This is a genomic window from Clostridium coskatii (assembly GCF_001675205.1).
GTDB lineage: Bacteria > Bacillota > Clostridia > Clostridiales > Clostridiaceae > Clostridium_B > Clostridium_B ljungdahlii.
This window is the reverse complement of the sequence record NZ_LROR01000034.1, coordinates 57,672-115,342: the sequence shown is the minus strand read 5'-3', so window position 1 is coordinate 115,342 and position 57,671 is coordinate 57,672. Positions and strand designations below refer to the sequence as shown.

Sequence of the window (57,671 nt, the reverse complement as noted above, 5' to 3'; positions counted from 1 at the left end):
CCACACCCCGTTATTAAATTGAACTTATGGTGCGTCATCGGGGGCTCGAACCCCGGACAACCTGATTAAGAGTCAGATGCTCTACCAACTGAGCTAATAACGCTAATCATGGTGCGTCTTAAGGGATTCGAACCCCCGGCACACGGCTTAGAAGGCCGTTGCTCTATCCAACTGAGCTAAAGACGCATATTTGGAGCGGGTGAAGAGAATCGAACTCTCATAACTAGCTTGGAAGGCTAGCACTCTACCATTGAGTTACACCCGCAATTTATTTGGAGCGGAAGACGAGATTCGAACTCGCGACGTTCACCTTGGCAAGGTGACGCTCTACCACTGAGCCACTCCCGCATATATAAAAGTTGTACTTATTATTACAAATGGTGCAGGTGAAGGGAGTCGAACCCCCACGCCGTAAAGCGCTAGATCCTAAGTCTAGTGCGTCTGCCAATTCCGCCACACCTGCATAGACTAATGTAATAATTTTAAATTAAAATGGTGGCTTACCGGGGAATCGAACCCCGGACAACATGATTAAAAGTCATGTGCTCTACCAACTGAGCTAGTAAACCATTTTGGCTGGGATGGCAGGATTTGAACCTACGAATGATGGAGTCAAAGTCCATTGCCTTACCACTTGGCTACACCCCAACAGTGGGGTGAACGATGGGGCTCGAACCCACGACAACCAGAACCACAATCTGGCGCTCTACCAACTGAACTACGTTCACCAAATCTTGGTGCGCCATCGGGGACTCGAACCCCGGGCAACCTGATTAAGAGTCAGATGCTCTACCAACTGAGCTAATGGCGCTTATGGTGCGTCTTAAGGGATTCGAACCCCCGGCACACGGCTTAGAAGGCCGTTGCTCTATCCAACTGAGCTAAAGACGCATATTTGGAGCGGGTGAAGAGAATCGAACTCTCATAACTAGCTTGGAAGGCTAGCACTCTACCATTGAGTTACACCCGCATAATCTTTCATGTCAAATAAAAAGAATTCACTACTTTATTTCTTCCTTACATTCAACTAAGCTCTATCTTAATTAAATGGTCGGGGTGACAGGGATTGAACCTGCGACCTCATGGTCCCAAACCACGCGCGCTCCCATCTGCGCCACACCCCGTTATTAAGAAATCATCTTGTTTATCTTGAAATCTTTTTTGTAACTCCTGACAACATCAATTATTTTACACGATATATTCTAATTCGTCAATACCCTATTTTACTTTTTTTTATTTTTATTTATAATTCTATGATATCTGGCCTTATAATTTTATCATTTATGCTTATGATAGCAGCGCTTTTCAGCCCATTTCTAGGCAAAGACGGGCTTCCTGGATTAACAAAGTATATACCATCCTCATAGGCTATCTCAGATACATGAGTATGCCCAAACAGGACTATATCTGCCTCTTCCTCTAAAGCCCTATATCTTAATCTAGATAAATCGTATTTAACGTCATACCTATGCCCATGAGTTATTAAAAATTTTTTACCTTCTATGATTTCTATCCTTTCAGGAGGGACATCTACAGTAAAATCACAATTTCCCCTTACGTTTATAATATTACCATGATAAAACTTTTCTATCTCTTTTACATCTTCTACATTATCTCCAAGATGAATAATCAAATCCATATGATTTAATACCTGCATAACTTTTTTTACCATTTGCTTGTATCTATGTGTATCACTTATTACTCCTATTTGCAAATTCTAAACCTCCTCCATAATGTCCCTCATTTGCTCCTTCAATTTTTTAAGTGCATTAGCTCTATGACTTATAGAGTTTTTTATTTCATAGGGCAGTTCTCCAAAGGTTTTATGATATTCGGGCACGTAAAACAGCGGATCATAGCCAAATTTATTATTTCCTCTCTCTTCGTCGCATATTGTACCCTTTACTTCGCCTTCAACTTTAAATGTCCTTTTTGAATCCACTATAAGTACTAGTGCGCATACAAACTTAGCTTCCCTATCTTGTGGTCTCATACCTTTTAAAAGCTTTAACAGCTTTTCATTGTTTTTTTTGTCATTTCCATGTTCCCCTGCAAACCTTGCAGAGTACACTCCTGGTGCCCCATTTAGTCCTTTAACCATTAATCCTGAATCATCTGCAAGAACCATACACTTATTCTGCAGTATATGGTATATAGTACTGGCTTTTTTATAGGCATTTTCTGAAAATGTTTTTCCATCCTCTAAAATATCCACATTTAAATTCATATCTTTCATAGACAAAATTTCTATAGGATATTTGGAAAGTATTTGCTTAATTTCTCTTATCTTATTACAATTATTGCTTGCCACTACTAGTTTTTTCATCATTTTCCTCCTGTACCTATCCATAGAGAATCCATTTTTAAACTCTCTTTTTGGGCATGAATCATATTGTTTATTCCTTTTTCACCTAAACGTAAAAATTCTTGCAAATCATCTCTAGTAAATGGGCTTTGTTCTCCTGTACCCTGTATTTCAACAAACTCTCCTGAATCCGTCATTACTATGTTCATATCCACTTGAGCTCTTGAATCTTCTAAATAGCATAAATCAAGCATTCTCACATTATTTACTATTCCCACACTTATAGCACTGACAAAATCTCTTATAGGATAAACTGTAAAAGGGGTACGTTTATGAAGTTTATTTACAGCATCTACAAGTGCTACAAAAGCTCCTGATATAGAAGCAGTTCTAGTTCCTCCATCTGCTTGGATTACATCACAGTCAATCCATATAGTTTTTTCTCCCATAGCTTTCAAGTCCACTACAGATCTAAGTGCTCTTCCTATTATTCTTTGTATTTCCATTGTCCTTCCATCAATTTTTCCTTTGGTTATATCTCTAATTTTTCTAACTTGAGTAGCCCTAGGCAGCATATTATATTCACAGGTAATCCATCCTTCTCCTTTTCCTTTTAAGAAAGGAGGTACTCTATCTTCTATAGAAGCAGTACATATTACCTTTGTATCTCCTGTTTCTATAAGTACTGATCCTTCTGCATATTTTGTATAATCTCTTGTTATTTTTATAGGCCTAATCTGATCATATTTTCTACCATCAATTCTCATACTTTACCTCCAAAATCAAAACTATATTACTAATTATACATCAATTATTTCAACTTTTCCTCTAGTACAAATAACTCATCTCTTTTAGGCGGTACAACCTCTTTTTCAAATTCATCACAAACCAATATTCCCTTTTCCCTGGTAATTTTGCCTATGATATATGCATTAATATTTTGGCTTTTTAAAAGCTTAGCGAGTTTACTTCCATCTTTTGTAGTAATGAGCATACTTCCTGAAGATATAAACCTCAAAGGGTCAACTGCGTACTTATTACATATCTTTTCTGTTATTTTAGTAATTGGCATCTTATTTTTATATACTTTAAATCCCACTTTACTTGCCTTAGCAACTTCCCAAAGTGCTCCTAGTACTCCACCTTCAGTTATGTCGTGCATAGAATTTACTCCTGATTTTGCTGATAAAATTCCCTCTTTTACCACACTTATATATTTTATATAATCTTTTGCCTCTTTTATTTCCTCAGGAGTAAGTATATTCTTTAATTTATCCTCATAGTCATTTACTACAATACTAGTTCCCTCCAGACACAAATGTTTTGTTACTAGTATATCGTCCCCTTCTTTTGCACCCGAAGTAGCTACAGCTTCTCCACTTTTTCCTTTTCCTATTACAGTACAGGATATTACCATTTTATTTACAGCTCTTGTTATTTCCGTATGCCCGCCTAAAATTTCCACATTTATCTTTTCCGTTTCCTCACTGATTTCTTCCATAACTCTTCTTATATCTTCTAAAGAACTACTTTCTGGAGCTAAAATCGTAACTAAAATTCCAACAGGCTCCACTCCACAAGATGCTATATCATTACAATTTATATGAACTGCAAGCTTTCCACTGTTCACACTAGCCCCTGTAATAGGATCTGTAGACATGACACATTCCATATCACCAAAATTAACTACACTGCAGTCCTCTCCTATACCGCTTCTTATTCTCACATCTTCTCGTACTACTTTCCTATTTTCATCTATTATAGTTTTTAAATCTTCCCAATTTAATTTTCCAGCTTTCATAAAAATTCCTTCTTTCTAAAAATAAACAAGCACTATTTTACATCTCACCTCATATTATATATATAAGGATTAATTTATGGTAGGTGTGAATATTTTGAAATATATAGGACCTTTTTTGAGAATTAATAAGGTAAACCCGGCTAACATCAAAAATCAACTATTTTATTTATCAAAAGAATCTTTAAAGGAAATTGTACTGCACTCAGAATGCGGAGTTTCCACTCCAGTTAAAGAACTTGATATAAAAAACATACCCAACTTTGATATTAACACATTTAAAGGTGTTTCTCCACTTATATGTATTTATAGGAAAGCAAACCCTATTCTCATAAATATGGACAATAAGTTATGTTGGAACCAAGATAAATTTAAAAAAGAAATAAACATAGATAGCAATACACTTATGACTCTATGTTTACTAGAACTTTCTGATTATTATAATCTATTTAACAATATAGATAAAAGAAATTATAATTTAGGTAAACTATACGAATCCCTTTCTAAAAGTCAATTAAAATTTTATGCCCTGCACTTTAGAAATAATGAAGGTGTATTTACAGATAAAAAACTAGAAGACGGTTCCCTTATGGATGACTTAAAATTTGCAGATAAAAATAAAAAGTTTAAATTTTCATCTCAGGCACTTTTAATGGCTGCCTACTACAAATGCAGTACTTTACTTGAAGGAGAAGAAAGGGAGGACTTTAGAAATTTTTCTTTTGACATTTTAAATATGCTTATAAAATTAAAAGAAGACTTGTATGATTTATCTTTTGAAGAACTTACAAGATTATGCTTTGGTCTTAATATATTTTACAGTTATTCCAAAGACTTGACCTGTAAAGATCTAATACTCGACATATCAGAGCTCATATTTGAAAAATTTTATTCTGACAACACCTTGGCTGAATCTTTAAGAGAAACAGATGTAGAAAATGATTCATTGAATTATATAAATTATATGCTTATATATAAGTACACAAATATTATAAAGTCTAAGGACAATGCCGACTTTATATTTAAAAGACTTTTAAAGTTGTATGATGCAGAAAAAGGATTATTTATTAAAAACACCTCCAAAAAAAACATTGAATTTACATGTTTAGAAATCATGCTATATCTTACAGTCTTTCTCATAGATGTAGATGTATATAAGGATAAAGACAAAAACAGTTTAATAGTACTCGACATATTTAAGCGTCAGCTTATAGACTCAGGTATAATTTTAAGTTGGCCTGATGCCCCTGATCTAAGTAGTGCAGAAAGGTACGAAAACTTTTCTCTTAAATCTGAAGATTTAAGAGAAGAACAAAATTTTAAAACAGATTCAATTCCATCACCTGAATCATGTGAAATAGCACCTGTTTTTACCAAATACGTAACTTACAGCAGAAAAAAGGAAAGTTTTAAATCTGTAAAAACTTCCTTTGACGCCTATAAAAATATGTCTATATTTTTTCTTGTAATACATCTTTTAAGTCCTAAAATAGCACAATAATAATACATCAGTACTAAAAGTTTTTAAAAATATTTTTTAATATTTAGGACATAATAATATAACTACAGTACAAGCACTTCATAATTTAACTTTAAAACTAAGTCTGCTTCTATAAGGTAGGTGATACCTAATGATGAATATTAATTGCTCGGAAAGTTGCATACATGAAAAAAACGGAAAATGTACCTTAGATCAAATTAATGCTATTGCAAACCTTTCATCTTTAGAAACAAACTGTATATATTTTACTCCAAAAGGACAATTAAAAAGCACTTCAAACCAATTTACAAATCTCAATTCTAATTAACGAAAGGGTCTCATATTTATGAGACCTTTTCAAGCCTTTTAAAAAGTACTATATGCTCTATCAATGAACATCTAAATAAGCTTTATCTAACTTTATATTTCCCAATTTATTAGTATAAATACCCTGTACATAGTTTTTTTGACTTATAATTACATCATTGAAATATAAGGGGATGATTGGCATGTCTTCCATCAACATATTTTCCATTTCCTTAAGTATCTCTATTCTTTTAGTTCCATCTTTCTCAAATTTAGCATTCATAAATTTATTGTCAAATTGCACATTTCTATATCCATACAAATTATATTGGGATGCAGACCTCCACATATCCAAAAACGACAGAGGATAATCATAGTATCCCTCGTATTTTATCTCTGCCATATCATAATCACCTTTTTTTAACTTCTCATTGAATTTAGAAGCCTCATATCCTTCACACTTCACATCTATCCCAACAGCTTTTTTTATACTTTCACCTATGGCTTCACATGTTTTTTTGTTTTCAACTGTATCCAAATATATGAGTTTTAATGAAGCTTCTCCATAACTAGAACTTACACTTTTCATCATATCAGAAGCTTTTTTTATATCTTCATTGCCTTGAAAAAATACCTTATTTATATACTTGCCATTCAATCCATCCCCTGTATACTGGGGTATATAAGAATATGACTCCAAAGCAGTGCTATTTAATATATTTTTAACTATATTATTTCTATTAATAGAAGCAGCTACTGCCTTCCTAAAACTATTGTCATTTGCAATACCACTCCTTTTTAAATTAAAAGCTATGCCTTCCCCTTGAAGTAAAGGCGAAACTTTATATTTTGCCTTACCTTCTATAGTTTTTAATTCTCCTAAAGGAGGATCTGTGAACACATTTATTGTAGAGCTTTGAAATGCAGCAAGTGCACTTTCTTTAGTTTTTAAGGAACTCAATGTTATACTATTACTTTTCACCTGTGCCTTGTTCCAGTAATGAGAATTCTTCTTTAATGTAATCTCCCCGCTGTCAGATATATTGTTTATACAAAAACTCCCTGAATACATTATTGATCTATAGTCTTTTTTCCAATCTATGAGTTTAGAATCAATATTTCTAAGTGCATATATAGGCTGAGATAGTATATTCAAAAAATAATTACAGGGATAATTTAATCTTATATTGAGTGTTTTATTATTCAAAGCAGTTATAGCTACATTATTAAAATCACACTTTCCTTTTCTATAATCTTCTACTCCAAATATACAATTTAACTGATCTGAAAATATGTTATTTGTGTTTTTATTTAAAATATCAGAAAAAAAGTTCACAAAGTCATTTGCAGTAATATCAGAACCATCACTCCACTTTCCATCTTTCCTTATTTTAAAAGTATAATTAGTTCCATCTTGACTTATATCCCAACTTTCAGCAAGTGCAGGAACTATTTTGCCATTTTCATCACAATTCACAAGTCCTTCAAATGTGTTTGCAAGTATATCCTTTTCCCTTAAATTATTGGAATCAAGCATTATAAGATCTTCAGGTAACTTACCCAAATTATATGTCACATTATTCTTATAATTACTGCTTTCAGTTTGCTCAACTTTCTTTTGCAAAGATCCTCCAATTAAAGTTATAGAAACTATGGAAATTATGAGCATACCTAATATTATATAAATAAATTTCTTCATATATATCTCCTCATTCCCAATTCATGGGATACTATTTAAATTATTGTCACTTATTATAAAAATAAACAAATCAGACTGTATTATTTTTAATCCATGTTTTTTATGATATAATGTTCACGTACATTTAGATAGAAGGAGTGTAAATATGATACTTACATTAGAAGTTTTAGGTATTTTAACTATGTGTACTATTATGTTTGTTTCAATTTGGGGATTTATAATTATGAAGCAAATGTTATCCCAATTAAAATATAGAAACTATTTAGTAGAAAAACTAACTCAATATATGTATTTTTTGACAAAGAAAGATGACGTTTCTCAAACTAAAACAGACAATAATAAAAAGGAATAAGAAAACCTTAAAATAGTCTCCTATTCCTTTATTTAATTAACTTTTATCCGATGACTACCTGCTCTAATACTCCCATTTATCCAAGTAAGAGTAAAGAGCAGCTACGTCCCTGGATAACGATTTCTAATCATCAGGTGGAGTCAAAACTCCATATGATGCCAAGAACTCTGTTTATTAAATTCTCTATTTACAAGGTCATTTACAATTTTGGGATTCGCCTTTCCCTTGGTTTCTTTCATAACTAAACCTATCATAAATTTAATAGCTCTTTTCTTACCGTTTTTATAATCTTCTAATGGTTTAGGATTGTATTTCATAACCTTTTTTATTATCTGCAGAATTTCATCTTCACTGCTATTTTGTAAAAAGTTCCTCTTCTCAATTATTTCTTCAGGTTTTGCGCCACTTACAAACATTTCCTCCATTATTTCTTTACCTATATTATTAGAAATCATATCTGAGTCTATAAATTTGATTAAACTTACTAGGTCTTCTGGCTTAAATTTAAGTTTACTTAATGATACCGATCGTTCATTCATAAGCCTTGATATATCTCCCATAATCCAGTTAAAAGCAGCTTTAGGTTTTCGGCTTAGCTTAGCAGTTTCCTCAAAGAAATCTGCTACCCCCATATTTAATATTAGTACCTCAGCATCGTGTTTTGAGACATTGTATTCTTTAATAAATCTCTCCACTTTATCATAGGGAAGTTCAGGCATAGTTTTTCTTATTTTATCTATCCATTCATTTGAAATATTTATAGCTGTTAAATCCCCTTCTGGAAAGTATCTATAATCTCTAGCTTGTTCTTTAGCCCTCATAACTTCAGTTCTATTTTTAGACTCATTCCATCTTCTGGTTTCTTGTACTATCTTTTCTCCAGATTCTACAGCCTTTACTTGCCTTAAATATTCATACTCAAAAGCTTTCTCAAGAGCTTTAAAAGAATTTACATTCTTTATTTCCACTTTTACACCAAATTTTCTACTGCCTTTAGGTCTTATAGATATATTACCATCACATCTTAAATAACCCTGTTCCATCTTACAATTTGAAACTCCTATGGATCTCAAAATATTTTTTAACTTCTGAAGATAACAGGTAGATTCCTCTGGGGTTCTTATATCTGGTTTGGACACTACCTCTATAAGAGGTACACCTGCCCTATTATAATTTATCAAGGTACCTGCTTTTGTATGGATTAGTTTTGCTGCATCTTCTTCCATATGTATTCTTTCAATACCTATTTTCTTTTTTTCTCCCTCACTATTTTCTACCTCAATATATCCATCGCTGCACAGAGGGAATCTGTGTTGGGTTATTTGATAATTTTTAGGGCAATCCGGGTAAAAATAATTTTTTCTATCCATTCTACTATTTTTATTTATTGAGCAATTAAGAGCAATTCCCGATTTTATTGTATACTCTATTACCTTTTTATTTATTCTAGGTAGCGCACCTGGAAGTGCAAGACATATTGGACAAACGTGACTATTGGGTTCTCCTCCAAATTCAGTGCTGCACCCACAGTACATCTTAGTTTTTGTTGAAAGTTCTACATGAACTTCCAGGCCAATTACCAATTCATATTCCATAATTTCTACACCTCACTAATTTGTGGACTCATTTTATGCCAGTTAGTAGATTGTTCAAAACTATAAGCTATATTAAAGATCATATCTTCTCTATAATAATTTGTCATAATTTGAAATCCTACTGGAAGTCCATCTACCATACCACAAGGTACAGATATAGCCGGCATACCGGATACATTAGCAGGGAGCACATAAACATCCGAAAGATACATAGATAATGCATTCTTTTTTTTCTCACCTATTTTAAATGCAGTAGTAGGTGAAGTAGGTGCTATAAGTGCATCAAATTCCTTCATGACTTCCTCAAATTGGTTTTTTATAAGGTTTCTAACTTTAAGTGCCTTTTCATAATACTCATCATAGTAACCTTTAGAAAGCATATATGTTCCTAACATTATTCTTCTCTTAACTTCCATTCCCAATGCTTCACTTCTAGATTTAAAATATAAGTCCCTGTAGTCCTTAAAATTTTTTGATCTATATCCATATCTTATTCCGTCAAATCTAGCTAAATTTGAGGAAACTTCAGCACTTGCAATTACATAATAAACTGCCATGGAATACTTTACAAGTGGAATAGAACACTCTTTAACCTCAGCTCCATTTGCCTTTAGTACATCTACAGCTTCTTCTATGGATTTTCTAATTCTATCATCTAACCCATCCTCAAAATATTCTTTAGGTATACCTATCTTCATTCCCTTAATATCTTTAGTCAAACTTTTGCTGTAATCTGGTACTTTCATATCTACTGTAGTAAAGTCATTTTTATCAGATCCTGCTATACACTGGGTTAAACATGCACAATCTTCTATATCTGCTGACATAAGACCTATTTGGTCTAAAGTTGAAGCAAAAGCAACTGCTCCATACCTAGAAACTCTTCCGTAAGTTGGCTTTAAACCTACTACACCACACAAACATGCAGGCTGCCTTACAGAACCACCTGTATCTGTTCCAAGGGACATTACAGATTCACCAGCTGAAACTGAAACAGCCGATCCGCCTGAAGACCCTCCTGGAACTCTGCTCAAATCCCAGGGATTTCTGGCTAACTTAAAAGCACTTTTTTCATTTGAAGATCCCATGGCAAATTCGTCCATATTTGCTTTTCCAATTATTATTCCATCCTCAGCCTCTATCCTTTTTATTACGCTAGCATCATAAGGAGATATGTATCCCTGAAGCATCTTTGAAGCACAAGAGTTTTGCATACCCTTAACGCTTATATTGTCTTTTATAGAAATAGGTATTCCAAAAAGTCTGCCCATCTTTTCACCATGTTTTATTTTCTTATCCAAATCCTTTGCTCTTTTAAGTGCTCCCTCTTTTTCTACATATAAATAAGCTCCCAATGTAGTATCAAATTTATCTATTCTATTTAAATAGGATCTTACAATTTCTTCTACACTTATTTCTTTGTTTTTTAACATATTTTTAATTTCATGTGCAGTCAGCTTCATAAAACCACCTCCTGTAAAATTATTCTATTATCTTGGGTACTACTATATATTCTTTAAGATTTTGTGGTGAATTATCCAGTACTTCCTTTATATCCATAGATTTTTCCACAGTATCTTCTCTAAATTTATTTTCCATGCAATATGGATTTATAGTTATATTCACCCCATCTGTATTTAGTTCATTTAAATTTTCCATATATTTAAACATTCTATCTAGTTCTTCTATGACTTCTTTTTCTTCTTCTTCGTTAAATTCCAGCTTAGCAAGCTGGGCTACATATTTCATTTCTTCTTTTTTCACTCTCATATGGTATCTCCTTTCACTTTTTTCTTGAAACAGACACTAACTTTTTAAATATTTTAAGCATTTGGTCGCTATTACCTGCAAGTCCCTCCGGATGCCATTGAACACCCAAAATGAAATTATCTTTTGTTTTTTCTATAGATTCTATTACACCATCTTTGGCTACTGCACCTACTTTAAACCCTTTTGCTAAATCCTTTATACCCTGATGGTGAAAACTATTTACCATGGACTTTTCTCCAAGTATCGGATACAATATGCTATCTTTATTTACAAGTATGGTATGACCTGTAAAGCTTCTGCTGGAATCTTGAGAATGTTTAATGTAAAATCCATCTTTATCATCAAGATCTTGATATAATGTTCCTCCAAAATATACATTTATTATTTGCAACCCTCTGCAAATGCCAAGTATCGGCTTTTTCAAGCTACATGCTGCCTTAATAAGCTTAAAATTAAAATTATCCAGCTCATATGAAGTAAATCCCTGAGCCTTTATAGGTTCTTCTCCATATAATATGGGATTCACATCATATCCACCAGAAATAATTATTCCATCAACTCTTTTTACTTGATCAAAAATATACTCTTCATTTTCAATTACAGGAAGTATTATCGGTGAGGCCCCAGCCAAAGCTACAGATAAAACATAATCGCTATTTACATACGTCCTTTTTATACCAGGAACTAATCCGCCTCCCATTTCTAATATATTGCCAGATATTCCGATAACTGTATTCATGTTTTTCCTCCCTGAAAGCTATTTCAAATTTAATATAATTTTTATAAGCATTTTTTATGCCATACATTAAAGAAAAAAATATCCTGTGGACGGCTTACTTGCGTAAGTACTGTATATTAAATAGGTTATTTAGGTTATAATTTTGCCCTGTTTTCAATCCATTTTAAAAAATTGTTCCCTTTCGTTGTAATTTTGCTTCCACTTCTCCCCAAATTGCATGATATCAATGACAATTTGTTTAAAATGCTCATTATTCTTCTTATCTCAGCTTCGCTTAACCTTATATTTTTTGCTTCTAAAATTTCCTTTATATTTTTTCTACCAATTCCTGATTTTAAAATTCCTTGTTCTTTAATAATTTTTAATATTGATACTGCATCAAAAATACAATTTTTGCATTTGAGATATGCAGCTTCCTCATCAAAGTTTATATTATATTCAACCAAATAGTAAGGCAAATCTCCAATATTTACTTCATCATCGTTATTCATAATTTTTATATAGGAAGCAACATTCTGAATTTCTCTTATATTACCCGGCCAAGAATAATTCATAAAGATTTCTATGACTTCATCAGATAATCTTATAGTCTTTTTTCTTCCCATAAAATATTTTATAAGAGAAATAATATCTTCTTTTCTTTCTCTTAAAGGTGGTATATTTATAGGCAGTACATTGATTCTATAAAATAAGTCCTCTCTAAATTGCCCTTCTTCTACCATCTGGAGTAAATTTTTATTTGTAGCTGCAATAACCCTAATATCAACATTTATAAGCCTATCAGAACCTATTCTCATTACCTGTCTTTCCTGCAATACTCTAAGCAATCTGGCCTGCAAAGTTAAAGGCATATCACCTATTTCATCTAAGAATATAGTTCCCATATTAGCCTGTTCAAATAATCCAACTTTTCCTTCTTTGCGTGCCCCCGTGAAGGCCCCACTCTCATATCCAAACAATTCACTTTCTAACAAGCTTTCAGGAACTGCAGCACAATTTATGGCAACAAAAGGCCAATTTTTTCTCAAAGATGCATTATGTATTGATTGAGCAAAAAGTTCCTTTCCAGTGCCACTCTCACCTGTTATTAAAACTGTTAAATCTGATTTTGCAACTTTATTGCTTAATTTGATGCATTCCTTTATACTGCTTGAATTTGTTTTTATAGAATTAAAATCATACCTTGCTATAAGTCCTTTATTTGTATATTTTACTGTTAGTTTTTTTGCAAGCTGTTCTAAATACGTAACTTCATTTATACTGATATAGCATCCTTTTTTTTCTCCATAGTAGACAACAATTTCTTTATTAACTACTATAAACTTGTCTCTATATTCTATAAGCTCATCTTTAACACTATTTTTCACAAGTAAGCATACCAAATTTTTATCCAAGACATCTTCAATATTTTTACATTTGATATTTTTTCTTATATTAAATAACTTTTCAAAGGCATTATTGTAAAATGATATATTCCCATCTAAATCCGTAAACATTATTCCTTCTTTAGACATATTAAGTACTGCATTCAAATCTTCATTTTTAATATAAAGTTCCTTATATTTATCTTTGATGCCGCTGTCTAAATTTACGATTTTTTCTGAATATTTAAACAATCTGGTGTCAATTACTCTATTTTTAAGTACTAATTTATTAGAAATATTAATAAAAGTGGATATATCAATGTGTCGATTTCCTATATCTATAATTTTTTCAATATATTTTGGTACTCTGGGAACTTCACCAGGAGTTATTGCAAATTTTATGTTTTCATAATTTTGATTTTCGTCATAAGGTATAAGGGTAATATTATTTACGCCTATCCTATATAATAGAGATATAGTTTCCAATGTGGCTGATTTAGCATTATTTACCACAAGAGCTTTAGTGCCCTGAGGAATATTAAATATTTTATAAACTTCATTTTCTTTTATCGTTCTTTTAATGACTATTATATTTTTTTTATTTTTTACATATCTCTCTATTTCAATTGCTATTTCATCATTCATTATGAGTATTACATCATCGTCTATCTTATCTGTACTTTTAAGCTCATTCAAATAATAATTATTTATTACAGCAAAACCCTTATATATCTCTTCTATATTGCTTTTCAAAAATACAGCCACTAAAGAATTGCTATTTGTAACAATTCCAATAGATTTCAATATATTCACCCCCAAGCTGTCGCCCATATTGGGCGCACCTAAAAAATGAGACAATCTACCAAAAGATTGTCTCTATACTCTTAATAAACTTTCATATACATAAAAAACATAGTTGCGCAAGCTATCAATACACATGTTATAGGGTATACTATATTTCTAAAGTTAGCTCTAGAAATTATCATATTTATAGCCCAAGCTACCATAGTAACAAATATGCTCCACTGCAGCGTGCAATAATCATTAAAGTACTTTACATATGTAAAATGATATGTAGTAAGGAGCGTTAATATCAATGCCAAGATAGTAAAAATAACTCCTATCCACCCTAATAAATTTATTGTCCTTTTCATTTTTATCCTCCACTATAGTGATCCCAAGCAAAACTTAGTAGCATATTAAAGAAAATAAGCTGCCTATAACCTAGAATCTCTATACTATACAAATAGTTTAACTTTCATATAAAATTAAACTATTCTTATAATAATCCTTTTTTACTTCTTTGTAAATATTTATAGCATGCCTTCAAATTCACTTTTCTTTTATTATTTTAACTCCAAATCTTAATAATTCTTCTATGCTCCTTATTATATTTCCCTGTTTAAAAAATTCTATTATTCCTTTTGCCACTGCTTCTCCTACATCTTGATTTACAAACATTTAATAATTAGCAAAATTAATAAAATGTTATATCTTATTTAGTGACTTATTTGAGCATTTGTAATAACTCCGCTTCAGATATTACCTTAACTCCTAATTCCTGAGCCTTAGTTACTTTGCTTCCAGGAGCATCCCCTGCAAGTACATATGTGGTTTTCTTAGATACCGAACCTGATACCTTGCCGCCATGTTTCTCTATAAGCTCCTTTGCTTCAGTTCTTCCCATTGATGGAAGTGTTCCTGTAATAACAAACTTGCTGCCTTCAAGTAAATTATCTTCTTCTTTATTTTCGTTCATTACCATATTTACACCGCATTTAGCAAGTTCGCTTATAATTTTAAGGTTATCTTCATTTTTGAAATATTCAAATATTGCTGAAGCACTTATATCACCAATATCAGATACTTTCTTGATTTCATCAATATCTGCATTAATGAGATTATCAATAGATTTAAAATATTTCATAAGTTCTTTAGCTGTTGACTTACCAACATTAGATATACCCAAACTTGCTAATAGCCGCTGTGGCTCATTTTTCTTCGAATTTTCAATGGCATCAAGAAGTTTATCTGTATTCTTTTCTTTTCCGATTATACCTTCTTCAACAAGCTTATCCCTATATTCATTAAGATGATAAATATCCGGTATATCATCTATATATCCTTTATCAACAAGCTGTTCAACATAAGCTGCACCAAATCCTTTAATATCCATGCAATCCCTGCTTACAAAATTAATAATTCTTTTTACAAGCATAGATGGACAATTAATATTAGTGCACTTAATGTCAGCTGCACCTTCTTCTCTAGCAACTGGACTGCCGCATACAGGACACTTATCTGGAAACTGAAATTTAACTGTTCCTTCAGGACGTTTTTCGTGTATAACTTTCTTGATCTTAGGGATAATTTCTCCTGATTTATATACTACGATAGTATCACCAACACCCACATCCAATTCATCAATAAAATCTTGATTATGGAGAGTGGCTCTTGATACGCTTGTACCACACAACCTTATTGGTTCAAAAATAGCAACAGGGGTAATCCTTCCTGTCCTTCCTACTGTAAGTTGAATATCAAGAAGCTTAGTTTCTTTTTCTTCAGGTGGATATTTATAAGCAATAGCCCACTTTGGAACTTTAGAAGTACTGCCAAGCTCTGTTCTGTATGCTAAATTATTAATTTTAATAACCGCACCATCAATATCATAATCTAAATCTCCGCGGTTTTCACCAATTCTTTCAATGGCATCCCATATTTCACCAGTAGTTTTACATACTGTATAATTCTCAATAACTTTAATACCCTGTTTTTTTAGAAATTCATACCCTTCGGTATGAGTTTTAAATTCCATACCCCGAACATCCTGAACATTAAAAATAAAAAGAGATAAATTTCTTTCTTTTGTAACTTTACTATCCAGCTGTCTAAGAGTACCTGCTGCACAGTTTCTAGGATTAGCAAATACCTTTTTTCCCAAGAGTTCCTGATGTTCATTAACATTTTCAAAAGCCTGTTTAGTCATATATACTTCTCCACGAATCTCCAGATACGGGATTTTATCTTTAAGTGATTTAACTACATCATTTATCACTTTAGCATTGACTGTAACATCCTCACCATAGACAATACCATCGCCTCTAGTAATAGCAGTTATAAGTTTTCCATCTTCATAGCGTAAAGCCATTGATAAACCATCAATTTTTGTTTCCACTACAAATTCTACATCAGGAAATTGAGCTTTAACATCATCAACAAATTGTTCAACGTCTTCTTTGTTAAAAACATCCCTAAGACTTAACATAGGAACTCTATGTCTAACAAGTACACCTGATTCACGCTTAGCATTACCTCCTACATGCTGAGTAGGAGAATCCGGAGTGATAACCTCCGGATGTTCTCTTTCTATATTCTTCAGTTCCTGCATTAACATATCATATTCATAATCAGATACTTCAGGATTATCCTGATTGTAATACCTATCATTATGATAATTAATTATTTTCTTTAATTCATTATACCTATCTTCATATATCAAAGCTAAAATCCTCCATAAACAATCAATGCAACTTATACAGCTTCCAGTGGTGCTACTCCGTACATTAAATTTTTTATTCCCATCTTATCAAAAACTATAGTAAGTTTTATATCACTGCCACTTTTAGATATACTTACAATAGTCCCTAATCCAAATTTCCCATGCTTAACTTTTGTTCCTTCTTTTATATTCTCTAGTTTTAAATAATTACCCTTTGGTACATTTTCTACAGAAGGAGATACTGGATTTTCTATCAAACTGCTCTGGTGAACCTTTTTACCCCAGGAAAAAGTATTTTTATTTAATTGCTTATTTATAGAACTAGTAAAATTGGATTTTTTTAAGCTATCATACTCTATAAGGTCATGAGATATCTCACTTATAAAACTAGACTGCTGGTAAGATACCATTCTTCCAAATACCCTTCTGGTTTCCGCAGAAGTCATATAAAGTTTTTCCTTAGCTCTAGTTATTCCAACATAACAAAGCCTTCTAGACTCTTCCATTTCCTTAAACTCATTTAAAGACTGGGTTCCCGGGAATATTCCATTTTCCATTCCCGCCATAAAGACTACAGGAAACTCTAATCCTTTAGCACTATGTACTGTCATAAGTACAACTGAGTCAGCATCTTGATCAAAATTATCTACATCTGAAACCAACGTCACCTTCTCTAAAAATGCAGAAAGAGACGGATCTTCTGAAGAAGTTTCAAACTCTGCAGCAGCAGACACAAGCTCCTGTAGATTTTCTACCCTGCTTATACTATCTGCCTCATTTGAATCTTTGAGTTCCTCTAAATATCCAGTAGTATCTAATATCTCCTTTATAAGACTGGACACAGTAATCTTGTCCCTGCTTCTTATAAAACTATTTATAAGGCTTACAAATTTATTTATGCAATTAATATTCCTCTTTGTTAAATTTAAAACCTCGTCTATAGATAAAAGTACATTGTACATGGATTCATTCATAGAATTAGCAAAATCCTGTATTTTCTGTACTGTAGAATCCCCTATACTTCTCTTTGGCACATTTATTATCCTTCTTAAACTAACATCATCCAAAGGATTATTTATAAACTTTAAATAGGCCATAATATCCTTTATTTCTTTTCTATCATAGAACTTTAAGCCTCCAATAATTCTATAGGGAATGTTTGATTTCATAAATACATCTTCAAATATACGGGACTGGGCATTAGTTCTATAAAGTATTGCAAAGTCCTTGTACTGTTTGCCTTCATCTTCTTTCAGTATTTCTTTGATCTTAGATGCAATATACCTGCCTTCATCTATATCCGAATAAGCCCTATATAATTTTATTTTGTCTCCATTTTCACTTTCAGTTCTCAGCATTTTTTCTTTTCTATTTGAATTATTACTTATGACATCATTAGCTGCCTTCAATATATTACCCTTGGATCTATAATTTTGCTCTAACTTTATTACCTTTGCATTTGGATAATCTTTTTCAAAATCCAAGATATTTTTTATGTCTGCACCTCTCCAAGCATAAATACATTGATCATCGTCTCCTACTACACATATATTTTTATGTGCCTTTGCAAGAAGCCTTACAAATTCGTATTGAGATCTATTGGTATCTTGATACTCGTCTACCATTATGTACTTAAACTTTCTCTGATAAAATTCCAGTATATCTTCATTTTCCTTAAAAAGCTGTACAGTTTTATATATAAGATCATCAAAATCCAGTGCATTGTTATCCTTGAGTTTTTTTTGATATAACAAATAAACATCTGCAATTCTATTCATTCTGAAGTTTCCTTCATTTTCTTTTTTAAATTGCTGTGGAGATATTAAATTATCTTTTTGTCCACTAATTTTATTTATTATCTCTCTGTCAGTTATATCTTTGTCACTTATATTTAATTCCTTCATGCACTGTTTTATAAGCACTTTTTGATCATAACTATCATATATTGCAAAATTCTTATTATATCCTAATTTGTCTATTTCTCTTCTAAGTATTCTTACACAGCTTGAATGAAATGTAGATACCCACATTCCATCTACTTCATCTCCTACTAATTCTTTTATCCTGTCTTTCATCTCTCCTGCAGCCTTATTAGTAAAAGTTATAGCCAGTATTTTAGAAGGATATATATTCATATCCTTAATCATATGAGCAATTCTATAAGTTAAAACCCTGGTCTTTCCAGAACCTGCCCCAGCTAAAATCAATAGAGGACCGTCTACATACACTGCTGCTTCATACTGTTCTTTATTCAAAAGGCTTTTTAAATCCATAACATTCACTCCTGTTTGTTTATCCGATGGCTACCAGCCGTAATACCCCCATCGCACTCTGTGAAAGTGACTATCACCAAATCAAAGATTTGGGATATCTGCTTTTCTTATAAAGTGGGGGGATAACGGCTGCTACGCCCCTGGATAACGATTTCTAAGTTTCAGATGGAGAAAAAACTCCACCTGAAACCAAGAACTCTGTTTATCTCCCCTAATTTAAAGTAGATACAGAGATACTTCCTGTTTAATATTATAACATTCTACAATTAATTTAATCATGAAAAGCATAAAAAATGTGCTGATATTTTTATCAACACACAAAAAAATTTATTTGTACTGATTGAATATATTATTTTAGTCTTCCTAAGACTATCTTATAACCATCACTTCCATAATTCAAACACCTATTAACCCTACTTATGGTAGCAGTACTTGCCCCTGTTGCAGCTGCAATGTCCAAATACGTTTTTTTGTTTTTCAACATTCTAGCTACCTGAAGCCTCTGTTCTAATGCCTTTATTTCATTTATAGTACATATATCCTCAAAGAATCTATAACACTCTTCTTTTGTCTTTAAAGACAATACTGCCTCACACAAATAATCCATTTCTTTACTCTGTAATTTAGATTTATATTCTTCCATGAACTACACTCCTTATTCATGTACATTTAATGTTAATATTCCCCCTTTAATTTTATCACGTATTAAAACATTAATCTATAAAATTGTAGATAATTAAATTCAAAAAAGCAAAAACAGCCCATTGGGGCATGGACTGTTTTGCTCATAAATAAAAAGGGGGCTATTCATTCCTTTTATTTATCCTTGCAACTTAATTATAGTAAAACTCGAATAAAATATCAAGTAAAATCTGATACATTTATGCACATATAATTGTAAATTTAATATAATTATGATTGAATTTAATTCATATTTAAATTCTTTTTATACTTTCGATCTCATTTTTAGATAATTCCCTATATTGTCCTAAATTTAGATCTTTATCCAACTCTATAGGTCCAAATTTTATTCTCTTTAAATAAACTACATTTTTTCCTAAGGCATTGAACATTCTTTTAACTTGATGAAACTTTCCTTCTTGTATAGTAACTTCTACCTTAGCACCATCTTCATCTGATTCTATAATATGTAGTTTACCAGGTAAACATTTATAACCATCTTTTAGTTGTATTCCTTTTTTAAACCTATTTACATCTCTTTCATCTAAATACTTATCTATTTCAGCATAGTAAACTTTATCTACATGATTTTTAGGGGATATCATCCTGTGATTTAGCTCACCATCATTTGTAATAAGCAAAAGTCCTTCCGTATCTTTATCTAGCCTTCCTACTGGAAATGGTTTAAATGCCTGGTACTCAGGCTCTAAAATGTCTATAACTGTTTCATCATAATTGTCAAAAGTTGCCGACACTACTCCTTGAGGCTTATTCATTAATAAATATATATTTTTTTTATACTCTACAACATTACCTCCAACTTCTATTGTGCTTTTATCAGGATCTATTTTCATGGAACTATCTTTTATAACAGCTCCATTTATTTTTACTTCTCCATTTTTTACTACAGCTTTTATCTCTTTTCTCGTTCCAAAGCCTAAATTTGCTAAAATCTTGTCTATTCTATCCATATTTCCGCCTCCTCTCATATATTATACCCTTTTCTGCATTTATAGAAAATATACTATTATAATTAAGAATTAATAGTTATGGACAATTTTCTTTCGTTAAGATTTTTCGCAACGTAGTGGAGAAAAATCTTCATTCACTATTCACTTTTAATTATTAACTTTTAACTCAAAATTCAGATAACTGACCTAATTACTGCATAATCAGAATTCTTGGCACCACACAAAGATACAGGATATTAATATATTTTACTAATATCCTGTATCTTGCATAATTAAATGTTTATTCCAATTTTATATAAATATCATTAGAGAAAGTCGTACTATTTTCCGTAATATTTCATAACTTTTTGTACATAATCTCTCGTTTCATAAGGTAATCTTGAAATACCTGAATCACTGCTAACACCTCTTGACTGCAACGTGCCGGGACCCGCATTATATGCAGCTAGTGCAAGTTCCTTGTTGTTTCCATACATATTAAGCATTTCTTTTAAGTATTTAGTACCTCCATCTACATTCTGATCTATGTTATATGGATCATTGACACCAAGTTCACTAGCAGTACCTGGCATAAGCTGCATAAGTCCTTCAGCTCCTGCACCAGATGTAGAATTCGGATTAAAATCAGATTCTTGTTTTATGACTGCCTTTATTAAATTAGCATCAACTCCATATTTTCTTGAAGCATTTGCAATTGCCTGATCAATACTTGCAGATCCACTCTGTATGTCACTTTTTACACTATTATAAACAGTATTTAACCTTTGGCCTGCCCCATATCCTAGTTTACTAAGATCTTCTTGTCCCAAGTTTAATTTGGACAAGTCAATATTTCCACTGCTGTCTGATAATGCTTTAGTTAAGCTTTCCATTACAAGTTGAAAGGAATCAGAATCTCCAAAGGCTTCTTTAAATATTTGAGTCATCATCTCATATTGCAATACTTTTTGAAGATTTGTATTTTGATTCTCATTACTTACGTTATTTACACTCATTTTTTCACCTGCTTAAAAACATAATCTACTCATTTTCATCGTGTTAATATATGATAACTTTATAGCTATTCAATTAACTTTAAAGGAAAATATGGTATAATCTTCATAAAACACTTTATTGTACTGACTTTTACTAAGTACAAGCACTTTATATTCGTCTTTTTCAAAGGGAATAAATGTATAGTAATTTTTTTTACTATAGTTTTGGACTAAATTCCAATCCCCTTTCTCCATTATATAAAATTCATATAATACATCTTTACCTCCTTCACTATGAGCTGTAAATATAACTGATTTATTACATAGAAAATCTGCATTGTCACAGGTTATTCTCGTATTTGTTACAGGTAGTGCTTCATTTACTTTAATTGTAACTTCTTTTTTGCAATCAAATTCTCTGGTTCCTTTAACATTCTTTGCAAGTATATCCACCTTATATCTACCACTGTATTTTGGCGTAAACACATAGGTCTTTTCTCTCACAAAATCCGTCTCTTCCACCTGGTGATTATTTATACTAAGCACATACTTCATAAGCACATTTGTAGTATTTTGAACTATACAATTTATAGAAATTTTATCTCCTACTAAATAATACTCCCTTAATGGATACAGCACATAATCAATTGCAGCAGGTATATAGCTTAGAACCGTTATATTTATTATGGAATGACAGTCATATTCTCTCTTTGAATATTTATCTTTTACTCTAACTTCCAGCTCATAATTTCCTTCTTTTTTAGGAATAAATTTCATGTGTTTATTTTTACAATAATTTATTTTATATAACTCTGCTGCCTTTTCCCTCATTATAAATGAGTATCTAAGGTCTACTCCTCCCGATGCTTCTACCTCTACATTAATATTTTCATTTATTAACACATGATCATTTTTATCCATTAAAACTTTTTCAATTTTTACAGGTTCATCGCTTCTCTCATCTATAACATAATTTAAATGTTCCATAGCCTCATAACTTCCCTGAAAGGATTTATCCTTCACCATCAAAGTTATCTTGTAATCTCCTGGCGCCTTACTTTCCCAAACATAACTATTAGAATGAGTATATCCAGAATCCTCGCTGGATTTTCCATAAATTATATACCTGTATAAAACATCTCTTCCACCTATAGTTTCCGACTTTAAAGTTACTTTTGTCCCACATAATTGTGGATAATTTATATCTGTAATAAAATTTTTTATATAAATTTTACTGTACTTTTTAACTTCAAAATTAAGCATAGCCCTATCGTCAAATTTATTTTGGGAGTACATATCTTTTACCATACACAAGAGCTTGTACTCACCACTCTTATGTTCCACATAACTTACTGTCCTCTTGGTAGAATAATTTTGTATACACTGTACCTGTCCATTAGAACTTATTTTAAAAAATTTATAAAGTATAGTTCTATCTACATCATACTGTGCATCTACTTGAAAAGTAAGTTCAGAATCTACTAAAATTTCTCCAGTCAGGCACTTAAAATCCATTATCTTAATTTCTTTTAGAGGAAACACCTGAAATTCTTCAATTTTAAAGTCATCATATTTGTTTTTTGAATCTACATTTTTACATTCTACTAGTATTTCACATTTTCCATCACTTTTAACTGTCCAGGAAAGCGTATTTTCAGCACAATAGTCTTTTATCATTTCCCATTCATCTTTTATCTTTATCCAGTATCTAAACATAAGAGGCATTTTAGATGTACTAACTGTTATATTTAATTTATCCCCTAATTTCAATTTCTTCTTATCCATATGTACAGCAGTTATTAGTTTTTCCTCTACTTTCCCTATTACATAGTCCATCCTAGATACATAATCAAAACTTTTACTTCCATTTACCTTTTTAGCTTGTACCATTAATATATACTTTCCTTCATTCTTCGGAATCCACTCTATATTCTCACTTTCTGTAAAGTCTTTTAACACACTCCATGTTCCATTGCATCCAATCATATACTTATAAACAAGTTTTTCCTTTAAGTTATTATATATATTTATAATGATTTTTGATTTTTGCTTCTGTGGACTTTCTAGATTACAGCTTATAGCAAGTTCATTCATCTACATCATCCCCCATGTAAAATAATATTCTTAGGCATTAATTCCCATAAATTTATTATACTATAGTTCCATATTTTGTAATAGTATTTTTTGTATATTCCCATTACAATTTAGCAATAGTAAGACTTAATTAAACTAAAAAATGCTCCCTTTAAAAATAAATTATTTTAAAAGGAGTACCCTATTCTCATTTGTAAAAATTATCTACACTAATTATCCTTACACCTGTATATTAATTTAAGTAAATTTTTTTCAAGTCTCTCATCATCTTGTTTTGCCCTTTTCTTAGGGCTGAAAGTTTTTCCCCCTGACCTTCTTATTTTTGAAGATATATGTCTTTCAAAAAGAAGTTGGTCCATATTATTATCATCATATATATACCCTTTAGGATTTATAGCATAGGCCTTTTTGCCCAAAGCCATGGCTGCCACTCCATAATCCTGACTTATAACTATATCTCCACTTTCAACTTTATTTATAAGAACCATATCTACACTTTGAAATCCACCATCCACGTACTTAATAGTACTATAATTGCTATTTAAAACATGATTTATATCGCAGTACATTATAACTTCCACATTATTTTCTCTAGCAACCTTTTCTATTATAGACTTTCCAGGACAGGCATCTGCATCTACTAATATTTTCATCTAATCCACAACGTATAATTTTACGTATTTTCTCCTTTACTATTGATTTCTTTTTTGTCCCATTTTTCCGAAGGTAATCTTTAGCAAAAGCATAAGTCCTCCAAGACATCCACCTGACAATAAAGAAATGCCAATAATTTTAAAAACTGATCCTAAATTTTTATCCTGCAGGTTAATAAAATATAACACAAAAAATATAAGTGTAAATATTACAAATCTTTTTATAAAATACTTTTTCAAATAATCTCCCCCTACACCTATAAGAAAATATATTACTACACCTTTTATTATATATTATATTTACACATTTAACAGGTAATTTATAAAAATCTTTCTAGGGTTTCTAAGCAAGAATAAATTTATACTCCAAATATTTAATATAATTTCAAAAAAAACATGATCGCAAAGCAATAAGCCTTGCGATCTTTTCTTTTTCATCAATTTAAAATGATTTGATATCAAATCAAAACTTAATTTCCTTAGGTGCATCTGTGAAAGATGATATAGTAGCTGTGGCATCCTTGAGGTAAAAAACTTGACAGTTGCCATCATCAGCTTTATACATTTTCTGGAGTGATGGGTATGCATCCAACATATGCTGTCTTGCTTCTACTCTATCATCCTCAACAGCAACAGCTTCCACTCGAATCCATTTACCATCTGCCATACCACAGATTTCAATTTTCGGATTTGCCTTCATTTGTTTTGATACATTTTTGACCTTGCCGGTTTGAATATAAAGTTTATTCTCAAAAATATCCGCCGTGCCAAAAGGACGAACTCTCGGCTGATTACCTTCAACAGTTGCCAAATAATATGTTTCGCATTTTTTCAAGAACTTACAAACTTCTTCCATAAATACTTCCTCCATTCCTTTTAGTGATTGACTTTCAATCTACTTTTCTATATTATTAAATCATAGTACAATACAATATTCAAGTACAACTTTTTAATATAGTAAGTATCAAATAGATACTAAAGGAGGAATTTATGCAAGAGGATTTATTTGGAATTTGTCCATATGTGACGGCACAAAAATTGCTTACAGGAAAATGGACATTGCTCATTATGCACCACTTAAGCGTAAAAACAATGCGCTTTAATGAACTCCAAAGAACGCTTCCCAATTTGACACAGGCTACCCTGACAAAGCAGTTACGCATGATGGAAAAGAACGGCCTAATTATCAGAACAGTATACAACCAAATACCACCAAAGGTAGAGTATTCACTCAGTGAGTTGGGCGATCATTTTAAACCCGTTTTGGATGCACTCCAAATATGGGGAAACGAATATATTGATTATCTTAAAAGCAATAGCTATTAATGTTCAACATTATAACCATAAATTTAATAATAAAGGCCGCTTTCTGAAGTTTTTCCAGTCATTTTTCAAAACTTGAATTTAAAAAATCTCAAGCACTTCTATTTTAAAAATTGGGTGGAAAAACTTAGTTATAGGTTTTCTAATTGAAATTTGCTATTATATGAAGTCCACCTTCAAACTAGAAACTCTATATCTGTTTTTCAAGTTCTAATTTCATATTTTCATAACCAGGTTTTCCAAGGAGTGCAAACATATTTTTCTTGTATTTTTCAACACCAGGTTGATCAAAAGGGTTTATTCCCATAAGATAGCCGCTTACAGCACATGACTTTTCAAAAAAATACACCATATATCCAAAATAATATGCTGTTAATTCAGGTACATTTAATACTATACAAGGTACATTTCCATCGCTATGAGCTAAGACTGTACCTTTAAAGGCTTGATGATTTACAAAATCCATAGTTTTTCCTGCAATAAAATTCAATCCATCAAGGTTTCCTTCATCTGATTTTATTGTAATCTCTTTTCTTGGTTTCTCAACATTTATAAAGGTTTCAATTAAACTTCTAAATCCATCTTGTATATATTGTCCCATAGAATGAAGATCTGTTGAAAAATCTACTGCTGCTGGAAATATTCCTCTATTATCTTTTCCTTCACTCTCCCCATACAGCTGTTTCCACCATTCTCCAAAATAATGCAAACATGGTTCAAAATTAGCTAATATTTCTACAGATTTACCCTTTCTTTGCAAAATATTTCTCACTGCTGCATATTTATAGGCATCATTTTTATCTAACTTTGGATTTCCATAGACAATAACCGCATCTGCAGCACCTTGCATTAATTGATCTATATTAATGCCAGCTACAGCTATTGGAAGCATACCTACTGCTGTAAGTACAGAAAATCTTCCTCCAACATCATCTGGAATTACAAAGGTTTCATATCCTTCCATATCTGCCAGAGACTTTAGTGCACCTTTTTTCTTATCAGTTGTAGCAAATATTCTCTCTTTTGCTCCCTCACGTCCATATTTATTTTCAAGTAATTCCCTAAGCATTCTAAATGCTATTGCAGGTTCTGTTGTAGTACCTGATTTGGATATTACATCAACAGATATGTCTTTTTCCTCTATAATTTCCATAAAATCTGCCATATAAGTTGAACTTATGTTATTTCCCAGATAATATATTGCAGGGCCACCTCTTTTTTCTCTAGGCAAATTATTATAGAAAGTATGACTTAACATTTCTATAGCTGCTCTAGCTCCCAGATAAGATCCACCTATTCCTACGACTACAAGGACATCAGAATTGTCTCTAATTTTTTTTGCACATTTTTTTATTCTCTCAAATTCTTCTCTATCATAATTTAGAGGTAAACCAATCCATCCTGTAAATTCACCGCCTATCCCTGTTTTCTTATGGAGCATTTCATGAGCCTGATTTATAAAAGGGTCCATGGCTTCTATCTCATAATTTTTTAAATAATTCTCACATTTGCTCAAATCCAAGTTTAAACATCCTTTAAACATATCCTACCTCCATAATTGTATATCTATAAAATAGTTTATACTAAAAACCTTAAAAAATTAATAAATTTTCATTTTATTTTTACTTTTTATCTCTTAATATATATTAATTTTCTTTATTACATTATTTATTAATGTGTTGCATATTAAAAGTGTATCACAACCATATACTGTTATGATACACTTTCAAATACAATTTTATAATATTCTTTACAATTTTTGTGCAATTTTATTTAATTCTGCTGACATAGAACTCAATTCTTGTATACTCGCCGTAATCTCTTCTGTAGCAGAAGCTTGTTCTTGACTTTCTGCTAGAGAACCCTGACTTTTTTCACGAGTTTCATCAACTTTCTGCTTAATACTATCAGTTAATTCTTTAATTTGTGGAACTGTATCTTTTGACTGTTTAGATAACTTTCTTATCTGCTGTGCAACAACTTCAAATCCTTTTCCGCTTTCTCCTGCTCTAGCTGACTCTATGGCAGCATTCAAGCCAAGCATATTTGTTTCATCAGCAATACTTTTTATAAACGTTGATACTTTATTAATTTCCTCGGACAAATTTATTACTTCCTTAATACCATTATTAAGATCCATTTCATTTGAGTGTATGTTTGTTGCAGATACAGATAACTGTTCAATTGCAGAAGCAATTCCAGAAATGCCACTTTCAAGATTAGCAGACATATCTCTTAGATCGCTTGCAACCTTTTTGGGAATAACTATTCCCAATGTGGCCACAATTTCATTTGAATTTTCTTCATCGAACAATGGTAAACATGTAACTAAAGCAGGAACTCCATACTTTGAACTATCAAGTTCTACTGTAACTTGCTTTTTCTTGTCTATAACCTCTTTTGCAATGTCGCCTTCTACTAATTTATATCCTACAGTTACAGCAGGCATATCAAACTGTTTTGAGGCTTGTCTATATGATACTTTGTATAAATCAGTCATATAGATAAAAGCTCCTTCTGGAAACATTTCAGATAAAACAGGTGCAAAATTATTAAAGGATCTTGCTACAGGATGAAGCTTTGGAAATACAATTGAAAGTGCTCCAACAACTTTTCCACTTTCATCAACTAAAGGTTCTGCAACTACTTTTAATCTTAAGCCATAAAGCGATCTAGGAACATTTTCTGTCAATGTTCTGTTTTCTTTCATTGCTTTTCCTGATATGCTATTTGGATTTAATTTATCCCCAACCTGAAACATATCCAAATCAAATTGTTTTGATGCTTTTCTCCATGTAAATGTGTTTTCTTCAATAATCAAATATAGCACTCCACCAGGTATCATGTCTAATTGCAATTCTAATATAGCTTTTAACTGTTCCAGCATATTTATGGAAATCATAATAAATCCCTTCCTTTCTACCCCAATTATAAAATATTTGCAAATTTGTGTACTAATTTGAGTTATAATTATTTATTATGTCACAATTTAAATAATTGTATGTTTTCAGTATATTATAAAAACTCAATTATATCAATTACTAATGTACCTTATTAAGGCTTAATTTGTTTTGTCTTTTTAGGTAAATTTACCCATACATACAAAAATAGAGTTCTGTACAACTTCTTTAAAACGTATTTCTTCATCACTCCATTTTTACTAATATTAAATTTAAATATATATATATTATTCCCATACAATAAAATTATTTAAATAAATCTCTCTGCTTCCTTCTTCATCTATCTTTTGTAATCTAACTATTTTATTAGACACCATTTTTTATCTCTTTAAAAACTTTATTACAATTTGCTCCTACTCTATCTACTTTATTTATAAAAATTATTGTAGGAATTTTTAAAGCCTTTAATGTGTTGAATAATATTTCCATATGTGATTGAATCCCTTCTACTGCAAATATAACTAATATAGTTCCATCTAAAACACTTAAAGAAGGTTGTACTTAAAAAACAAGATCTGCATGTCATTGGGTGTCGATAATATTTACTTTAACATACATCTTTTTTATATATTGTTAAAGAAACAATATATAATATTAATACTGGTGTTATCAACAATGAAGTGCATGCTATACCAATGCTTATAGAAATCTTTGTAGCTATAATTCCAATAATTGGTCCACCTATAATTTGTCCTAAAGCATTGATTTGTCCATTCATAGAAAGTATGGTTGCCCTTGCATTATCATCTATATGACTATTTAACCATGCATTAAGTATAGGCTCATTTATAGTTTTAAACATATTTGTTGATAAATAGGCTATTAACATTAATTTAAAGTTCTTTGTAAGTGCAAACACTAACATAAATGATATATAAAATATGTTTGTGACTAATAATATTTTTCCACTTTGGTTTTTATCCTCTTTTTCCAGCTTTCTTGCTATAAACTGCATTGCTAGAGCACTTAATATCATTCCTGCAATACCAAATATACCAAACCAAGTTACGGACTGAAGATTTCCAAGCTTAGGAAGTGTAGTATCCTGTAGAAAATGTGCATTGGAAAGTCTGTCATATCCTTCGCTAGATAAACCATAAAATAAAGTTACAGAAATTAAAACTATCATTATGGCTTTACTTTTTACAAATTTCAAACCAGATTTAAAGGTATATCCCATCTTTTTAAAAGTATTTAAATCTTCAGGGGCAGATGGCTTAAAATTGTTTTCTGGCATATACAATGCTAAAAATAGTGAAAAAATTACAAATAAACATCCACTGACTATAATAGGCAATCTTACTGATAAATTACCTATTATGGTACTTAGTATTATTCCAATAACTGCTCCTATTTGTCCTGCTTGTGCTCCTTTTATATATACCTTATCTAAGTCCTTCACTTTTTCTTCTTCTGCAATCCATGCATCAACAGATCCACTGATAAATGTTGAGCCTAATCCCCATATTATCTGTGCTGCAAGGACAAAGACAAAACTAGAAATTGATCCTTCTAAAATAAATCCCAATCCTGTCAAAATTGCGCCAATAACAATTGATAACTTACGGCTATATACATCTGCAACTATACCTGTAGGAATTTCAAATAGAAAACATGCTGCTTCTAACGTAGTTCCTACAAGGATAAGCTGAAGTGGATTTAAATGAACCTTTTCAATGTGGTACACTATCATAACTGTGCCCACCAATGAAAAACACATTGCTGTAATAGCTGAAAATAATAAATAAATTTTATATGCTGAAAGTTTTTTAACCATTATTTATTCACCGTCCTTATATTATGAAAAAGTTTGTTTGTACTTTGTATTCTGAATATCTTAACCATACTAATAATCTCCTTAAAAAACGAAAGGCCACAAATGAACACAAGTTCACTTACGACCTCATAATTATATAACCTAAATATAAACATGAAATATAGGATTTTAATTTATACAACTTAATTAAGAAGTTATATAGATTAAAATCTTATACTATATTTATAAATGCAGCAAAAATAGGCATAAAAATACCGTGTTTAGAACACGGCTTTCCTATTATGCAAATTAAGGTGTAACATGCTCATTTTAATACTGATTATTTTTGAAGTACACAAATAATCATGGTAAGCATTAATGATTTTAAAATTAATCCTACCACAAATAAACCCTGAGTAATTCAAGATTTTTTGATATACTTTCTAAAAATAATCCTTATTCAGTTAGTTTATTTAAAAACTACCTCTTTGCGCATATTTACAACACCTTTACATTTATATTTTTTCATGTTTATATTTGAATATATTTATATTATACATAAATTTGGTTTTTTTTCAATAGAATTATTTTATATGAATTATGACATATTCTGAATTTCAACTCCTTTTTTATCGCAATGTACTTTTATACACTTCTTAGTGTGTATTCGCTCCTCTCCTTTATCTTTATTGATATCATGAACTCATCAAACAGTTATGTATAAATCTTTTCTATCTCTGGTTTTGCTTGAATAATTATCCCCCTTTGATGTCACCTCTCCGCATATACAAATCACCTCCAAAAAAACTGCAAAAAACAGAAAAAAGTAACTAAGATATTTCTATCCTAATTACTTTTCACTAACTAACTTATTAAACTATAAATCTACGGCAACACTCTGTAAATACTGACTTAACAGTGTTTTACTTTTATTCCCATTCAATAGTAGACGGTGGTTTTGAAGTTACGTCGTAAACTATTCTATTTACTCCTTTAACTTCATTAACTATCCTTCTACTTACTTTATCCAAAACATCATATGGTATTCTTGCCCAATCGGAAGTCATGGCATCACTGGATACTACAGCCCTCAGTGCAACTGTGTAGCAGTATGTTCTTTCATCACCCATTACTCCAACAGAACGTATATTAGGAAGGCAAGCAAAATACTGCCATATCTTTTCATCTAGTCCTGCATTTGCTATTTCTTCTCTAAATATAGCATCTGCTTCTCTTGTTATTGCAAGCTTTTCTTCAGTAATTTCTCCTAAAACTCTTATTGCAAGTCCTGGTCCTGGGAAAGGCTGTCTCCAAACCAATTTATGAGGAATTCCAAGTTCTTCTCCCACAGCTCTAACTTCATCTTTAAACAATTCTCTAAGAGGTTCTATGAGTTTAAAATCCATGTCTTCTGGAAGTCCACCTACGTTATGATGGCTCTTTATAGTTGCAGAGGTTCCAAGACCACTTTCAACTACATCTGGATATATAGTGCCTTGAACTAGGAAGCTTATATCTCCTAATTTTCTAGCTTCTTCTTCAAATACCCTTATAAACTCTTCTCCTATTATCTTTCTCTTCTTTTCAGGGTCTGATACACCTTCTAATTTCCCTAAAAATCTATCTTTGGCATTTACTCTTATAAAGTTCATATCAAATTGCTTTTTAAATACATGCTCTACCTGGTCGCCTTCATCTTTTCTTAAAAGGCCATGATCTACAAATATACAGGTAAGCTGCTTCCCTACAGCCTTATGTACAAGAACTGCTGCCACGGAAGAATCAACTCCACCAGACATAGCACATATTACCTTCTTATTTCCTACTTTTTCTCTTATTAACTTTATCTTTTCATCTGCAAAGGAAGACATAGACCAATCTCCCTTTAAATTGCATACCTTAAATAAGAAGTTAGAAAGCATCTTTCTTCCAAAAGGTGTGTGTTCAACTTCAGGATGGAATTGAACTCCATATATTTTTTTATCAGTATTTTCTATTGCTGCAACAGGACATCCATTGGTCTTTGCTATTACTTTAAATCCTTTTGGAGGTTCTGATACAACATCTGTATGACTCATCCATGAGATTTGATTTTTATCTATATTAGAAAATAAAGCACTATTTGCATCAAGTTCTATCTTTGTCTTTCCATATTCCCTTACTTCTGCACTTTTAACTTTTCCACCTAATATATTACATATAAGTTGATGTCCATAGCATATGCCTAAAATAGGTACTCCTAATTTAAATATCTCTTCACTTATTCTAGGAGCATTTTCACCATACACGCTATTTGGTCCACCTGTAAATATTATTCCATTAGGATTTTTTTCCTTTATCTTATCTATAGAACAAGTATAGGGAAGTATTTCGCAGTATACATTATTTTCTCTAACTCTTCTTGCTATGAGTTGATTATATTGTCCTCCAAAATCAACTACAACAACCATCTCTTTTTCCATGAACTTCCTCCTAACCAATTATAGAAAATCATTTTATATTAAACATTACAAATACAATTATATTATAAAAACTTCTATTCGACTATAATTTTTACTGTCTAACACTGTAATTTGGAGCTTCTTTAGTCATGGAAATATCGTGTGGATGACTTTCTCTAAGTCCTGCTGAAGATTGAACTACAAAAGTAGCTTTTTCATATAAATCATTTAAAGTAGGTGCTCCTAAATATCCCATTCCTGAACGTATTCCTCCTATTAGCTGGAATACAGTATCTGCTACAGATCCTTTATAAGGAACCCTTCCTTCTACACCTTCTGGAACTAATTTTTTATTTCCTTCCTGAAAATATCTATCCTTGCTTCCACAAGCCATTGCACTTAGAGAACCCATTCCTCTATAAACTTTATAACTTCTTCCTTTATATATTTCAGTTTCACCTGGTGCTTCTTCGCAGCCTGCAAACATTGATCCCATCATAACTACTTTTGCCCCAGCAGCTAATGCCTTTACTATATCTCCTGAATACTTTATTCCACCATCTGCAATAACTGGTATACCGCATTTATTGGCTTCCTCTACGCAGTCCATTACTGCAGTAAGCTGTGGAACTCCTACTCCTGCTACTACTCTAGTAGTACATATAGATCCAGGTCCAATACCTACCTTAATTGCATCTGCACCAGCTTCAATTAAATCTTTAGCAGCTTCTGCTGTTGCAATATTTCCTGCAATAATTTGTACGTTTGGATATTTTTCTTTTATGGTTTTTACTGCATCTAAAACTCCCTTAGAATGTCCGTGAGCTGTATCAACATTTAAAACATCAACTCCTACTTGTACAAGAGCATCTACTCTTTCCATCATATCTTTTGTAACTCCTACAGAAGCACCACATAAAAGCCTTCCTCTAGAGTCCTTAGCACTGTTTGGGAATCTCTTTACTTTTTCTATATCTTTTATAGTTATAAGTCCTCTTAAATTATTATCTTTATCTACTAAAGGTAGTTTTTCTATTTTACTTGTTTTTAATATTTCTTTAGCTTCTTCTATAGTAGTATCTTCTGGAGCTGTTATAAGCTTTTCTCTTGTCATAACCTCGGAAATCTTCTTATCATAGTTTGTTTCAAAAACTATATCTCTGTTAGTAATTATACCAACCAATTTCCCTTCTACGGTTATAGGTACTCCAGATATTCTATACTTACTCATAAGGCTAAGGGCATCATTTATGCTATTATCGGGTGAAAGGAAGAAAGGATCTGTTATTACTCCATTTTCCTGTCTTTTTACCTTGTCTACTTCCATAGCCTGTTCTTCTATGGTCATATTTTTATGTATTATACCTATGCCACCTTCTCTTGCCATAGCAATAGCCATTTTTGAGTCTGTAACAGTATCCATTCCTGCACTCATAAGAGGTATGTTTAACTTTATAGTCTTAGTTAAATTAGTAGCTAAAGAAACTTCTCTAGGTAAGACCTCTGATTTGTTTGGTACTAGAAGTACATCATCGAAAGTGTATGCTTTTTTTAAAATTTTTGCCAATTAAAATCACTCCTAAATTATAATATATTTCTGCTTAATCATTTTTGATAAGATTTAATAAAAAAGCCATATTAAATTCCCATATGTATGCGAAATTAATATGACTTGTACCATAATAATTCCGCTCATAGTCAGAAATTTACGGCTTCCGGTAGATACTCCCTCCCTTATTGAGGGTATATATGAGCTGGACAAAAGATATTCACTTTTTACAAATTTTAATGAATTTCTATCTCTTTTAATAACTATTTACACTATTTTATTCAATTTTTTTCTTTTTGTCAATGAAAAATTCCTCATATATCTAAAATAGTCCTAAATTATATTATAGATTTCCCTTTAAATACCCCATATATACACGCATTTAAAAAACTTTCTATTATGCTGCTTAATATAAAAATTAAACCCTGCATTTACATAATGCTAGGGTTCAATTTTTCATTTATATTTGCTTTTAAATTAATACATTCCTTCCATTCCGCCCATTCCTGGTGCACCTGCTGCTGGACCTGCAGGAGCTTTTTCTGGAATATCTGCAACTGCTGCTTCTGTAGTTAAGAATGAAGATGCTACAGATGCTGCATTTTGAAGTGCTGATCTTGTAACCTTAGTTGGATCTACAATACCTTTTTCTACCATATTTACATATTCACCTTTTAATGCATCATATCCAACACCAACTGCACTGTTTTTAACTTTTTCAATTATTACAGAACCTTCAACACCAGCATTTGCTGCTATCTGTCTAACTGGTTCTTCTAATGCTTTTCTTATTATATCTATGCCAACTTTTATATCTGGTACATCTGAAGTTAATTTTTCAACTTCTGGAATTGCATTTATATAAGCAGTTCCGCCTCCTGGTCCCATGCCTTCTTCAACACCTGCTTTTGTAGCTGCAAGCGCATCTTCTATTCTTAATTTTTTCTCTTTTAATTCAGTTTCAGTTGCTGCTCCAACTTTTACTACAGCTACTCCACCTGCAAGTTTTGCAAGTCTTTCTTGAAGTTTTTCCTTATCGAAATCTGAAGTGGTTTCTTCTATTTGAACCTTAATCTGAGATACTCTATCTGCTATAGCTTTCTTATCTCCTCGTCCATTTACTATAGTAGTGTTTTCTTTGTCTATCTTTACAGATTCAGCTCTTCCTAAATCCTCTAATTCAGCTTCTTTTAAGTCTCTTCCTAATTCTTCTGATATTACCTGTCCTCCAGTAAGTATTGCTATGTCTTGAAGCATTTCTTTTCTTCTATCACCAAATCCAGGTGCTTTTACTGCTACACAAGTAAATGTTCCTCTTAACTTATTTACAACTAAAGTTGCAAGTGCTTCTCCTTCTACATCTTCAGCTATTATAAGTAACTTCTTTCCCTGCTGAACTATTTTCTCAAGTAATGGTAATATATCTTGAATATTTGATATCTTCTTGTCTGTTATTAATATATATGGATCCTCTATTGCAGCTTCCATTTTTTCTGAATCAGTAACCATGTATGGGCTTAAATAACCTCTGTCAAACTGCATACCTTCAACTACATCTAATTCAGTTCCCATAGTTTTTGATTCCTCTACAGTTATAACACCTTCGTTGCCTACCTTTTCCATGGCATCAGCTATTAATTTACCTATTTCTTCATCAGAAGCTGATATAGCTGCAATTCTTGCTATATCTTCTTTTCCCTTTACAGTTGTTGAAACTTTCTTAATTTCTTCTACAGCTTTGTCTACAGCCATCTTTATACCTTGCCTTATAAGCATTGGATTCGCTCCAGCTGTAACATTTTTTAATCCTTCTCTTATTATTGCTTGAGCAAGCAAAGTAGCTGTAGTTGTTCCATCTCCTGCTACATCGTTTGTCTTTGTAGCAACTTCTTTTACAAGCTGTGCTCCCATATTTTCATATGGATCTTCTAATTCTATTTCCTTTGCTATTGTAACACCATCATTTGTGATAAGTGGTGAACCAAATTTCTTGTCAAGTACTACATTTCTTCCCTTAGGTCCAAGTGTAACCTTTACTGCATTTGCTAACTTGTTTACGCCTTCTTGCATTGATTTTCTTGCATCTTCACCGAATAAAATACTTTTTGCCATAAAAAACCCTCCTTACAACTAACTGTTATATAAGATACTTATTTTTCTTTTTCAATTAATTAACTACTCAATTATAGCTAATATGTCATCCTGTTTTAAAATAGTGTACTCCTGTGCATCTATTTTTACTTCATTTCCAGCATATTTGGAGAATAATACCTTATCTCCTACTTTTACTTCCATTTTAACTTCTTTTCCATCTACTGTTCCACCAATTCCTACTGCCACAACTTCTGCTTCTTGTGGTTTTTCTTTAGCACTTCCTGGTAAAACAATACCGCTTTTTGTAGTTTCCTCAGCTTCTAATTTTTTAATTACAACTCTGTCTCCAAGTGGTCTAATTTTCATATAAACCCCTCCTTAAAAATATTTTAAATGTATTTAAAATTAATTTTTAGCTTTCATTGTTAGCACTCATTAATTATGAGTGCTAATACAATTATTATAATAATGAATAGTATTTATATTTTCAAATTTAAATTTACCAGTTATTAACCTATTTTACAGTAAAAATATTGATTATTCTTTAATTATATAGCTATTTCGCCTTATTACTATTAATTTCATATATATCTTTATATACAAATTCTTTATATGCAAAACCATACCTATTATTATCTTCCAATTAGGCCTTATGTATACAAAATACTTAAAATTTATTAAAAAAGCGATAAACAATACAATTAAAGTTGTTTATCGCCTTCTGAAGTTTTATTTTTTGTTATCTTAACTATTATCTTTTCTCCTTTTAACACGCCTATTACAAATAAAAGTGTCATTGTGATTCCTATTAATATAAGAACTATTTTATTTCCAGTATATATTTTTGATCCAAAATATGCTGAAATAATTACTCCAGGCAGCCTTCCTAAAGTTGAATAAAATATAAAATGTTTAAAGCTAATGTTTGATATTCCACATATATAAGCCAGAACATCCTTAGGTATTCCTGGAATTACATATAACAAAAATACTATAAAGTTTATGCTGCCTAAGTTCAACATTTTACGAAAAAATTTCAAATCTTTGTCAGATATTATTTTGTTTACAAGCGGCTTCCCATAAATTCTAGATATACTGTAAGCTGCTATGCTGCCAAAAGTTATGCCTAAAATTGATATGATACTTCCAAACAACGTTCCATATATGTATCCTCCTGCAATTTGGACAATCTCTCCAGGTATAAAAAAAGCAACTACCTGCAAAAATTGAATAAATAGAAATACTACTACTCCATATTTGCCATAGGACATAATCCAATTCTTTATTTTATTTGGATCTCTAAATATGTACATGTATTTATTGTAATATTCATACGCAACTGCAATTAGTGTAAACAATATAATTGCTAACACTATATAAGATCTATATTTCTTTAATACTATTTTTAGTTTTTTCAATCTATATCACCTAGTTTAATATAATTAGTATTCATTATATTCAATTAGCTCTGTTATATACTTTAAATCTTACCATAATTTTTTGTATAATTTATTAAATTTTACTTAACAATATCGGTATTCTAGCTTAAAAATCAATAGGTGGAGTTAAAACTCCACCTCATGCCAAGAACTCTGTTTATCTTTCAAGATCTACATCTTTAAATTCTTCAAGTTTTTCATTAGAAAGCACAGATTTTTTATCAGATTGTTTACTAAATTTAATTAATTGGCCTCTAGCTTTCATAGAAGAAATCATAGTAGCCGGCCCCCCAATACATCCACCTTCACACATCATTCCCTCTATAAAATTACCCGGAAGTCTCCCAATTTTAGCCGAAGTCATAGCTTTTTTTATCTCATCTTTTCCACTTACCTTTACAGGATCAAATTGAATATCTACTTTCTCTTCTCCTATATAATTTTCTATAGCCGCTGTAAGACCTCCACCTTGTGCAAATCCTCTTCCATATACAGAGGCATCATCTATTGGCACATCTTCACAATTTTCTGGATCAACATCAAAAGCGCCGAACAAAGCTGCTATTTCTTCAAAAGTCATAGCATAGTCTACTGCCTCTTCTATTGATTCTCTAATTATCTCTGACTTTTTTGCAGTGCAAGGTCCTACAAAAACTACTACAGCATTTTTATCCTGATTTTTAATTGCCCTTGCTGCTGCAACCATTGGTGAAACCGTACCTGATATTTTTGCTACTTCACCTGGAAATTCCTTTTCAATATAACCCATGAATCCAGGACAGCATGAATTTGTCATATATTTATCGCCATTTTTCATTCTCTCTACAAATTCATTGCTTTCATTTACAGTTACTGCATCAGCCCCACAAGCTGCTTCCAATATATCTTCAAATCCTATTTTTTTAAATGCATCTTTTACCTGACCTACTGTAACTTTACATCCAAACTGTCCTGTTATAGCAGGTGCTACTACTGCATACACTTTATTCTCACCCATAAGTGCCTTAGTTACCTCAGAAATATAGCTTCTATCTGATACAGCTCCAAATGGGCATGCTGCCATGCAGGCACCACAATTAATGCACTTTTCTTTTTCTATCATTGCCATCCTGTTTTTTGAGTTTATTTCCAAAGCTCCAGTTGGACAAGACTTTTTACAAGGCCTCATTACTTCTGCAATGGCGTTATAAGGACATACTTTTTTACACATACCACACTCTTTGCAAATATCTTGATTTATATGAGCCCTTCCATCTACCTTAGATATTGCTTTTGCCGGACATACTTCCATACATTTATGCTGGATACATCCCCTGCAGGCCTCTGTCACACGATATTTATATATAGGACATTTATCGCAAGCAGCTGAAAGCACATACATTATGTGTTCCCTGTCTACAATTTTCTTTAGATCCAATGTAGTATTATATGTTGGAACAAATCCTGAAGCCAAAAGAGCCCTCTCATATACAACAGCCCTTTCCTTATACACACAACATCTATACTCTTCCTTATCACCGCAAATTATTTTATAAGGTATTTTTTTCAATTCTTTTTCAGTTAATTTGTTTTCTCTTGTTAAAGAAGAAACCTCCTTTAACACCAAATACTTTAGTTTTTTTAAGGGTGTTTCAAAATCTTTCATCTTATGTTTTCCTCCTGCTACACTTTATAAACTGTTTATTTTATTATAACAGTTTTAAATATAAAATGTAACAGTAGACACAGCATATTTTATTATATAATTTCTTTTTATGTATCAACACTTTTTTAATTTATTTTTAATAAATAAGTTAAAACAGGTTATATTTAAAACTAATACAGATAAAGAATAGTTATTTTTTGCTGAATTTTTAGTATTTATAATATATATCCTATAACTTTATATTATTTTCCCTAACATAATAAAATAAATACTGCTGTGCAAATCCTGATAACTTGCCAAATTTGCTTATTCCAAAATCCCTTATCTTTTTTAGCGATACATCTGGTGCCAGATAAAAATAATTCATAGCTCTCTTAACCCATACATCTACAGGAAATGCAGAATATTTCTGCATAGAGAAAAGCATAATGCAATCTGATACTTTAGGACCTATACCCATAAATTTTTGAAGCTCTTTATGGCATACCTCATCCTCTTGATCTTTAATCCAATTAATATCATATTTTTCATCGTAATTTTCTTTAGTTTTAGTTCCATTATAATAAATCTTTGATACAGTATCTTTTATATATTTATTTCTAAAACCAGTTCCACAAGAAGCAAGTTCTTCTAAAGTGGCTTCCTTTAATTTATCTATTTTAGGAAAACTGTAATAAATTTTATTTTTATATTCTAAAGGCTCTCCCCATTTTTCACTTATATTTTTTATAGCCCTCTGTATCATTGGAATTCTATTATTAGCAGATATTATAAAAGAAACTATCAATTCAAAGGGATCCTGCTTTAATAATCTGATTCCTTCTCCAAATTCTATAGCTTTCTTTAAAACAGGATCTTTACTAAGTATATTTTTTATTTCATTGTAGTCCCTATACAAATCAAAATACTCTGCCCAAATTTCCTTAAAATCTTGCTGAGATGTGTTATATAAAATCACATCCTCTCCCTTTTTTTCTACCTCTATTACTTTTCCAAAACTTACACCTATATAGTTACCATTTTCTTCTCTATGCCATCTAAAACACTGCCCACATTCAAATATATGGGCTAATTCAAAATTTCGAACATTTTTTATTATAATTCCATTTTCAAAATCCTCTACATAATTAAAATCCATATTATACTTCCTTTTCTCCGTAAAATTTTTACCAAAATCGTATACTTATTTCTGATAGTATACCATTTTATTAAGATAATTTTCAATCAATATTAAAAAAGCCGTACCAGAAATCTGATACAGCTTCTTTATTCAATATATAATTATTTTTTCAGATATTCATCTATAGCCTTAGCAGCTTTTTTACCAGCACCCATTGCAAGTATTACAGTAGCAGCACCTGTTACTGCATCTCCACCTGCATATATTCCTTCCCTTGTAGTGAGTCCAGTCTCTTCTTCTGCTATTAAGCATTTACGCTTATTCATTTCAAGTCCTTTTGTTGTAGTTGATATAAGTGGATTTGGTGAAGTACCAAGAGCCATAATTACAGTATCTACATCTAAATCAAATTCTGAACCCTTTATTGCAACTGGTTTTCTTCTTCCAGATGCATCTGGTTCTCCTAGTTCCATCTTAATGCAGCGTATTCCTTTAACCCAACCTTTTTCATCCCCTAATATTTCTACAGGATTAGTTAAAAGATTGAATTTAATTCCTTCTTCTTTTGCATGGTGTACTTCCTCTGCTCTTGCTGGAAGTTCTGCTTCAGATCTTCTGTATACTATGTATACTTCTGCTCCAAGCCTTAGAGCCGTCCTCGCAGAGTCCATAGCTACGTTTCCGCCTCCTACTACAGCTACTTTTTTGCCTGCTTTTATAGGAGTTGCATAATCATCCCTATATGCTTTCATTAAATTACTTCTTGTTAAGAATTCATTCGCAGAGAATACTCCATTTAAGTTTTCTCCAGGTATTCCCATGAATCTTGGTAGTCCTGCTCCTGAGCCTATAAATACAGCATCAAATTTTTCTTTCTCTATAAGTTCATCTATTGTAACAGTTCTCCCAATTATTACATCTGTCTCTATTTTTACTCCTAACTTCTTTACATTTTCAACTTCATGTTTTACTACACTGTCCTTTGGAAGTCTGAATTCTGGAATACCATATACAAGTACCCCTCCTGCTTCATGAAGTGCTTCAAATATAGTAACATCATATCCAAGTTTTGCTAAATCTCCTGCGCAAGTAAGTCCTGAAGGACCACTTCCTATAACAGCTACTTTTTTGCCGTTTTTAGGTAAAGTCTTAGATAAATCGATATTATTCTTTCTTGACCAATCTGCTACAAATCTTTCTAGCTTACCTATAGCAACAGCATCACCTTTTTTGCCAAGTACACATTTTCCTTCGCACTGAGTTTCCTGAGGACATACTCTTCCACATACAGCAGGAAGTGCACTTGATTCTGCTATTATTTTAGCAGCTTCTTCAAAGTTTCTATTTTTTACCTGTTCAATAAACTTAGGTATAGTTATTGTAACAGGGCACTGGGTAACACACATAGGCTTTTTACAATTCAAGCATCTTGAAGCTTCTTTTACAGCTTCTTCTTCAGTGTATCCCAAGCAAACTTCATCAAAATTAGTAGCTCTAACCTTTGGATCTTGTTCCTTTATAGGTACTCTTTTCATTCTATCAGCTTTATCTTCCTTGTGGCATTCACAGCCTTTTCTATCAAAGGTGTCCCCTTCTTCTTCTTTAAGAAGTTTCTTTCCTTCTTCAGTTTTATACATAGCCTGTCTTCTCATAGCTTCGTCAAAATTTACAAGATGGCCATCAAATTCAGGACCATCTACACAGGCAAATTTTAATTCTCCACCTACAGTAACCCTACAAGCTCCGCACATTCCAGTTCCATCTACCATTATAGTATTTAAACTTACTATTGTTTTAATTCCGTATTGTTTCGTAACTTGAGTTATAAACTTCATCATTATCATAGGCCCTATGGCAACTACACAATCGTACTCTTTATCTTTCTTGTCAATAATCTCTTTTAAAAGATCCGTAACAAAACCCTTATATCCATAACTTCCATCATCCGTTGCTATATATAAATTTCCACAAATTGGTTTCAATTCATCTTCAAATAATAAAAGATCTTTTGATTTACATCCAACTATAACATCTGCAGCAACTCCATGTTCATGAAGCCATTTTACCTGTGGATAAACTGGTGCAGTACCTACTCCACCTGCTACAAACATTATATTTTTCTTCTTAAGTTCTTTAAGATCCATCTCTACAAGTTCTGAGCAATGTCCAAGTGGTCCAACAAAATCTTCAAAATATTCTCCCACTTCATATTTAGCCATTTTTTTAGTTGAAGCTCCTAATGTCTGAAATACAATAGTAACAGTTCCTTTTTCTGCATCATAATCACAGATAGTAAGAGGTATTCTTTCCCCTTTATCATCCATTTTGACTATGATAAATTGTCCTGGTAAACAGGACTTTGCAACTCTTGGTGCCTCAATATCCATTAAGAATATGTTTGGTGATAACTTTTTTTTGTTAACAATCTTGTACATACTTTTATGCCATTTTTTTAGTACATAAATCATAAAATTTATGCCCATTTCCCTTTTCATAGTGTTCGATTTTGCTAATTAGCTACTTTCGTTCGGTCTTCCACTCCAAGGGCGTAAATTCGGATGAAATTCACCCTACAGCATCAGTAAATACCCCCCAATAAGATACATCTGATTAAACGGCTTTTTGCCCCTTTCTCAACTCATATTTGACCTAATATAAACCTATATAATTATATCATATAATTATGAAAATTGCACAAGAAAACAATTACAATATGTTAAAAATATAAACTATATTCACAAATATTGATCATTTTTTCTAAATATTTATGATTTAAATTTATTTTCTAACAAATGAATTTTTTAGCTTAAAGAATTCATTTAAGTTTTTAATCTATGTCATTTAAAAGACATGTCAATGTTAATAAACTATCACTTAAATGAACATTTTCAATCTTTATGCCTTCTGGAGTAACCAAATCTACAGGAGCAAAATTCCAAATACCTTTAACTTTGTTTTTGACTAAAATATCACAAACCTTTTGGGCATTATTGTTAGGTACACATATAACTCCTATATCTATACTACTTTCTTTTAAGTAATCATCTAAATAATCTATATCCCTTATCTCGATATCCCTAATTCTAATACCTATAAGTTTAGGATTTATATCAAAAATAGCTTCTAACCGAAAACCTATTTTTTCAAATCTAGTATAGTTAGCTATAGCCTGACCTATATTACCTGCACCTATTATAACAGTCTTATAAGTTTTCGTAAGACCAAGTATATTGCATATTTGCCCATATAGTTCACCTACGTTATACCCATATCCCTGCTGTCCAAAGTCTCCAAAACAGTTTAAGTCCTGCCTTATTTGTGAAGCTGTGAACCCTATTTTTTCACTTAATTCCTTAGAGGATATTCTATCTACGTCATTTTTCATTAAATCCATTAAATACCTATGGTATTTTGGCAATCTCTTTATAACAGCCATTGATATATTCTTTTTTTTATCCATACTACACCTTCTTCTATATTCTTTGATTTCTCTTAAATACTTTTTTGATTTTTAGAATACCATTATTGTATCTAAATAAATTACTTTGATATATATTTAATTATCCTATTCATACAGACATAAATCAATACATTTATATGTAAATTATATTAATTATTTACATGTTTTATACAATATAGTACTCACTTTTTTAGTTACCTTTTAACATTCGTAAATAATGAGCAGTAACAACTATTATTAATTTGCCTACATTCCCAACCTTACAAATGTACTTGAAAGTTAATTAATTATGATTTCTTTTAAAAATAAATTTAAAACATCAATTACTCCATATTATAATTTTCTAATTATAATTATAACATAGGACTACAAAAAAGTTACTATACATAGTAAAATGTTAATGATTAAGGAAGGTGTTACTAATGGTTGTTTTAAGTTGCAATAATATTCATAAAAGTTATGGAATAGAAATTATACTTGAAAATATAACTTTCAACATAAATGATGGAGAAAAAGTAGGATTAATCGGTCCAAATGGAGCTGGCAAATCCACCTTATTTAACATCTTAACAGGTAAAATAAATTATGACAGTGGAAATTTATTTATAGATAAGGCTAAAACAGTAGGATATCTAACTCAACATCTATCATTGGATTCTTCAAATACTATATATGACGAGATGCTTACTGTGTTTCAGGATCTAATTAATTTAGAAAATAAGTTAAATAAATTAGAAGCCTTGATGAACGAACCTTACGATGCCAAAAATGAAGAGTATAGAAATAAATTGATAGATAAATATACCACCTGTTCAGAGCTTTATACGAACAGGGGTGGCTATACCTACAAAGCTGAAATAAACAGAGTTTTAAGTGGATTAGGTTTTCAAGAAAATGAATTTCTCGATCCTATAACTGTGCTAAGCGGTGGAAAAAAAACAAGGGTGGCACTTTGTAAACTGCTTTTATCTAAACCTGATATCATTCTTTTAGATGAACCTACTAACCACCTGGATCTAGACGCTATAGAATGGCTAGAAGAATATTTAAAATCCTATAAAGGTACTATCATAATAATATCTCATGATAGGTACTTTTTAGATGCTATAACTCAGTCAACTATGGAACTCATAAATGGTCATATAAATTTTTATAATGGAAATTATACTACTTCTTTGGAGTTAAAGCAAAAAAATTATGAAGTCCAGTTAAAAGCTTATAATATGCAGCAAATAGAAATAAAAAAGCAAGAAGAAATCATTGAAAAATATAGATCTTTTAACAGGGAAAAAAGCATAAAGGCAGCAGAAAGCAGACAAAAGATGTTAGACAAAATTGATAGACTAGCTGCTCCTGACAAAGATGAAAAAATTAAAGGTATAACATTTAAAACTCAAATAAACAGTGGAAATGATGTACTTCACGTAGAGAACTTGAGTAAAAGTTTTGATAAAAAACTATTGTTTAAAAACTTAAATTTTGATATAAAAAAAGGAGAAAAAACAGCTCTAATTGGTGAAAATGGTAGGGGAAAAACTACACTTTTTAAAATAATTCTAGGCAAATTAGAACAGGATGATGGCCTTTGCAAATTAGGTAAAAATGTGTTGGTAGGCTACTACGACCAAGAACAATCTGACTTAAATATTGAAAAAACAATTATAGACGAAGTATGGGACAGTTTTCCAAAACTCACCACTACAGAAATAAGAAATGCTCTAGCCAGCTTTTTATTTACAGGAGATGACGTATTTAAAAAAATATCTTCTTTAAGCGGTGGAGAAAAATGCAGGATAAATTTATTAAAGCTTATATTGTCTAAATCTAACTTTTTACTTTTAGATGAACCTACAAACCATCTTGACATAACATCCCGTGAGGCTTTAGAAGAAGCTTTATTAAACTACGATGGCACCGTGCTTGTAATTTCTCATGATAGGTACTTTTTAAATAAATCTGTCAATAAAATATATGAATTAAATGAGAATGGTGCAAAAGAATACTTGGGTAATTACACATATTATGTTGAAAAGAAAAAGAATCCCTTGAGATTCGAAATGGAAGAAGAACAAAGTTCAAAGACTAAAACTCAAATACAACATGATAAAAAAAAGAAAAAAGAGCTTGAAAAGTCTAAACGTGAAAAGAAATCTAAAGTTAAAAACATTGAAGAAGAGATTTCAAATTTAGAAGACCACGTACTTGAACTCCAGAAAAAACTGTGCCTAGAAGAAGTTTATTCTAATCCTGAAAAAAGCAGTGCTGTAAACAAGGAACTTTTAGATACACAAAATGAAATAGAAACTTTATATGCTGATTGGGATAAAATGTTATAAATTTATAGAGTTTCAAAATAAAAATAAACTTATACTAACCATATGCTAACAAATTTCGTTACGTTAAAAACCTTTAATAAGTCTAAAGCTCGGTATTTTGAAATCTAAAGAAGCTTAGATAAACTCGTACCTCAGACATATCTAAGCTTCTAAGATTTCCAAAATACCTCGCTAAGACTTACTAAAAAGTTTTTAAATGTGCCTTCAATTTTGTTAGCATATTTTACGTATAAGTTTATTTTTAAGTTAGAAACAGCTATAAAGTATAGCAACCAAAAAATCTTATATTAATGACTGAAAATATATGCATAATTTCATAACTGCACCATAATCAGTTTCAGTATATCATGAAACTTAAAGTACATTTAAAGAATTACAAACAGCTATTTAGATCAATTTCTCAGGAATAAATTTAGAGGAAATCCTTTTTATTAATAGATAATCAAGTACTAAAAGAACACCACCCGCAATAAGCATTACAATGTTATTGAGTAAAAGTATACCTGTCATTTGAGCTACTAATACAAGAATCACTGGAATGACAAGAAGGCCGCTTACCTGTTGTGCTTCCTGAAAGGTTTCTGATTTTGCCGATACCATAACAGTAAATGTTAGTGATAATAAATTGATTGCAGGTGAAATCCAAAGTATGATTATAAGCCATTTTATGTCTGGAAAAATAAGTCTTCCAAAATAGATAAAACCACCTATATTACATATGATGCCAAAGACTATAAATGAAATGAAAGTCACGATGTAAGATGGCACAAAAACACCTAAAATCTTAGCTCTAAGCAGTTGTTCCATGGATATTGGTGTGTAAAGCAGGGACTCCAGCGTTTTATGCTCTTTTTCTCCCACAAAACTACTGGCTCCAATAACTCCTGAACACATTATTGGAATTATGAGAAAATATGATGGAAACATAAAGTCTATACTTACTTTTATTAAAAGCTTAGCTGGAGCATATGCTGCATATTCAGGAGGCAATTTTCTTAGGAGAGGCGCCATTTTTGTAAGCATACTTGAATCATTTCCAATAAAGTTCGCACCAATAAATATTCCTAATGGTATGATTACAATCAAAATAATCGGTACAATAGTCATAGGCATAATAACCCGTTTTGAACTTATTATTTCATTTATATCTTTATAAATCAATGCTTTTTCACTTATATCCATACCCTAACCCCTCCAGACTTATAAAGTTACATCATTAGATGTGCCTTTTATATATTTAAAGTACAGTTGTTCTAGTGACCATTTCTTCTGCATGGCCTCGTAAATTTCTCCACCACTTGTCAGTATACCTTGTATCAGGGTATTTACCTCTTTGTCTCCTAAAATAGCTTTGCTATATACATCATTACCCTCATAAATAAATCCAAGTTTTTCCGAAATATTTTTTCCCCTAATTTTTAATTGAAGAGCCGCATTTTTCCTTAAAGCAAGTTCATCAAATGTGCCTAAACCAAGGATACTACCATTATTTATAAAACCATATAGTGTGCAGATATCTTCAGCATATTTTAATTGATGGGTACAAAGAAATATTGTAACCTCGTTTTCCTCTGCAAGTTCTTTTATAAGCCTTGTAACATTAAGTGCATTTTCTGGATCTAAACCAGAAGTAGGTTCATCAAGGAATAAAATCTTAGGATTATGAACTAATGCTATAGCCAGAGAAACTCTCTTTCTCATTCCCGTACTGAAAGATTTTACCTTTCTATTCTTTACATCTAATAACTCCAGCCTTTTCAATATAAAATCAGTACGTTCATTAAGCAATTTTTCACCCATTCCATGCATTTTGCCAAAAAATATTAAATTTTGCTCAGCAGTAAGGTTTTCGTAGCAGAAAGAACTTTCGGTCATAACACCACATAATCTATGAATCTCAATATTACTTTTTCCCACAGGTATCCCTAAAATTTCAGCATATCCTGACGTTGCTGAAAGAATTCCATTAAGAATTCTAACTGTAGTGGTTTTTCCTGAACCATTAGGGCCAAGAAATCCAAATATCTCGCCTTTTGGTATACTTACACTTATATTATTCAAAGCATTAAGCTGTCCATCATAAGACTTTTTAAGATTTTTTATACTTATTGCATTCACTTTTTTCACCTAACCTTTCCTTCAGTTTTTTCTTGATTGTTGTCTCATCTATACGAGTATTTGTTCCATTAGAATTATTATCATCAAATCATTTATCTACCTTATTAAAATATTCATTTCTTTCTATCGCCTCTAAATAATATTTTAGATGTTGACCTATTTCCCGTAAATGGAGTTGTAGTTGATCTTAGTTGAAAAAATCAACTTATAGGAAACATGATTTCATAATTAAAGCCCTGCTTCTTTTAATTAAGCAAGGCTCATATACATAATATTTCATTGATACTTTTTGCAACTTGACATTTATTACTTCTATTCTGAGGCATTTCACTTTTTATGTCACCTTTTCACCTTATTTCTCAGATAGCACACTATTTTTCGTCTTCATACACAATACTTCCCTTATATATTGTTCTCTTTACTTTTCCATATAACTTTTCACCTATAAAAGGAGAATTACAGGACTTAGAATAAAAGTCACTTACCACATATTCTTCCTCAGGATTAAATATTATAATATCTGCCCTATGTCCTTCTTTTATATATCCCCTATCCAATCTATACAATCTTGCAGGATTTACAGTAAACTTTTCTATAACATCCATGTAACTTAAATATCCTGGTTTAATTAATTTTGAAATTGCAAGAGAAAGTGCAGTTTCAAGGCCTATCATTCCACTTGGTGCTTTAGAAATTTTGCCTTCTTTTTCTTCCCTTGAATGAGGTGCATGGTCTGTAGCTATTATCTCAATTGTATTATCTTTCAATGCCGCGATTATAGCCTTTCTGTCACTTTCCATTCTCAAAGGTGGATTTACTTTTGCATTTGCTCCTTTTTTGAAAATTTCTTCTTCTGTTATGCTAAAATGATGTGGTGTTGCCTCTGCCGTTATATTTGCACCCATTTTTTTTGCCCATCTAACAAGTTCAACAGATAAACCAGAACTTATATGTTGAATATCAATTTTTGCTTTAGTTGATATTGCAAGTGCTACATCTCTTGCAACAAGCACATTTTCTGCTTCTTTTGGAGAGCCTTTTATATCTAATGCATCTGCTATTTTCCCTGAATTTATTCCATTTTCACTTATTAGTTCCGGATCTTCTTCGTGAAAGCTAAGAACTACATCAAGCTCTCTTGCCATGTTCATAGCCTCAACTGCTGTTTTTGAACTTATAATTGGTTTACCATCATCAGAAAATCCTACTGCTCCAGCTTCCTTTAACTTTTTCATGTCTACAATTTCTTTTCCAACCATTCCTTTTGTTATAGAAGCTACCTGAAGTACTTCAATTCTTGCCATTTTAGCCTTGTTCGATATATAGTTTAAAGTCTCAACATTGTCTACCACCGGTTTAGTATTCGCCATACATATAACCGTTGTATATCCTCCCCTTGCGGCTGTATCTGCTCCAGTAAATATATCCTCTTTATAGGTAAAACCAGGATCTCTAAAATGACTGTGTATATCTATAAAACCTGGAGCAACTATGCAAGAAGAAGCATCTATAATCTTATCTACGTTTTCTTCATTTATGTTTTTGTCAATTTTTACTACATTTTCATTATCTATTAAAATATCCATATTTTCATTTAATTTGCTCAATGGGTCAATAACATATCCGTTTTTTATAAGTATCATTCCAAATCCTCCTACTATATTCATAAGCTATTTTGCATTTATTCTACCAGAAATAAGTGTCTTTAGCTATCTATTTCATTGATAATACAAAAACTGCCGACAAAATATATTTGCCAGCAGCCTGTAATGTAGAGTTTCTAACTTAAAAATCAACTTTTTTTGAGAGAACAATTGACAATTGACAGAGGACAGTGAAGGAATATTTTTCTCCGCTGCACTACGAAAAATCTCTAATTTAAAAGAAACTCACGTTTTTTGTTTCTAAAAAGTACTTTCTGAGCAAGCAATTATCTGAAAATCACAGATTTTAGAGCCTGCTTAAGCGATGTTTTGCATTAGCAAAACAAGCTTAAAAATAAATTAGTTTTTTGACGTAAGGAGGAAAACTCACCTTCATTGTCCTCTGTCCTCTGTCAATTGTCCTCTTGAAAAAGTTATGTCGTAATTTTTCTATTTTCCTATGTTAGAAAGAAAATTATCCTTATTTGATATTTAAACTTTGTACTTTGTTATTTAAAAACTTTATTTTCCCCTAGAATCCCTCTCTAAAAAGTCTAAAAGTACTTCTGTACGTTCTTTTTGTTTCTTTTCTAAATCTTCTGGTGTCCAATTATAAAATCCTTGTCCACTCTTACTTCCCAAATTTCCGGCTTCAACTTTATCCTGCATTAACTTAGAAGGTTTCGTATAATTACACAAATCTTTAAATAAATATGAAGATATATTGTTAAATATGTCCAATCCTCCCAAATCTGCACTACATAATGGACCTGTAACAGGTAATCTTCTTCCATGGCCATATTCCATAGCTTTGTCTACCTCTTCTGGTTTTGCCCATCCTTGCTCTACTATATACAAAGCTTCTCTAAGAAGTGCAAGTTGAAGCCTATTCCCTATAAAACCCAAACACTCCTTTTCCATGCGAACAGCTTTTTTACCTATAAATTCAACCCAGTTCATGATTATTTTCATTGTATCCTGTGATGTTTTTTCTCCTGGTACTACTTCTACCAATGGAATCAGCTGTGGTGGATTCCAAAAGTGGGCAATTGCCACTCTTTCAGGGTACTTTGTATTCTTAGCTATAGCTGTTGGACTAAGTCCTGAAGTATTACTAGTTAAAACTACATCTGGTGAACAAATTTCATCCAACTGCCTAAAGATACCCTGTTTTAGCTCTAAGTTTTCAGCTAATGCCTCTATTACAAAATCAGCATCTTTAGCAGCTTCTTGAATTGTTTTAACACCCTTTATTTTACTTAAAATTTCTTCACATTTTTCATCTGACAATTTTCCTGCAGCCTTTAAACTATTTAAGCTAGATTTTATATTATTAAATCCTCTTTCCAAGCTTGCATTAGATCTGCCATACATAACTACATTTAATCCTGCTTTTGCAGAAAGTAATGCTATGCCATGTCCCATAGTTCCAGTTCCTAAAACTGCTATGTTCTTTATATTCATTATTTTTCATCCCTTCTTAACTATAGCAATTGCTGACTATCTATACTTTCCAATTTTCTCTTTCATTGTTACTCCTGTTGGCTTATAATCTATTTTTACTACAGATGCAACTCTCTCTGCACCTGCTTCTGTACATATACTTTGAGCCTTTTCTACTATTTTCAGAAGTTCACTCAATTCACCTTCCATAGTAGTTTCCATAGGTCCTACTTCATACTTTACCCCAGTAGAAGCTATATACTCTATAACTTTATCAACAACACCATACAAATCCTTATCCTTCACTACAGGTAATACTTGAAGACTTACATTTACTACTGCCATAACACATTTCTCCTTTTCATAATTTGATTTTTTACTTAGAAATTTTATAGTTCATATCTTAAGCAATTCTCTCAATTTTTTTACTTTACTTCTGCTTATAGGAATTTCTGATTTTTCTTCATCATCCATAACCAGCTTGTAAGTTCCATTAAACCAAGAATATAATTCTTTTATATTATCCATGTTTACCAGGTAGCTCCTGTGACACCTAAAAAAATTAGTTTTCTCTTCTATCTGATAAAGAGTTGTCCCAACCAGATATCTGTCACTTTTAGTTTTAACATAGGTTTTATCATCTTCTATATAGCAATAATAGATATCCTTTACATTTACTAATATTATCTTCCCTTGCCTCTCACAAGGAATTCTTTTTACCAAATTACTCTCTTTGTCTATTTTACTTACTATTTCATTTAATATATCAGGTATCTTTTCATTTTCTGAACTTTTTTCACGCCATTTGCTAATTAATCTTCTTATAGTAACAGCTATTCTCTTTTCATCAAAAGGTTTAAGTACATAATCAAGGGCATATATTTCAAAAGCCTGAACTGCATATTGTTCATAAGCAGTAACAAATATTATATCTATTGACTTATCAAATTTTTTAATAACTTTTGCCAACTCAATACCATTTTTTAAAGGCATATTTATATCTAAAAATACAGCATTTGGCTTTTTATTTTTTATAAGATCTAGTCCACTTTTACCATCATATGCAATTCCTTCTACATATAAATCCTCATATTTTGATATTATATAATTCAATTCCTCCGCAGCAGGAATCTCATCTTCTACAATAACACATCTCAGTTTATCCATTTACTGATGAAACCTCCTTCATTGATATGAGGAAACTAATTTTAGTTCCATTATTTAAAGAAGTTTTTATGCTTAGCCCATGGTCTTCCCCATATAATAGTTTTAATCTTTCATTTACATTCTTCAATCCTATTCCAGGCCATTTAGTTAAAATTTCATTTAATCTTTCATTGCTCATACCTACCCCAGTATCTTCTACTGAAAATAATATGTCTTTATCCTTAAAAGATGCCTTAAGATATACACTGCCACCTTCAGGTTTGGGCAGTATTCCATGTTTTATAGCATTTTCTACAATAGGCTGTAATATGAATGCAGGAACCTTCGCTGTCATCATTTTATCTGGTATATCAATAATTAACTTCAGCCTATTTCCAAATCTAGCTTCTTCAATAGAAATGTATGATTTAGTAAATTCTAATTCATCTTTTAAATAGGCAAAATCCTCTTCTCTCTTTAAAGTTTGTCTAAAATAATTTGATAAATCTATAATAAGTTCCCTAGCTTTAGAAGGGTTTGTCCTACAAAATGATGATATGGTGTTTAAAGCATTAAACAAAAAATGAGGTTGTATCTGCGATCTTAGTGCTTTAAATTCTGCTATGGATGCTTCTTCTGCCAATTTATTTAGTTTATATAATTCTATCTGGTTAGAGAGTAAATCGCTTAGTTCTTGTACAAATTGTATAAAATAATTGTTAATATTTTTTTTTGACTTCAATCCAAGCCCCAGCACTCCTTGAAAACCAGAGTTTGGTATATTAAATGGTGCACATACAAAAAACATCTGTCCTTCATTTATGATTTTATAAACAGGAAACTTATCACACTTATATATACTTTCTCTTAATTTTATCTTATTTATGTTTTTAACAGAACAAGTCAAAATATCACTTTTATCCCCTATAAGTATTCCATCAATATTTGCTACTTCATATATTATTTTTGATATATTTTTAGCTGTTTCCTCTCCAAGTCCTTTTCTCATATATTTTACAGTTCTCTTTGCAATGTTTAAAGCCTTTTGGGCTTCTATAGCCCCAACTTTATTATATTCTTCCTTAACACTTTTTATTATACTTATAAAAATAACAGTACCTAATGAATTTATAAGTATCATTGGGACAGCTATAATTTTTACTAATATAAGTGCACTTATAAGAGGTCTTGCAAATATTAAAATTATTATCATTTGAAAACACTCCGCAACTATGGCAGCAAAAAATGCGTGCTTTACATTAAGGCTTTCATCCTTGGAATATTTTCTTGCAATACCCCCTATAAGCCCCTCTACTATAGTTGCAATAGTACAGGCAACAGCCGTAAACCCACCTAAAGCATACCTATGGACTCCTGAAATCAATCCTACTATAACTCCAATTAAAGGTCCTCCAATATATCCAGACACTATGGCTGCAATAGGCCTTGTATTAGCTATAGCATCATGCATTCCCAGATACCCCAAAGCCATAGTTTCTGAACTAATATTATTAGCTGGTTCTACATTTACACCCGTATAATTACTTAAAATACCTAATGTACTAAAAAATATTACAAGTAAAATTTTATCTACAGTTCCCAGCTCATCTTTAATTAATTGTTTTAAAACACTAGAATGATTGTACATATATGCAGATAATGCAATTAAGGCCATGTTCTGAAGCAATTTAAGATAAATCAAAGTATATCACTCCTCGTATAATTATCTATGAGAACTAGCAGAAACCAACTATTTGAACTTTTATCCGATGACTACCTGCTCTAATACTCCCACGCACACAGCAAAAGCGACTATCACCAAATCAAAGATTTGGGATATCTGCTTTTCTCTAAGTGTGAGTAAAGAGCAGCTACGTCCCTGGATAACGATTTCTAAGCATCAGATGGAGTCAAAACTCCATCTGATGTCAAGAACTCTGTTTATGCCTAAAAAATATAATAGCACCCCTTATATTATAATAACAAAATTTAGTTGCTTTGTTAACCTTATTATATAAATACCCCTTACCGATTACCGTCTATTTTCGACTATTTATCATCCTTTTTTACCATTTTAGAGTGCATTAGTATGAAAACGAATAAATTCGGACTATTATCAATATGTAATAACGTTAACATTGTTATTTATTAATCAAGCACTTTTAATTTATCAAAAATTTTACAAGGAGGTACTTATATGAACTCTATAGTACTAGTAATTATAGGAGCTTTAGTTTTAGTTATAGGCTACAGACTTTATGGATCATTTTTAGCTGCAAAAGTCCTAGTTCTAGACGAAACAAGAGAAGTTCCCGCTAAAAAATTTGAGGATGGACATGACTATTTGCCTACAAACAAATGGATGCTTTTAGGTCAGCACTTTGCAGCCATTGCCGGTGCTGGACCACTTATAGGACCAGTTTTAGCAGCACAATTTGGATATCTTCCAGGTACACTTTGGATTTTAATAGGTGGTGTACTAGCTGGAGGTGTTCACGATATGGTTATATTGTTTGCTTCAGTTAGACAAGATGGTCAATCAATAGCCGAAATTGCAAGAAAAAATTTAGGCGAAAGAATGGGTTATATTACATCAATTTCTGTCATTTTTATACTAATAATTACTATGGCGGGCCTTGGGCTTCCAATAGTAAACTCTCTTGCCAGTAGTCCATGGGGAACTTTTACCGTAGGTTTTACTATTCCGGTCTCAATATTCATAGGTATTTATCTTAAATTTATAAGACCAGGTAAAATAGGTGAAGGTACTATAATTGGTATGGCACTTATATTATTAGGAGTTATTTTAGGACCAACTATCCAAAGTTCAGCACTTGCTCCATATTTAACTTTTAATGTAAAGCAAATGTCACTTATACTTGCTATATATGGTTTCTGTGCAGCTGTTCTTCCTGTATGGCTCTTACTTATTCCAAGAGGTTACCTAAGCACTTACATGAAAATTGGAGTTATGGTGGCACTTGTAGTAGGTATTGTACTTGTAAGACCAGAACTTCAAATGCCTGCTCTTACTAAATTTGTAAATGGTGGAGGACCTATAGTTCCAGGTAAAGTATTTCCATTTATATTTATAACTATAGCCTGTGGTGCTCTATCTGGTTTCCATTCATTGATAAGTACTGGTACAACCCCTAAGCTTATTGCCAATGAAAAGGACATTTTAGCTGTTGGTTATGGATCAATGATTATAGAATCTTTCATAGCTTTAATGGCATTAATTGCTGCAACTTGCCTTCCAACTGCTGATTACTTTGCTATAAATTCAACACCAGCTTTATTTGCAAAACTAGGTATGGTTCCAAAAGAACTCCCTATGCTGCAGCAGTTAGTAGGAGAAAACTTAGTAGGAAGAACTGGCGGTTCAGTATCATTAGCTGTTGGTATGTCTTATGTATTCTATAAAATTCCTGGACTTAAGGGATTGATGTCTTACTGGTATCATTTCTGCATAATGTTTGAAGCATTATTTATACTTACTACTATAGACTCAGGTACTAGAATAGGAAGATATTTATTTCAGGATTTATTCGGGAAATTCTGTAAGCCTCTTGCCAAACAAGACTCCTGGTTTAACATAATATTCTTCAGTTTGCTTATGTCTTTCTGTTGGGGATACTTACTGTGTACAGGTAATATATCTACAATATGGCCTCTATTTGGTGTGGCAAATCAAAGTTTGTCAGCTATAGCCTTTGCAATAGGTACTTCAGTACTTATAAGAATGGGCAAGAGAAAGTATATACCTATTACAATAATCCCTATGGCATTTATAAGTGTAGCTACTTTAACTGCATCAGTTGAAAATATAACAGGAAACTATATTCCAAATCATAAAACTGCACTTACAGTTTTATCTATAATTCTCATAGCTATAGTAATAATTATACTTTATGAAAGCATAAGACACTGGATTAAAGATTTAAAATCCGGAGATTATGATAATCCTCAAGAAGAAAAAATAGTTGGATAAAGTTTATCCTTAAAAGTTTTATTCACAGTGTGTATGAAAATATATTCACACTGTGAATTTTTTTATAAATTTTTCACACTGTAAAATTCAATTATGCTATTCAACTTATTGTAAATACCATTCACATGTTATTTTTGGCCATTCGCATCCGTTTTTTTGCACTTTGGAATATTTGGGTATGAAAATCAATAAATTCAGACTATTATAAATATGTAATAAAATTCATATAATTAATTATTAATGAATCATTCATAATTATTAATAAATTAAAAAGGAGGTTTTTATATGAATTCTATAGTACTAGTAATTATAGGGGCTCTTGTATTAGTCGCGGGCTACAGAATATACGGATCATTTGTAGCGGCAAAAGTTCTAGCATTAGATGAAACAAGAGAGGTTCCGTCTAAAAAGTTCGAAGATGGACATGATTATGTACCAACTAACAAATGGATACTTCTTGGCCATCATTTTGCTGCAATTGCAGGTGCTGGGCCACTCATAGGACCAGTTTTGGCAGCACAATTCGGATATCTTCCAGGTACACTTTGGATTTTAATAGGTGGTGTACTAGGCGGTGCCGTTCACGACATGGTTATCTTATTTGCTTCAGTTAGACAAGACGGACAATCTATTGCCGAAATTGCCAGGAAA

The 57,671-nt window shown here is 31.5% G+C and carries 47 protein-coding genes, 13 tRNA genes and 1 riboswitch (2 of these 61 cut by a window edge); of the genes, 6 read left to right on the top strand and 54 right to left on the bottom strand.

Features of this window, described 5'->3' with window-relative positions; all coding sequences use genetic code 11:
• The 17 genes from CLCOS_RS05140 to CLCOS_RS05060 all read right to left on the bottom strand — a co-directional run.
• Window positions 1-10 (bottom strand) — tRNA-Pro (locus CLCOS_RS05140); it reaches 66 nt to the left of the window's first position.
• 17 nt (window positions 11-27) lie between these two features.
• A tRNA-Lys gene (locus CLCOS_RS05135) sits at window positions 28-103 on the bottom strand.
• A gap of 6 nt (window positions 104-109) precedes the next feature.
• Window positions 110-186, bottom strand: a tRNA-Arg gene (locus CLCOS_RS05130).
• 5 nt (window positions 187-191) lie between these two features.
• A tRNA-Gly gene (locus CLCOS_RS05125) sits at window positions 192-265 on the bottom strand.
• 8 nt (window positions 266-273) lie between these two features.
• Window positions 274-348, bottom strand: a tRNA-Gly gene (locus tag CLCOS_RS05120).
• Window positions 349-378: 30 nt separating this feature from the next.
• Window positions 379-463 (bottom strand) — tRNA-Leu (locus tag CLCOS_RS05115).
• A 30-nt stretch (window positions 464-493) separates the two neighbouring features.
• Window positions 494-569 (bottom strand) — tRNA-Lys (locus tag CLCOS_RS05110).
• 4 nt (window positions 570-573) lie between these two features.
• A tRNA-Gln gene (locus CLCOS_RS05105) sits at window positions 574-648 on the bottom strand.
• Between the two features lie 4 nt (window positions 649-652).
• Window positions 653-728, bottom strand: a tRNA-His gene (locus CLCOS_RS05100).
• Between the two features lie 7 nt (window positions 729-735).
• Window positions 736-811: transfer RNA gene (locus CLCOS_RS05095), tRNA-Lys, on the bottom strand.
• A gap of 3 nt (window positions 812-814) precedes the next feature.
• A tRNA-Arg gene (locus CLCOS_RS05090) sits at window positions 815-891 on the bottom strand.
• 5 nt (window positions 892-896) lie between these two features.
• Window positions 897-970 (bottom strand) — tRNA-Gly (locus tag CLCOS_RS05085).
• 78 nt (window positions 971-1,048) lie between these two features.
• Window positions 1,049-1,124: transfer RNA gene (locus tag CLCOS_RS05080), tRNA-Pro, on the bottom strand.
• Between the two features lie 119 nt (window positions 1,125-1,243).
• On the bottom strand, window positions 1,244-1,714 hold the full coding sequence (locus CLCOS_RS05075; RefSeq protein WP_063600891.1) for a metallophosphoesterase: 471 nt from the start codon (window positions 1,712-1,714) through the stop codon (window positions 1,244-1,246).
• A gap of 3 nt (window positions 1,715-1,717) precedes the next feature.
• The gene (locus CLCOS_RS05070; protein ID WP_063600890.1) at window positions 1,718-2,326 is read right to left on the bottom strand and encodes an XTP/dITP diphosphatase; all 609 of its coding nucleotides are present in this window, start codon (window positions 2,324-2,326) and stop codon (window positions 1,718-1,720) included.
• The gene (gene rph / locus CLCOS_RS05065; RefSeq protein ID WP_063600889.1) at window positions 2,326-3,072 is read right to left on the bottom strand and encodes a ribonuclease PH; all 747 of its coding nucleotides are present in this window, start codon (window positions 3,070-3,072) and stop codon (window positions 2,326-2,328) included. The genes CLCOS_RS05070 and rph overlap by 1 nt, the downstream gene beginning before the upstream one ends.
• A 44-nt stretch (window positions 3,073-3,116) precedes the next feature.
• The gene (locus tag CLCOS_RS05060; RefSeq protein ID WP_063600888.1) at window positions 3,117-4,106 is read right to left on the bottom strand and encodes an AIR synthase family protein; all 990 of its coding nucleotides are present in this window, start codon (window positions 4,104-4,106) and stop codon (window positions 3,117-3,119) included.
• Between the two features lie 85 nt (window positions 4,107-4,191).
• On the opposite strand from CLCOS_RS05060, the gene CLCOS_RS05055 reads away from it, so the two are divergent.
• Window positions 4,192-5,604 carry a hypothetical protein gene (locus CLCOS_RS05055; RefSeq protein ID WP_242866908.1) on the top strand — a complete coding sequence of 471 codons (1,413 nt, stop codon included), beginning with the start codon at window positions 4,192-4,194 and terminating at the stop codon, window positions 5,602-5,604.
• A 367-nt stretch (window positions 5,605-5,971) separates the two neighbouring features.
• Here the strand turns inward: CLCOS_RS05055 and CLCOS_RS05045 are convergent, their stop codons facing one another.
• Window positions 5,972-7,588 (bottom strand): peptide ABC transporter substrate-binding protein, encoded by a 1,617-nt coding sequence (locus CLCOS_RS05045; RefSeq protein WP_013240298.1) that lies wholly within the window; start codon window positions 7,586-7,588, stop codon window positions 5,972-5,974.
• Window positions 7,589-7,733: 145 nt separating this feature from the next.
• Between CLCOS_RS05045 and CLCOS_RS05040 the strand changes: the two genes are divergently transcribed.
• Window positions 7,734-7,940, top strand: a complete 207-nt coding sequence (locus CLCOS_RS05040; protein ID WP_063600886.1) for a hypothetical protein — start codon at window positions 7,734-7,736, stop codon at window positions 7,938-7,940.
• Between the two features lie 140 nt (window positions 7,941-8,080).
• Here the strand turns inward: CLCOS_RS05040 and gatB are convergent, their stop codons facing one another.
• The 16 genes from gatB to CLCOS_RS04965 form a co-directional block, all read right to left on the bottom strand.
• Complete coding sequence (gene gatB, locus CLCOS_RS05035) at window positions 8,081-9,535, bottom strand: Asp-tRNA(Asn)/Glu-tRNA(Gln) amidotransferase subunit GatB (RefSeq protein WP_063600885.1); 1,455 nt, start codon at window positions 9,533-9,535, stop codon at window positions 8,081-8,083.
• A gap of 5 nt (window positions 9,536-9,540) precedes the next feature.
• The gene (gene gatA, locus CLCOS_RS05030; RefSeq protein ID WP_063600884.1) at window positions 9,541-10,998 is read right to left on the bottom strand and encodes an Asp-tRNA(Asn)/Glu-tRNA(Gln) amidotransferase subunit GatA; all 1,458 of its coding nucleotides are present in this window, start codon (window positions 10,996-10,998) and stop codon (window positions 9,541-9,543) included.
• A 19-nt stretch (window positions 10,999-11,017) separates the two neighbouring features.
• Window positions 11,018-11,305: an Asp-tRNA(Asn)/Glu-tRNA(Gln) amidotransferase subunit GatC gene (gene gatC, locus CLCOS_RS05025; RefSeq protein WP_063600883.1), complete on the bottom strand. Its 288-nt coding sequence runs from the start codon at window positions 11,303-11,305 to the stop codon at window positions 11,018-11,020.
• Window positions 11,306-11,318: 13 nt separating this feature from the next.
• Entirely contained in the window at window positions 11,319-12,044 is a 726-nt protein-coding gene (locus CLCOS_RS05020; RefSeq protein ID WP_063600882.1) for a gamma-glutamyl-gamma-aminobutyrate hydrolase family protein, read from the bottom strand.
• Between the two features lie 134 nt (window positions 12,045-12,178).
• The gene (locus CLCOS_RS05015) at window positions 12,179-14,221 is read right to left on the bottom strand and encodes a sigma-54 interaction domain-containing protein (RefSeq protein WP_343217891.1); all 2,043 of its coding nucleotides are present in this window, start codon (window positions 14,219-14,221) and stop codon (window positions 12,179-12,181) included.
• A 71-nt stretch (window positions 14,222-14,292) separates the two neighbouring features.
• A complete protein-coding gene (locus CLCOS_RS05010; protein WP_013240305.1) occupies window positions 14,293-14,562 on the bottom strand; it encodes a hypothetical protein in 270 nt (89 codons plus the stop codon).
• Between the two features lie 178 nt (window positions 14,563-14,740).
• Window positions 14,741-14,869 (bottom strand): hypothetical protein, encoded by a 129-nt coding sequence (locus CLCOS_RS22945; protein ID WP_275507159.1) that lies wholly within the window; start codon window positions 14,867-14,869, stop codon window positions 14,741-14,743.
• A gap of 46 nt (window positions 14,870-14,915) precedes the next feature.
• Window positions 14,916-16,910: an NAD-dependent DNA ligase LigA gene (ligA, locus tag CLCOS_RS05005; protein WP_013240306.1), complete on the bottom strand. Its 1,995-nt coding sequence runs from the start codon at window positions 16,908-16,910 to the stop codon at window positions 14,916-14,918.
• 32 nt (window positions 16,911-16,942) lie between these two features.
• Complete coding sequence (gene pcrA / locus CLCOS_RS05000) at window positions 16,943-19,183, bottom strand: DNA helicase PcrA (RefSeq protein ID WP_063600880.1); 2,241 nt, start codon at window positions 19,181-19,183, stop codon at window positions 16,943-16,945.
• A gap of 349 nt (window positions 19,184-19,532) precedes the next feature.
• The gene (locus tag CLCOS_RS04995) at window positions 19,533-19,826 is read right to left on the bottom strand and encodes a YerC/YecD family TrpR-related protein (protein WP_063556227.1); all 294 of its coding nucleotides are present in this window, start codon (window positions 19,824-19,826) and stop codon (window positions 19,533-19,535) included.
• Window positions 19,827-20,118: 292 nt separating this feature from the next.
• A complete protein-coding gene (locus CLCOS_RS04990; protein WP_063600879.1) occupies window positions 20,119-20,835 on the bottom strand; it encodes a pseudouridine synthase in 717 nt (238 codons plus the stop codon).
• Between the two features lie 320 nt (window positions 20,836-21,155).
• Window positions 21,156-21,830, bottom strand: a complete 675-nt coding sequence (locus tag CLCOS_RS04985; protein ID WP_063600878.1) for a lytic transglycosylase domain-containing protein — start codon at window positions 21,828-21,830, stop codon at window positions 21,156-21,158.
• 69 nt (window positions 21,831-21,899) lie between these two features.
• The gene (locus CLCOS_RS04980) at window positions 21,900-23,903 is read right to left on the bottom strand and encodes a triple tyrosine motif-containing protein (protein WP_063600877.1); all 2,004 of its coding nucleotides are present in this window, start codon (window positions 23,901-23,903) and stop codon (window positions 21,900-21,902) included.
• A 209-nt stretch (window positions 23,904-24,112) separates the two neighbouring features.
• Window positions 24,113-24,556: a YaiI/YqxD family protein gene (locus CLCOS_RS04975; protein WP_063600876.1), complete on the bottom strand. Its 444-nt coding sequence runs from the start codon at window positions 24,554-24,556 to the stop codon at window positions 24,113-24,115.
• 39 nt (window positions 24,557-24,595) lie between these two features.
• Window positions 24,596-24,796 (bottom strand): hypothetical protein, encoded by a 201-nt coding sequence (locus CLCOS_RS04970; protein ID WP_013240314.1) that lies wholly within the window; start codon window positions 24,794-24,796, stop codon window positions 24,596-24,598.
• Window positions 24,797-25,019: 223 nt separating this feature from the next.
• Window positions 25,020-25,412, bottom strand: coding sequence for a pyridoxamine 5'-phosphate oxidase family protein (locus CLCOS_RS04965; RefSeq protein WP_023162301.1), 393 nt, complete (start codon window positions 25,410-25,412; stop codon window positions 25,020-25,022).
• A gap of 134 nt (window positions 25,413-25,546) precedes the next feature.
• On the opposite strand from CLCOS_RS04965, the gene CLCOS_RS04960 reads away from it, so the two are divergent.
• Entirely contained in the window at window positions 25,547-25,882 is a 336-nt protein-coding gene (locus CLCOS_RS04960; RefSeq protein WP_063600875.1) for a winged helix-turn-helix transcriptional regulator, read from the top strand.
• A 187-nt stretch (window positions 25,883-26,069) separates the two neighbouring features.
• Here CLCOS_RS04960 and CLCOS_RS04955 read toward each other — a convergent pair whose 3' ends face one another.
• The 13 genes from CLCOS_RS04955 to CLCOS_RS04900 form a co-directional block, all read right to left on the bottom strand.
• The gene (locus CLCOS_RS04955) at window positions 26,070-27,422 is read right to left on the bottom strand and encodes a glucose-6-phosphate isomerase (protein WP_013240317.1); all 1,353 of its coding nucleotides are present in this window, start codon (window positions 27,420-27,422) and stop codon (window positions 26,070-26,072) included.
• A gap of 207 nt (window positions 27,423-27,629) precedes the next feature.
• Complete coding sequence (locus CLCOS_RS04950; protein WP_063600874.1) at window positions 27,630-28,781, bottom strand: methyl-accepting chemotaxis protein; 1,152 nt, start codon at window positions 28,779-28,781, stop codon at window positions 27,630-27,632.
• Between the two features lie 364 nt (window positions 28,782-29,145).
• Window positions 29,146-29,280, bottom strand: a complete 135-nt coding sequence (locus tag CLCOS_RS22940) for a GTP-binding protein (RefSeq protein ID WP_275507160.1) — start codon at window positions 29,278-29,280, stop codon at window positions 29,146-29,148.
• Between the two features lie 106 nt (window positions 29,281-29,386).
• Window positions 29,387-30,616, bottom strand: coding sequence for a tetracycline efflux MFS transporter TetA(P) (gene tetA(P), locus CLCOS_RS04945; RefSeq protein ID WP_063600873.1), 1,230 nt, complete (start codon window positions 30,614-30,616; stop codon window positions 29,387-29,389).
• Between the two features lie 908 nt (window positions 30,617-31,524).
• Entirely contained in the window at window positions 31,525-33,057 is a 1,533-nt protein-coding gene (guaA, locus tag CLCOS_RS04940; RefSeq protein ID WP_063600872.1) for a glutamine-hydrolyzing GMP synthase, read from the bottom strand.
• A 91-nt stretch (window positions 33,058-33,148) separates the two neighbouring features.
• A complete protein-coding gene (gene guaB, locus CLCOS_RS04935) occupies window positions 33,149-34,603 on the bottom strand; it encodes an IMP dehydrogenase (protein ID WP_063600871.1) in 1,455 nt (484 codons plus the stop codon).
• Between the two features lie 108 nt (window positions 34,604-34,711).
• Window positions 34,712-34,809: riboswitch (purine riboswitch) on the bottom strand.
• Window positions 34,810-35,062: 253 nt separating this feature from the next.
• Window positions 35,063-36,697 (bottom strand): chaperonin GroEL, encoded by a 1,635-nt coding sequence (groL, locus tag CLCOS_RS04930; protein WP_063600870.1) that lies wholly within the window; start codon window positions 36,695-36,697, stop codon window positions 35,063-35,065.
• A gap of 63 nt (window positions 36,698-36,760) precedes the next feature.
• Window positions 36,761-37,045 carry a co-chaperone GroES gene (gene groES / locus CLCOS_RS04925; RefSeq protein WP_013240324.1) on the bottom strand — a complete coding sequence of 95 codons (285 nt, stop codon included), beginning with the start codon at window positions 37,043-37,045 and terminating at the stop codon, window positions 36,761-36,763.
• Between the two features lie 335 nt (window positions 37,046-37,380).
• Window positions 37,381-38,097: a TVP38/TMEM64 family protein gene (locus CLCOS_RS04920; protein ID WP_063600869.1), complete on the bottom strand. Its 717-nt coding sequence runs from the start codon at window positions 38,095-38,097 to the stop codon at window positions 37,381-37,383.
• Window positions 38,098-38,275: 178 nt separating this feature from the next.
• Entirely contained in the window at window positions 38,276-39,763 is a 1,488-nt protein-coding gene (locus CLCOS_RS04915; protein WP_063600868.1) for a 4Fe-4S dicluster domain-containing protein, read from the bottom strand.
• 229 nt (window positions 39,764-39,992) lie between these two features.
• Window positions 39,993-40,901: a DNA-3-methyladenine glycosylase family protein gene (locus CLCOS_RS04910; RefSeq protein WP_013240327.1), complete on the bottom strand. Its 909-nt coding sequence runs from the start codon at window positions 40,899-40,901 to the stop codon at window positions 39,993-39,995.
• A 143-nt stretch (window positions 40,902-41,044) separates the two neighbouring features.
• Window positions 41,045-43,318, bottom strand: a complete 2,274-nt coding sequence (locus CLCOS_RS04905; RefSeq protein ID WP_041705601.1) for a bifunctional dihydroorotate dehydrogenase B NAD binding subunit/NADPH-dependent glutamate synthase — start codon at window positions 43,316-43,318, stop codon at window positions 41,045-41,047.
• A 392-nt stretch (window positions 43,319-43,710) separates the two neighbouring features.
• A complete protein-coding gene (locus CLCOS_RS04900) occupies window positions 43,711-44,343 on the bottom strand; it encodes a redox-sensing transcriptional repressor Rex (protein WP_013240329.1) in 633 nt (210 codons plus the stop codon).
• 422 nt (window positions 44,344-44,765) lie between these two features.
• On the opposite strand from CLCOS_RS04900, the gene CLCOS_RS04895 reads away from it, so the two are divergent.
• Complete coding sequence (locus tag CLCOS_RS04895) at window positions 44,766-46,679, top strand: ABC-F family ATP-binding cassette domain-containing protein (protein ID WP_063600867.1); 1,914 nt, start codon at window positions 44,766-44,768, stop codon at window positions 46,677-46,679.
• Between the two features lie 387 nt (window positions 46,680-47,066).
• Here the strand turns inward: CLCOS_RS04895 and CLCOS_RS04890 are convergent, their stop codons facing one another.
• The 7 genes from CLCOS_RS04890 to CLCOS_RS04860 form a co-directional block, all read right to left on the bottom strand.
• On the bottom strand, window positions 47,067-47,861 hold the full coding sequence (locus CLCOS_RS04890; protein ID WP_063600866.1) for an ABC transporter permease subunit: 795 nt from the start codon (window positions 47,859-47,861) through the stop codon (window positions 47,067-47,069).
• 18 nt (window positions 47,862-47,879) lie between these two features.
• Window positions 47,880-48,797 (bottom strand): ABC transporter ATP-binding protein, encoded by a 918-nt coding sequence (locus CLCOS_RS04885; RefSeq protein ID WP_153042909.1) that lies wholly within the window; start codon window positions 48,795-48,797, stop codon window positions 47,880-47,882.
• Window positions 48,798-49,168: 371 nt separating this feature from the next.
• Entirely contained in the window at window positions 49,169-50,440 is a 1,272-nt protein-coding gene (locus CLCOS_RS04880; protein ID WP_063600864.1) for a dihydroorotase, read from the bottom strand.
• A gap of 522 nt (window positions 50,441-50,962) precedes the next feature.
• A complete protein-coding gene (locus CLCOS_RS04875) occupies window positions 50,963-51,904 on the bottom strand; it encodes a 3-hydroxyacyl-CoA dehydrogenase family protein (protein WP_063600863.1) in 942 nt (313 codons plus the stop codon).
• A gap of 36 nt (window positions 51,905-51,940) precedes the next feature.
• A complete protein-coding gene (locus CLCOS_RS04870) occupies window positions 51,941-52,228 on the bottom strand; it encodes a thiamine-binding protein (protein ID WP_013240335.1) in 288 nt (95 codons plus the stop codon).
• Window positions 52,229-52,279: 51 nt separating this feature from the next.
• Window positions 52,280-53,050 carry a LytR/AlgR family response regulator transcription factor gene (locus CLCOS_RS04865; RefSeq protein WP_063600862.1) on the bottom strand — a complete coding sequence of 257 codons (771 nt, stop codon included), beginning with the start codon at window positions 53,048-53,050 and terminating at the stop codon, window positions 52,280-52,282.
• The gene (locus CLCOS_RS04860; protein WP_013240337.1) at window positions 53,043-54,731 is read right to left on the bottom strand and encodes a LytS/YhcK type 5TM receptor domain-containing protein; all 1,689 of its coding nucleotides are present in this window, start codon (window positions 54,729-54,731) and stop codon (window positions 53,043-53,045) included. Before CLCOS_RS04860 ends, CLCOS_RS04865 begins: the two co-directional genes overlap by 8 nt.
• 495 nt (window positions 54,732-55,226) lie before the next feature.
• Here CLCOS_RS04860 and CLCOS_RS04855 point away from each other — a divergent pair, with 495 nt between their 5' ends.
• Both CLCOS_RS04855 and CLCOS_RS04850 read left to right on the top strand, forming a co-directional pair.
• Window positions 55,227-57,020: a carbon starvation CstA family protein gene (locus tag CLCOS_RS04855; protein ID WP_013240338.1), complete on the top strand. Its 1,794-nt coding sequence runs from the start codon at window positions 55,227-55,229 to the stop codon at window positions 57,018-57,020.
• 285 nt (window positions 57,021-57,305) lie between these two features.
• Window positions 57,306-57,671, top strand: partial view of a carbon starvation CstA family protein gene (locus tag CLCOS_RS04850; protein ID WP_013240339.1) — the beginning only. 1,425 nt of this gene lie beyond the right edge of the window; the window shows 366 of its 1,791 coding nt (coding positions 1-366); the start codon lies at window positions 57,306-57,308; the stop codon falls past the right edge of the window.

Bases quoted from the DNA above. Each gene is read 5' to 3' on its own strand.
- groL (WP_063600870.1), bottom strand. From the start codon at position 36,697: ATGGCAAAAAGTATTTTATTCGGTGAAGATGCAAGAAAATCAATGCAA.
- rph (WP_063600889.1), bottom strand. From the start codon at position 3,072: ATGAGAATTGATGGTAGAAAATATGATCAGATTAGGCCTATAAAAATA.
- CLCOS_RS04910 (WP_013240327.1), bottom strand. From the start codon at position 40,901: ATGGATTTTAATTATGTAGAGGATTTTGAAAATGGAATTATAATAAAA.
- CLCOS_RS04990 (WP_063600879.1), bottom strand. From the start codon at position 20,835: ATGGATAGAATAGACAAGATTTTAGCAAATTTAGGCTTTGGAACGAGA.
- CLCOS_RS04895 (WP_063600867.1), top strand. From the start codon at position 44,766: ATGGTTGTTTTAAGTTGCAATAATATTCATAAAAGTTATGGAATAGAA.
- CLCOS_RS04955 (WP_013240317.1), bottom strand. From the start codon at position 27,422: ATGTTTAAAGGATGTTTAAACTTGGATTTGAGCAAATGTGAGAATTAT.
- CLCOS_RS04900 (WP_013240329.1), bottom strand. From the start codon at position 44,343: ATGGATAAAAAAAAGAATATATCAATGGCTGTTATAAAGAGATTGCCA.
- pcrA (WP_063600880.1), bottom strand. From the start codon at position 19,183: ATGGATTTAAAAAGCCTTTTGAATAAAGAACAGTATGAAGCAGCAGTG.
- CLCOS_RS04915 (WP_063600868.1), bottom strand. From the start codon at position 39,763: ATGAAAGATTTTGAAACACCCTTAAAAAAACTAAAGTATTTGGTGTTA.
- CLCOS_RS04985 (WP_063600878.1), bottom strand. From the start codon at position 21,830: ATGAGTGTAAATAACGTAAGTAATGAGAATCAAAATACAAATCTTCAA.
- CLCOS_RS05010 (WP_013240305.1), bottom strand. From the start codon at position 14,562: ATGAAAAGGACAATAAATTTATTAGGGTGGATAGGAGTTATTTTTACT.
- CLCOS_RS04865 (WP_063600862.1), bottom strand. From the start codon at position 53,050: ATGGATAAACTGAGATGTGTTATTGTAGAAGATGAGATTCCTGCTGCG.
- groES (WP_013240324.1), bottom strand. From the start codon at position 37,045: ATGAAAATTAGACCACTTGGAGACAGAGTTGTAATTAAAAAATTAGAA.
- CLCOS_RS22945 (WP_275507159.1), bottom strand. From the start codon at position 14,869: ATGTTTGTAAATCAAGATGTAGGAGAAGCAGTGGCAAAAGGAATAATA.
- CLCOS_RS04855 (WP_013240338.1), top strand. From the start codon at position 55,227: ATGAACTCTATAGTACTAGTAATTATAGGAGCTTTAGTTTTAGTTATA.
- gatC (WP_063600883.1), bottom strand. From the start codon at position 11,305: ATGAGAGTGAAAAAAGAAGAAATGAAATATGTAGCCCAGCTTGCTAAG.
- CLCOS_RS04880 (WP_063600864.1), bottom strand. From the start codon at position 50,440: ATGATACTTATAAAAAACGGATATGTTATTGACCCATTGAGCAAATTA.
- CLCOS_RS04960 (WP_063600875.1), top strand. From the start codon at position 25,547: ATGCAAGAGGATTTATTTGGAATTTGTCCATATGTGACGGCACAAAAA.
- CLCOS_RS05040 (WP_063600886.1), top strand. From the start codon at position 7,734: ATGATACTTACATTAGAAGTTTTAGGTATTTTAACTATGTGTACTATT.
- guaA (WP_063600872.1), bottom strand. From the start codon at position 33,057: ATGGAAAAAGAGATGGTTGTTGTAGTTGATTTTGGAGGACAATATAAT.
- CLCOS_RS04870 (WP_013240335.1), bottom strand. From the start codon at position 52,228: ATGGCAGTAGTAAATGTAAGTCTTCAAGTATTACCTGTAGTGAAGGAT.
- CLCOS_RS05060 (WP_063600888.1), bottom strand. From the start codon at position 4,106: ATGAAAGCTGGAAAATTAAATTGGGAAGATTTAAAAACTATAATAGAT.
- gatB (WP_063600885.1), bottom strand. From the start codon at position 9,535: ATGGAATATGAATTGGTAATTGGCCTGGAAGTTCATGTAGAACTTTCA.
- CLCOS_RS04980 (WP_063600877.1), bottom strand. From the start codon at position 23,903: ATGAATGAACTTGCTATAAGCTGTAATCTAGAAAGTCCACAGAAGCAA.
- gatA (WP_063600884.1), bottom strand. From the start codon at position 10,998: ATGAAGCTGACTGCACATGAAATTAAAAATATGTTAAAAAACAAAGAA.
- CLCOS_RS05070 (WP_063600890.1), bottom strand. From the start codon at position 2,326: ATGAAAAAACTAGTAGTGGCAAGCAATAATTGTAATAAGATAAGAGAA.
- CLCOS_RS04975 (WP_063600876.1), bottom strand. From the start codon at position 24,556: ATGAAAATATTAGTAGATGCAGATGCCTGTCCTGGAAAGTCTATAATA.
- CLCOS_RS04965 (WP_023162301.1), bottom strand. From the start codon at position 25,412: ATGGAAGAAGTTTGTAAGTTCTTGAAAAAATGCGAAACATATTATTTG.
- CLCOS_RS05020 (WP_063600882.1), bottom strand. From the start codon at position 12,044: ATGAATACAGTTATCGGAATATCTGGCAATATATTAGAAATGGGAGGC.
- CLCOS_RS04905 (WP_041705601.1), bottom strand. From the start codon at position 43,318: ATGTACAAGATTGTTAACAAAAAAAAGTTATCACCAAACATATTCTTA.
- CLCOS_RS05045 (WP_013240298.1), bottom strand. From the start codon at position 7,588: ATGAAGAAATTTATTTATATAATATTAGGTATGCTCATAATTTCCATA.
- CLCOS_RS04950 (WP_063600874.1), bottom strand. From the start codon at position 28,781: ATGATTTCCATAAATATGCTGGAACAGTTAAAAGCTATATTAGAATTG.
- CLCOS_RS04995 (WP_063556227.1), bottom strand. From the start codon at position 19,826: ATGGAAGAATATAAATCTAAATTACAGAGTAAAGAAATGGATTATTTG.
- CLCOS_RS04890 (WP_063600866.1), bottom strand. From the start codon at position 47,861: ATGGATATAAGTGAAAAAGCATTGATTTATAAAGATATAAATGAAATA.
- CLCOS_RS04875 (WP_063600863.1), bottom strand. From the start codon at position 51,904: ATGAATATAAAGAACATAGCAGTTTTAGGAACTGGAACTATGGGACAT.